The organism is Paeniglutamicibacter cryotolerans (genome assembly GCF_014190875.1).
GTDB lineage: Bacteria > Actinomycetota > Actinomycetes > Actinomycetales > Micrococcaceae > Paeniglutamicibacter > Paeniglutamicibacter cryotolerans.
Genome location: NZ_JACHVS010000001.1, coordinates 2,349,026 through 2,406,696 on the forward strand (window position 1 = coordinate 2,349,026; position 57,671 = coordinate 2,406,696).

General features: G+C 67.4%; 41 protein-coding genes (2 of these 41 running past the window's edge). 26 read left to right on the forward strand and 15 right to left on the reverse strand.

Translation table 11 applies throughout. The features are described 5' to 3' along the window. The 12 genes from E9229_RS10825 to E9229_RS10880 all read left to right on the forward strand — a co-directional run. Window positions 1-5,618, forward strand: partial view of an Ig-like domain-containing protein gene (locus E9229_RS10825; protein ID WP_183511221.1) — the 3' portion only. Its footprint begins 478 nt before the window's first position; 5,618 of the gene's 6,096 nt are visible here — the last part of the coding sequence; its start codon lies beyond the left edge, outside the window; it ends in the stop codon at window positions 5,616-5,618. A 55-nt stretch (window positions 5,619-5,673) separates the two neighbouring features. Continuing rightward, window positions 5,674-6,648 carry an AAA family ATPase gene (locus tag E9229_RS10830; protein WP_183511222.1) on the forward strand — a complete coding sequence of 325 codons (975 nt, stop codon included), beginning with the start codon at window positions 5,674-5,676 and terminating at the stop codon, window positions 6,646-6,648. Window positions 6,649-6,667: 19 nt separating this feature from the next. Further along, window positions 6,668-7,954, forward strand: a complete 1,287-nt coding sequence (locus tag E9229_RS10835; protein WP_246380471.1) for a DUF58 domain-containing protein — start codon at window positions 6,668-6,670, stop codon at window positions 7,952-7,954. Continuing rightward, window positions 7,951-10,365 carry a transglutaminase family protein gene (locus tag E9229_RS10840; RefSeq protein WP_183511225.1) on the forward strand — a complete coding sequence of 805 codons (2,415 nt, stop codon included), beginning with the start codon at window positions 7,951-7,953 and terminating at the stop codon, window positions 10,363-10,365. The genes E9229_RS10835 and E9229_RS10840 overlap by 4 nt, the downstream gene beginning before the upstream one ends. 4 nt (window positions 10,366-10,369) lie before the next feature. Further along, window positions 10,370-11,569 carry an RDD family protein gene (locus tag E9229_RS10845; RefSeq protein WP_183511226.1) on the forward strand — a complete coding sequence of 400 codons (1,200 nt, stop codon included), beginning with the start codon at window positions 10,370-10,372 and terminating at the stop codon, window positions 11,567-11,569. Then, complete coding sequence (locus E9229_RS10850) at window positions 11,566-12,405, forward strand: PP2C family protein-serine/threonine phosphatase (protein WP_183511227.1); 840 nt, start codon at window positions 11,566-11,568, stop codon at window positions 12,403-12,405. The genes E9229_RS10845 and E9229_RS10850 overlap by 4 nt, the downstream gene beginning before the upstream one ends. Further along, window positions 12,402-13,952, forward strand: a complete 1,551-nt coding sequence (locus E9229_RS19865; RefSeq protein WP_183511228.1) for an FHA domain-containing protein — start codon at window positions 12,402-12,404, stop codon at window positions 13,950-13,952. The genes E9229_RS10850 and E9229_RS19865 overlap by 4 nt, the downstream gene beginning before the upstream one ends. After that, window positions 13,949-15,532: a serine/threonine-protein kinase gene (locus tag E9229_RS10860; protein ID WP_183511229.1), complete on the forward strand. Its 1,584-nt coding sequence runs from the start codon at window positions 13,949-13,951 to the stop codon at window positions 15,530-15,532. Before E9229_RS19865 ends, E9229_RS10860 begins: the two co-directional genes overlap by 4 nt. A gap of 25 nt (window positions 15,533-15,557) precedes the next feature. Further along, entirely contained in the window at window positions 15,558-16,265 is a 708-nt protein-coding gene (locus E9229_RS10865; protein WP_183511231.1) for a hypothetical protein, read from the forward strand. A gap of 116 nt (window positions 16,266-16,381) precedes the next feature. Continuing rightward, a complete protein-coding gene (gene ligA / locus E9229_RS10870) occupies window positions 16,382-18,757 on the forward strand; it encodes an NAD-dependent DNA ligase LigA (RefSeq protein ID WP_183511232.1) in 2,376 nt (791 codons plus the stop codon). Between the two features lie 3 nt (window positions 18,758-18,760). Next, window positions 18,761-19,585 carry an inositol monophosphatase family protein gene (locus tag E9229_RS10875; protein WP_183511233.1) on the forward strand — a complete coding sequence of 275 codons (825 nt, stop codon included), beginning with the start codon at window positions 18,761-18,763 and terminating at the stop codon, window positions 19,583-19,585. 158 nt (window positions 19,586-19,743) lie between these two features. After that, window positions 19,744-21,165 (forward strand): glutamate decarboxylase, encoded by a 1,422-nt coding sequence (locus tag E9229_RS10880; RefSeq protein WP_183511234.1) that lies wholly within the window; start codon window positions 19,744-19,746, stop codon window positions 21,163-21,165. A gap of 107 nt (window positions 21,166-21,272) precedes the next feature. On the opposite strand, the gene E9229_RS10885 is transcribed toward E9229_RS10880, so the two are convergent. The 7 genes from E9229_RS10885 to E9229_RS10915 form a co-directional block, all read right to left on the reverse strand. Continuing rightward, a complete protein-coding gene (locus E9229_RS10885; RefSeq protein WP_183511235.1) occupies window positions 21,273-22,064 on the reverse strand; it encodes a glucosamine-6-phosphate deaminase in 792 nt (263 codons plus the stop codon). Window positions 22,065-22,086: 22 nt separating this feature from the next. Then, entirely contained in the window at window positions 22,087-23,016 is a 930-nt protein-coding gene (locus E9229_RS10890; RefSeq protein ID WP_183511236.1) for an ROK family protein, read from the reverse strand. Further along, window positions 23,013-24,434 (reverse strand): glycoside hydrolase family 3 protein, encoded by a 1,422-nt coding sequence (locus E9229_RS10895; RefSeq protein ID WP_183511238.1) that lies wholly within the window; start codon window positions 24,432-24,434, stop codon window positions 23,013-23,015. The genes E9229_RS10890 and E9229_RS10895 overlap by 4 nt, the downstream gene beginning before the upstream one ends. A 2-nt stretch (window positions 24,435-24,436) precedes the next feature. Then, on the reverse strand, window positions 24,437-25,279 hold the full coding sequence (locus E9229_RS10900) for a carbohydrate ABC transporter permease (RefSeq protein ID WP_183511239.1): 843 nt from the start codon (window positions 25,277-25,279) through the stop codon (window positions 24,437-24,439). Window position 25,280: 1 nt separating this feature from the next. Beyond that, entirely contained in the window at window positions 25,281-26,243 is a 963-nt protein-coding gene (locus E9229_RS10905; protein WP_183511240.1) for a carbohydrate ABC transporter permease, read from the reverse strand. Window positions 26,244-26,332: 89 nt separating this feature from the next. Then, a complete protein-coding gene (locus E9229_RS10910) occupies window positions 26,333-27,709 on the reverse strand; it encodes an extracellular solute-binding protein (protein WP_183511241.1) in 1,377 nt (458 codons plus the stop codon). A gap of 71 nt (window positions 27,710-27,780) precedes the next feature. Next, entirely contained in the window at window positions 27,781-28,815 is a 1,035-nt protein-coding gene (locus E9229_RS10915) for an ROK family transcriptional regulator (protein WP_246380472.1), read from the reverse strand. Window positions 28,816-29,170: 355 nt separating this feature from the next. Between E9229_RS10915 and E9229_RS10920 the strand changes: the two genes are divergently transcribed. The 7 genes from E9229_RS10920 (at window position 29,171) to gatB (ending at window position 38,304) form a co-directional block, all read left to right on the forward strand. After that, the gene (locus E9229_RS10920) at window positions 29,171-29,695 is read left to right on the forward strand and encodes a GNAT family N-acetyltransferase (RefSeq protein WP_183511243.1); all 525 of its coding nucleotides are present in this window, start codon (window positions 29,171-29,173) and stop codon (window positions 29,693-29,695) included. A 669-nt stretch (window positions 29,696-30,364) separates the two neighbouring features. Continuing rightward, a complete protein-coding gene (locus tag E9229_RS10925) occupies window positions 30,365-31,963 on the forward strand; it encodes an FMN-binding glutamate synthase family protein (RefSeq protein ID WP_246380473.1) in 1,599 nt (532 codons plus the stop codon). Then, complete coding sequence (locus tag E9229_RS10930) at window positions 31,960-33,687, forward strand: thiamine pyrophosphate-dependent enzyme (RefSeq protein WP_183511246.1); 1,728 nt, start codon at window positions 31,960-31,962, stop codon at window positions 33,685-33,687. Before E9229_RS10925 ends, E9229_RS10930 begins: the two co-directional genes overlap by 4 nt. A 547-nt stretch (window positions 33,688-34,234) precedes the next feature. Next, the gene (locus E9229_RS10935) at window positions 34,235-34,795 is read left to right on the forward strand and encodes a maltokinase N-terminal cap-like domain-containing protein (RefSeq protein WP_183511247.1); all 561 of its coding nucleotides are present in this window, start codon (window positions 34,235-34,237) and stop codon (window positions 34,793-34,795) included. Window positions 34,796-34,939: 144 nt separating this feature from the next. Then, window positions 34,940-35,236, forward strand: coding sequence for an Asp-tRNA(Asn)/Glu-tRNA(Gln) amidotransferase subunit GatC (gene gatC, locus E9229_RS10940; RefSeq protein ID WP_183511248.1), 297 nt, complete (start codon window positions 34,940-34,942; stop codon window positions 35,234-35,236). 4 nt (window positions 35,237-35,240) lie between these two features. Next, entirely contained in the window at window positions 35,241-36,788 is a 1,548-nt protein-coding gene (gene gatA, locus E9229_RS10945) for an Asp-tRNA(Asn)/Glu-tRNA(Gln) amidotransferase subunit GatA (RefSeq protein ID WP_183511250.1), read from the forward strand. 1 nt (window position 36,789) lies between these two features. Then, on the forward strand, window positions 36,790-38,304 hold the full coding sequence (gene gatB, locus E9229_RS10950) for an Asp-tRNA(Asn)/Glu-tRNA(Gln) amidotransferase subunit GatB (protein ID WP_183511251.1): 1,515 nt from the start codon (window positions 36,790-36,792) through the stop codon (window positions 38,302-38,304). Window positions 38,305-38,485: 181 nt separating this feature from the next. Here gatB and E9229_RS10955 read toward each other — a convergent pair whose 3' ends face one another. After that, a complete protein-coding gene (locus E9229_RS10955) occupies window positions 38,486-40,198 on the reverse strand; it encodes an HNH endonuclease signature motif containing protein (protein WP_183511252.1) in 1,713 nt (570 codons plus the stop codon). A 151-nt stretch (window positions 40,199-40,349) separates the two neighbouring features. On the opposite strand from E9229_RS10955, the gene E9229_RS10960 reads away from it, so the two are divergent. Then, complete coding sequence (locus tag E9229_RS10960) at window positions 40,350-41,234, forward strand: aminoglycoside phosphotransferase family protein (protein WP_183511253.1); 885 nt, start codon at window positions 40,350-40,352, stop codon at window positions 41,232-41,234. Between the two features lie 92 nt (window positions 41,235-41,326). Here E9229_RS10960 and E9229_RS10965 read toward each other — a convergent pair whose 3' ends face one another. Together E9229_RS10965 and E9229_RS10970 are read right to left on the reverse strand one after the other, a co-directional pair. Next, window positions 41,327-41,983, reverse strand: a complete 657-nt coding sequence (locus tag E9229_RS10965; RefSeq protein WP_183511254.1) for a hypothetical protein — start codon at window positions 41,981-41,983, stop codon at window positions 41,327-41,329. 109 nt (window positions 41,984-42,092) lie between these two features. Further along, window positions 42,093-43,010, reverse strand: a complete 918-nt coding sequence (locus E9229_RS10970; protein ID WP_183511255.1) for a LysR family transcriptional regulator — start codon at window positions 43,008-43,010, stop codon at window positions 42,093-42,095. Between the two features lie 122 nt (window positions 43,011-43,132). On the opposite strand from E9229_RS10970, the gene tdh reads away from it, so the two are divergent. Both tdh and E9229_RS10980 read left to right on the forward strand, forming a co-directional pair. Continuing rightward, window positions 43,133-44,179, forward strand: a complete 1,047-nt coding sequence (gene tdh / locus E9229_RS10975; protein WP_183512012.1) for an L-threonine 3-dehydrogenase — start codon at window positions 43,133-43,135, stop codon at window positions 44,177-44,179. 80 nt (window positions 44,180-44,259) lie between these two features. Continuing rightward, entirely contained in the window at window positions 44,260-45,459 is a 1,200-nt protein-coding gene (locus tag E9229_RS10980) for a glycine C-acetyltransferase (protein WP_183511256.1), read from the forward strand. A gap of 48 nt (window positions 45,460-45,507) precedes the next feature. Here E9229_RS10980 and E9229_RS10985 read toward each other — a convergent pair whose 3' ends face one another. Continuing rightward, window positions 45,508-48,576, reverse strand: coding sequence for an alpha-mannosidase (locus tag E9229_RS10985; RefSeq protein ID WP_183511257.1), 3,069 nt, complete (start codon window positions 48,574-48,576; stop codon window positions 45,508-45,510). A gap of 202 nt (window positions 48,577-48,778) precedes the next feature. Between E9229_RS10985 and E9229_RS10990 the strand changes: the two genes are divergently transcribed. Then, window positions 48,779-49,699 (forward strand): N-acetylglucosamine kinase, encoded by a 921-nt coding sequence (locus tag E9229_RS10990; RefSeq protein WP_183512013.1) that lies wholly within the window; start codon window positions 48,779-48,781, stop codon window positions 49,697-49,699. Between the two features lie 415 nt (window positions 49,700-50,114). After that, window positions 50,115-51,539, forward strand: coding sequence for an NF041680 family putative transposase (locus E9229_RS10995; RefSeq protein ID WP_221184324.1), 1,425 nt, complete (start codon window positions 50,115-50,117; stop codon window positions 51,537-51,539). Between the two features lie 30 nt (window positions 51,540-51,569). Here the strand turns inward: E9229_RS10995 and E9229_RS11000 are convergent, their stop codons facing one another. The 4 genes from E9229_RS11000 to hutH form a co-directional block, all read right to left on the reverse strand. Further along, window positions 51,570-52,409 carry an IS5 family transposase gene (locus E9229_RS11000; RefSeq protein ID WP_183511259.1) on the reverse strand — a complete coding sequence of 280 codons (840 nt, stop codon included), beginning with the start codon at window positions 52,407-52,409 and terminating at the stop codon, window positions 51,570-51,572. Window positions 52,410-52,497: 88 nt separating this feature from the next. Beyond that, on the reverse strand, window positions 52,498-53,040 hold the full coding sequence (locus E9229_RS11005) for a hypothetical protein (RefSeq protein ID WP_221184436.1): 543 nt from the start codon (window positions 53,038-53,040) through the stop codon (window positions 52,498-52,500). Window positions 53,041-54,110: 1,070 nt separating this feature from the next. Beyond that, entirely contained in the window at window positions 54,111-54,728 is a 618-nt protein-coding gene (locus tag E9229_RS11010) for a HutD/Ves family protein (protein WP_183511261.1), read from the reverse strand. Window positions 54,729-54,756: 28 nt separating this feature from the next. Beyond that, entirely contained in the window at window positions 54,757-56,319 is a 1,563-nt protein-coding gene (gene hutH / locus E9229_RS11015) for a histidine ammonia-lyase (RefSeq protein WP_183511262.1), read from the reverse strand. Window positions 56,320-56,470: 151 nt separating this feature from the next. On the opposite strand from hutH, the gene E9229_RS11020 reads away from it, so the two are divergent. Both E9229_RS11020 and hutU read left to right on the forward strand, forming a co-directional pair. Further along, window positions 56,471-57,172, forward strand: a complete 702-nt coding sequence (locus E9229_RS11020; protein WP_183511263.1) for an IclR family transcriptional regulator — start codon at window positions 56,471-56,473, stop codon at window positions 57,170-57,172. After that, window positions 57,169-57,671: the start of a urocanate hydratase gene (hutU, locus tag E9229_RS11025; protein ID WP_183511264.1), read on the forward strand. 1,177 nt of this gene lie beyond the right edge of the window; only the first 503 of its 1,680 coding nucleotides appear in the window; the start codon lies at window positions 57,169-57,171; its stop codon lies beyond the right edge, outside the window. The genes E9229_RS11020 and hutU overlap by 4 nt, the downstream gene beginning before the upstream one ends.

Consider the following 57,671-nt stretch of genomic DNA (forward strand, 5'->3'; position numbering starts at 1 on the left):
CCGGGCGCGCGCTGAGCGTGGTCGGGGCAGACGACACCATCTGGGCTGTCGACCTGCAGGAAAGCCGTTTCCTGAGCTTCACTGCGCAGCCCGATGGCAGCTTCGCGCAGGGCCCGGAGCAGCGGATCGATGGCATCGACTCGATGGCCGAGCCCCAGCTGAGCGCCGTGGGGGACACCGCTGTGCTCTTCGACGCAGCCGACGGCCGCCTGATCACCTCCACCGGCATCACCACGACTCTGCCCGATCCGGGCCGGGCTCGCCTTCAGGTCCCCGGACCGGAGACCGGCGCCGTGGCCATCGCGCTGGGCGACCGCCTCGCCGAGGTTCCCCTGGACGGATCAGCCCCGATATACACGCAGCCCGGCGCCGGCGGCCGGCCGATCGCCCCGGTGCGGGTCGGCGGCTGCACCCACGCCGTCTGGACCAGTGGCGGCAGCTACCTGCGTTCCTGTGACGATGCCGCCCAGGACGAATCGGTGCCGGTCCCCGGGCTCGGCGCAGGAGCCGAGCTGGCCTTCCGCGTGAACCGCGACGTCGTGGTGCTCAACGACGTGACCAGCGGGCGCGTCTGGCTGGTCAACGACGGGCTGCAGGTGGTGGATAACTGGTCTGACCTGGATCCGCCCAAGGGCAAGGGCAAGGCAAAGGACGAGGACTCCAAGGAGATCACCGACGCCATCGAACTGCCCAAGCGCGGGGTCAAGAACAAGGCGCCGATCGCCAAGGCCGACAGGTTCGGTGTCCGCGCCGGACGGACCACGCTGCTGCCGGTGCTCTTCAACGACGTGGACCCCGACGGGGACCTGCTGGTGGCCAAGCTCAGCGGCAAGCAGCCGACCATCGGTACGCTGCAGGCCATCTACGACGGCACCGGCTTCCAGCTGGTCGTCCCCGAGAAGGCATCTGGCACCACGTCCTTCAGCTACCAGGCTGCCGACGGGCGCGGCGGCTTTGATACGGCGCGGGCGAGCATCCGGGTGGTTCCCGACTCCGAGAACAACGCACCGAACCAAGAGCGGATCACCACGCTGCGCGTGCGCCAGGGCGAGTCGGTGACCCAGAACGTGCTCACCGACTGGTCCGATCCGGACGGGGATGACCTGCAGCTGATCGGCGGGGAATCAAAGGACGGCGATGTGGTGCGGGTGCGCCCGGACGGCTCGCTGACCTTCCAGGACGGCGGCAAGAAGGCCGGACGCAAGGAAATTACCATTCAGGTCTCCGACGGGCGCGAGGGCACCCAGGGCCGGATCATCGTCGAAACCCTCACCGCACCCACCATCCCACCGCTGACCACCACCGACCACGTGGTCGCAAACGCCGGGGACCAGGTCTCCTTCGCGCCGCTGTCCAACGATGCGGACCCCTCGGGAGCCGGGCTGCGCCTGGCCGGGATCGACGACGTGGAGGGGCTGGAACTGAACGCCAACCCCGACGCCGGCACGGTGACGCTGCGCGGCAAGCGCGAGGGCACCTACTACGCCAAGTACGTGGCGACCAACGGCCCGGCCAGCGCGCCGGGACTGGTCCGCATCGACATCAGGAAGCCCGAGGGCAACGCCGGGAACCCGATAGCCGTGCGCGACACCGGGCTGCTGCCGGCCGGCGGCAACGTGCTGGTGAATGTGCTCGGCAACGACTCGGACCCCGCCGGTGGCGTGCTGGTGCTCACCGGCACCGATGCCCCGGCCAAGGCCCCGTTTTCCGTTTCGGTGGAACGCAACTCGTTCGTGCGCATCACCGACGTGCGCGGGCTGACCGAACCCATGAAGGTCAGCTACACGGTCTCCAACGGGACCGGTAGTGCCACCGGCGAGATCACTGTCATCCCGGTCCCGGCACCCCCGCGCCTGGAACCGCCGCGACCCGCGCCTGACAACGTGGTGGTGCGTGCCGGCGACGTCTCCACCGTCCGCGTGCTGGAAAACGACGTGCACCCCAACGGCGCCGAACTCACCCTGCTGCCCGGACTGAAGGAAGCGGACGGCATCGGCGCCGGGTCGCTGATCTCCGTCGCCGACGCCACTGTACGCTTCCGCGCCGGGGACTTCGGCGGCAAGCCGGCCCGCGTCTCGGTGGTCTATACGGTGGCCGGTCCCGACGGGCAGAAGGCAGATGCCCGCATCAACTTCCACATCCAGCCGATGAACGCTGCTGCCAACGCGGCACCGGCACCCGAAGCCGTCACCGGACGGGTTTTTGCCGGCGGGCGGACACTGCTGCAGGTGCCGCTGGACGGGATCGACCCCGACGGCGACTCCGTCTCGCTGATCTCCCTCGGCGCAGCACCGACGAAGGGCAGCGCGCGGATCCGCGGCGGCGCCATCGAATACACCGCCTCCCGGGGCGCCTCGGGCACCGACGTGTTCACCTACGTGGTCGAGGACCGGCCCGGCGCCCGCGCCACCGGCACCGTGATGGTGGGCATCGCCCCGCTCTCCACCAAGAACAACCCGCCGGTCGCCGTCAACGACTCGATCACCGTCCGGCCCTCCCGCCCCGTCTCCGTCGACGTGTTGGCCAACGACACCGACCCCGACGGGGACCCGGTGGCGCTGCTCGATGACTTGAACTCCGGCAACGGGGTGCAGGCAGCGGTGAAGAACGGGCGCATCGTGATCACTGCGCCCCCGGAGAAGGGCTCGGTCTCCACCCGCTACTCGGTCAGCGACGGGCGCGGCGGCAAGGCAAGCGCCACGCTGAGCGTCGAGGCCGATCCCCAGGCCCGGCTGCTTCCCCCGATCGCCCGCGACGACAGGGTCTCCAACCAGGACATCGTCGGAAAGGACAAGGTCTCGGTGCCGCTGCTGCTCAACGACGAGGACCCCGACGGGCGCATCGATGACCTGGTTATCACGCTGCCGGAAAAGCCAGCCGGCGTGGTGCTCGACGCAGATGCACTGGTGGTGCCGGTGCGCGCCGATCCACAGGTCATCGCGTACACCATCACCGACCCGGACAAGCTCACCTCCACGGCATTCGTGCTGGTGCCCGGCGTCGGTGTCGATGGCCCCGCACCGGCGCTGCGCAGCGACGTTCCCCGGGAGGTCATGGCCGGCGATACCCTGGCCCTGAAGCTCGGTGACATCGTTGCGGTGCGCGATGGACGCAGCCCCCGGCTGACCGGCGAGGCAAAGGCCTCATCGGTACCGCAGAGCACCGGGGCCCTGGTCCGCTCGGCCACCGGGCTTGCCTTCACCTCCGACAAGGCCTACTCGGGCCCGGCATCTGTCACCTTCGAGGTCACCGACGGCAAGGGCCCGGACGATGCCGAGGGAAAGACAGCAGTACTCTCGCTGCCCATCACTGTGCTCCCGCGCCCCGAGGAAAACCAGCCCCCGACGCTGCAGTCCAACGCCCTGCAGGTCGCTGCTGGCGAGGGTGCCGCGACACTTGACCTGCGCGCAACGGCCACCGACCCGAACCCGGACGACGTGCCCAAGCTGGCCTTCGCGCTGGGTGCCAACCCGATCGCCGGGCTCGATGTCGCGCTCGTGGACGGGCACACGCTGAGTGTCAGCGCACCGGCCAACACTCCCAAGGGCACGGCCGGCACGCTGACCGCGACCGTGACCGACGGCCGCTCCGACCCGGTCCCGGCCACGATCGAGGTGGCTGTGCTGGCATCCACCCGCGAGCTTCCAGTGGCGAACCCCGATACCGTGTCCGACGCACACCAGGGCCGGCCCGTAGCCATCGACGTGTTGGCCAACGACCACAACCCCTACGCCGGGGAGGGGGAGCTGAAGCTGATCTCCGCCACGGCCACGCAGGGCGAGGGCGGCATCGAGGTCCGCGGGAGCAAGCTGGCAGTCACTCCGGCGGACGACTTCGTGGGCACGCTGCTGGTGCAATACACCATCGGTGACATGACCGGGGATCCGGACCGGCAGGTCAGCGGCACGGCATCGGTGAACGTGCTCGGGCGCCCCGCTGCGCCGGGACTGCCACTGGTTGAATCCAGCGGTGACCGCACAGTAGCGCTGCGTTGGGACGCCCCGGCGAACAACGGCTCGGACATCACCCACTACACCGTCACCGGCGACGGTGTCTCCCAGCGCTGCGCCACGACCACCTGCACGCTCACCGGGCTGACAAACGACAAGGCCTACACCTTCAGCGTCACTGCGACGAACGCCGTGGGCGAATCGGACCCCTCGGCAGCCTCGGCCGAGGCCAGGCCCGATGTCGAGCCGGAGCAGCCCGCCCCGCCGACCACCACCTACGGCGACCAGGAGGTGGCTGTTGCCTGGATGACACCGGTCTCCAAGGGCTCACCGGTCACCAGCTACGCGTTGGAGATCTCCCCGGCCCCGGCCAACGGGATCTCCCAGGTCACCGGCATCACCTCCACCGGGTATACGGCCACGGGGCTGGCCAACGGCACCGCCTACCAGTTCCGCGTCCAGGCGCTGAACTCGGCGGACAAGCCATCGGAATTCAGCTCCTACTCCACCGCCGAGATCCCCGCGGGAAAGCCGTTCACACCGGATGCCCCGGTCGCCGAACGCGTGGAATCGGTCGTCGACGGCGGGTCGGTCGCCGTGCGCTGGAGCGCCCCGGGTGACAACGGCGCCTCGCTGCAGCAGTACACGCTGCGCGTCTTCGAGGGCGGCTCGGTGGTCCGCACCATCGACGCCATCGCCGCCGGAACCACCGGGCAGACGCTGACCGGGCTCAAGGCCACCGGTTCCTACTCGTTCGGCGTCACTGCCCGGAACAAGGCCGGTGCCTCCGAGCCCAGTGCCCGTTCCAACGCCGTGACACCGTACGGGCGCCCGGGCTCGATGGCCAAGCCGAAGGCCACGGCGACCGGGACCTCGAACCAGGTGCGGCTTCAGTTCACCGCCCCGGCGGCAAACGGCTCGCCGATTACCGGATACCAGGTCTCAGGTGGCGGTGGCAGCTGGACTGCCATCTCCGGCCCGGGCGCCATCGTCGGCACAGCGGCAAACGGGACACCGCAGTCCTGGGCCGTGCGTGCCCTCAACGCCGCCGGTCCGGGCCCGGAAAGCAGCATGTCAGCTCCTGAATCCTCCTACGGCCCGCTGTCCGATGGCGGCGGGCGCTCGGCCAACCACAACGACAACTCGGTCACGTTCACCTGGAACGCCAACGACAACTCCTACGCCAACGGCCGCCCGGTCACGCTGAAGGTCACAGCCAACGGCTCAGCGGTCAACGCCGCGTCCGGCCGGCACACCGTGGGCGGCCTGGGCTATTCGACCAAGGCGACCCTGGTGGTCACCGCCACCGATACGCAGGGCCAAAGCGCCAGCTGGACCATCGATGACACCACCAATCCGGCACCGCCGCCGCCGAAGGTACCGTCTGTGGCGCTCAAGCGAGGTTCCTTCATCAACGACGGAACCACCTGCACCATCAACTGCTACAAGTACAACGTACAGCTGCAGGACCTGGCGGGCAGCACGAACTACGAGGTCAAATGCATGAGCAGCCAAGGGGAAATCGACGACATCCCGCAGAACGTCACCACCGACGCTGCCGGCAACTGGGGTCCCGGAGACATTCCCTGCTGGGTCGGAAAGGGCTACGGTAATCCGTTCTGGGCCGAGGTCGGCGGGATCAGCTCGAACCGGGTTCCCGACTGGTGACCGGCACTGCAGCACCGATGCCCATGACGAAGCACCGATTTCCAGGAGACGACAGATGACGATGACCACCGAGCAGGCCGAATGGTTTGCGGGGACCTTTGAACGCCTCTCGGCGAACATCGGCACGGCTGTGCTGGGCAAGGAGCACCCGGTGCGCCTGGTGCTGACCGGGCTGCTGGCCGAGGGCCATATCCTGCTCGAGGACGCCCCGGGCACCGGCAAGACGATGTTGGCCCGGGCCCTGTCGGCGACGGTGCAGGGGCGCCATGCGCGCATCCAGTTCACCCCCGACCTGCTGCCATCGGACGTCACCGGCATCACCGTCTACGACCAGAAGAGCGGGGAATTCACCTTCCACCGCGGCCCGATCTTCGCCAACATCGTGCTGGCGGACGAGATCAACCGGGCATCGCCCAAGACCCAGTCGGCGCTGCTGGAGGTCATGGAGGAGCACCGGGTCACGGTCGACGGGACGACCTACGCGCAGGAGCGCCCGTTCCTGGTCATTGCCACGCAGAACCCGATCGAGCAGGCCGGGACGTATCGGCTGCCCGAGGCACAGCTGGACCGCTTCCTGATCAAGACATCGATCGGCTACCCGGACCGCGAGGCAACGGTGGCACTGCTGGCCGGTGCCGGGACCCGCGACCGTTCGGCTGCGCTGAGCCCGGTCATCACCACCGCGGCCGTGGCGGAGATGATCGACCTGGCAGCCACGGTGCACGTGGACGTGAGCGTGCTTGACTACGTGGCCCGGCTGACCGAGGCCACCCGCGAGAGCCCGGACACCCGGCTCGGTGTATCGGTGCGTGGCGCGCTGGGGATGGTCCGTGCAGCGAAGGCCTGGGCGGCGTCCGCCGCGCGCAACTACGTGCTGCCCGATGACATCAAGGAGCTGGCTCCCTACGTGTTCACGCACCGCCTGGTGCTTGACCCGGAGGCCGAATTCGCCGGTGCCACGGCACAGGGCGTCATTGAACGCATGCTCATCGAGGTCCCGGCACCGCAGCATGCCGAGGCGCGGTCCTAGGGCCCGAAGGCACCGGAAGATGAACAGCACACCAGTACCGGGCCCGGCCCGGGCATTTCCCGCCGTGTGGTGGCGCCGCGCCACTGCCCGTGCGGCGACCCTGCGCACCCCGGCCGTCGACCGGGCACTGGCGGCATCCGGCGCCCGGATCGCACCGGTGCTCGATGTCATCACGCCGCTGGGCCGGCTGCTGGCGGGGATCTCGGTGCTTGGCTGGGTCCTGGGCCTGGCCTTCGGCTGGCAGGAGGCGAAGGTCGCCGCGCTCATGGGCACGCTGCTGCTGGTACTGGCCATCGGTTTCATCCTGGGCCGCTCCATCTACTCCGTGACACTGGACCTGAACCGGACCCGGGTCGCGGTGGGGGACCGGGCTGTGGGCGGCATCGACGTGTCAAACGCCTCGGCGCGCCAGCTGGCGCCCTCCGTGATGGAACTGCCGGTGGGCCGGGCAGTTGCCCGTTTCAGGGTGCCGCGGCTGACCGCCGGACAAACGCACCAGGACCTGTTCACCATCCCCACGGCCCGGCGCGCCGTGCTCTTGGTGGGCCCGGTGCGCACTGTGCGCCAGGACCCGTTCGGGCTGCTGCGCCGGGCGGTGCGCTGGACCGGTGCCGTCGAGCTCTTCGTGCACCCGGTGACCACCGCGCTGGACGGTGCCTCTGCCGGTTTCATCCGCGACCTCGAGGGAGTGCCGACCCGCGACCTGAGCGACTCCGATGTCTCCTTCCACGCGCTGCGTGACTACGTGCCGGGGGACGACCTGCGCCACGTGCACTGGAAATCCACCGCACGCACCGGCACCATGATGGTGCGCCAGTTCGAGGAGACCCGCCGCTCGCACATCGCCTTGTCGCTGAGCACTGCTGCCACCGACTACCTGGAGCCCGGGGACTTCGAGCTGGCAGTGAGCGTGGCAGCATCGATCGGCCGCCAGGCCATAGCCGAGCAGCGCAAGCTCGACGTGCTGACCCAGACCGGGCCGCTGCGCACCGACTCGGGGCGCCGGCTGCTCGATGACCTGACCCGGGTGCAGGCGGCCGACGGGTGCGCAGCGCTGGCAACGCTCAGCCGCACCACGGCCGATGCCGTCCCGAACGCGTCGGTCGCTTTCCTCATCACCGGCCCCGGCACCACGGCGGCACAGCTGCGGGCAGCAGCCATGCACGTTCCACTGGGGGTGCGGGCCCTTGCCATCCGCTGCGGCGGTTCGCTGGAAACCGGCAGGTCGGGCATCGGTGAACTGACTGTGCTCTCGCTCGGAGCACTGGATGACCTGGGCCTGCTGCTGCGCAAGGCAGCCGCATGAGGGCCGCCAGGACCACCCGGACAGCCAGGACCACGACGGGTACCGGTTCCCCGGCACGGCGGCTAGTGGACGCCGGAGCTCTGTTTTTGGCACTGGGCGCCGGGATGCTGGGGCTGAACTCCACCTTCGCCGGGGATCCGCGCTACCTGCTTGCCGGTTTCGGTTCGATCGTGCTGGGCCTGGGTATCGCCTCCGCGAAGGTGCGGTTCGGGCTGGGCTTCGCAGCAACGGCCGGCATCGTACTGGGCACCTACGTGCTTTTCGGCACGGTGCTGGCCACGCCGACCGAGGCAACAGCCGGCGTGCTGCCCAACGCCGAGTCGCTGCGCACGCTGCTGGCCGGTGTGGTGCTGTCCTGGAAGGGCCTGCTGACGGTGGCGGCGCCCGTGGGCATCGGCGGGGGCATGCTGGTGGTGCCGTTCTTCTCCGGGTTGCTCACGGCGCTGGCCGCCGGGCTGGCCGCCTGGCAATGGCGGCGCCCCGCGCTGGCCTTGGTACCCGTGGCGCTGCTGTTCGTGCTGGGCATCGCCCTGGGCACCCGGGATGCGCCGCTGCCGGAGCTGCGCGGGCTGGTGCTGGTGATGGTTTCCGTCGGCTGGCTGGCGCATGTGAAGGTGCGGGACACGGAACGGGCCGCCACAGCCGCCAGCGCCAGCGATCCCGGGGCCGAACGCTCGCTGCTGTTGAGGCGTGCAGGTGCCGGCGCCCTGGTGCTGGCCTTGGCCGGCGGGATCAGCGCGGCAGCGACGCCGCTGCTGGACACCGGTGCACGCTCGGTGCTGCGGGACGTCGTCGAGCCGCCGATCGACCTCTACGACTACCCGAGCCCGATGATGAAATTCCGGGCCTATGCCAAGGACCTGGACAAGGAGGAACTGTTTACCGTCGCCGGGCTGCCCGAGGGCGAACGCGTACGGCTGGCGGCGCTCGACGCCTACGACGGCATGGTCTTCAACGTGGACCCGCGTTCAGGCGGGAACTTCTCCCCGGTCGGGGACAGCGGCAACGTCGGAGGCGGAGCGGGCACCGGCCAGCGCCGCGGATCCGGCGTGCTGGACATCGAAATCACCGGATACGACGGGGTCTGGCTGCCCGGTGGCGGCACGCTGCGCGGTGTCGACTGGCACGGCCCGCGCGCCACGGAGCTGGCCCGCTCGCTCTACTACAACGCCGATGCCGAAACGGCCATCGGCACGTCCGGGATCCGTCCCGGCGACGGGTACCGGGCAACTGTGGAGTTCCCGGCCAAGGTCCCGGACAACGAGCTGAAGGGCCACGGGTTCTCCACGCTGAGTTTGCCCCAGCTGGCCAACGTCCCGCAGGCTGCGGCGGGCAAGGGAGCCGAGTTCGCCGGCAATGCCTCGACGGCGCTGGGACGGGCCCGCGGCATCGAACAGATGCTCAAGACCAGCGGATACTTCTCCCACGGCAAACAAAACGAGGTGCCCTCGCTGCCCGGCCACGGGGCGGCCCGCATCGCCGCGTTGCTGGGAGCCGAGTCGATGATCGGCGACGACGAGCAGTATGCTGCTGCGATGGCGCTGATGGCACGGGAACAGGGCATGCCGGCCCGCGTCGTCATGGGTTTCTACCCGGAAACGTACGACGAGTCGGCAGCCGTGTCGATCACCGGTGCCGACGTCCACGCCTGGGTGGAGATGGCGTTCGAGAACGTCGGCTGGGTGGCGTTCGACCCGACACCCGAGCGCGACAAGGAGCCGACGCCGCCGCAGCAGCAGCCGCAGTCGGTGCCGCAGCCCCAGGTGCTCCAGCCCCCGCCGCCGCCGCAGGACGAGGCACGGCTTCCCCCGGAGACGGCACCGGATCCTCAAGAAGCACAGAACGAGGACAAGCCGCTGGAACTGGTGTGGCGCAACATCGGCGCCGTGGCGCTGTGGACGGGTGTGCCGGCGCTGCTGCTCTTCGCGCCGCTGGCGCTGATTGCCCTGCTGAAGCGCCGGCGCCGGAGCCGGCGCCACGCCGACGGCGGGCCCGGGGACCGCGTCAACGGCGGCTGGCATGAGGTGCTCTCGCTGGCCACCGACCTGCGCGCCGAGCCCGACGACCGCGGTACCCGACGCGAAAACGCCCTGGAGCTGGCAGCAGGCTTCCCCGGGTCGGCCGGCACAGTGGTGGTGTTGGCCCGCCGGGCCGATGCCGCGGCGTTCGGCCACCAGGAGCCCGACGAAGCACAAGTCACCGGCTATTGGGAGTTGGTGGACGAGCAGCTGGAACGGATGCGTTCCGCGGCCGGCTTCATCGGGCGCCTGCGGGCCCGCTTCTCCGCGCGCTCGCTGCGGCGCGAGTCCCGGCGCCGGAAAGCGGCCGCCGACGCCCGGCACGGCGGCGGGGTGTGGCGGCGGCGCGGCCCGCACCTCCGTAGAGTAGATCCAACAAAGACAAAGGAGTAACCCAGTGGCACAAGCCCAGAACCTGGTCAACGCCCCCGCGGGCAGGCGGCTGGGTGCAGCGCTGCTCGATGCAGTGCCGTACCTGATCGCCTACGGGGTGCTGCTGGCCATGATCCCGGGGACGCTGGGCAAGGCCGCCCCGGGGCAGGCGGTTTCCGCCGTGGCCCTCGTGGGACCCTCGCTGTTCATGCTGGCCTACTCGGTCTTCCTCTGGGGCTGGGAAGCGAGGGCCGGTAAGACGCCGGGCAATGTGCTGCTGGGCATCCGCACCACCAACGAGGACGGTTTCGCCCCGGGGTGGGGCCGGGTCCTGCTGCGCCGGCTGGTCATCGCCGTGGCGAACATCGTGCCGGTGGCCGGTCCCGTCGTTGTCCTGCTCTCGAACCTGTGGGACGCCAACTCGCAGCGTCAGGGCTGGCACGACAAGGTCGCCAAGACGCTGGTCCTCGACGTGCGCGCCGGACGCAACCCGATCACCACCGGCGGGCTCTTCGGGCCTTCGGCCTTCGCTCCGCAGCAACCGGCGGACCTGTCCGCCCCCGCCGGGTACCGGCAGCCGGCCGCCGCGCAGTTTACCGGGCAGTTCGACGATCAGCAGTTTGACGCGCACGGCTACCCGGGTTCCGCCGGTGCGGACGCCACCGGGGTAGCGCAGCAGCAGCCGGGCCCCATTACCGCAGTCCCCGGCGCGGCCGCGGCAGGCGCCGGATCACCGGCGCAGCTTCCCCCGCCTCCGCCGACCGACCGGGATCCCGCGCCGGCGGATGCCGACCGGTCCTTCCCGGTGGCATCGAATGATTCCTCCGCGTCCGCGTCCGCGGTCCCGGACCATGAGGCCGAGGACACGAGGCTGCATGCGGCAGTGCCTGAGCCGGAAGCGGCGCTGCTGGCCTTCGACGACGGGCAGTCCACCGTGCTTCTCCAGACTGTACTGATCGGCAGGAATCCGGCCCCGGCATCGGGGGAGGGACCCGTCGCGCTGTTCAACGTCGCCGATTTGGGCCGCTCCGTGTCCAAGACCCATCTGGCGCTCACCCTGCACGATGACCGGGTCTGGGTGACCGACAGGAACTCCACTAACGGCTCGGGCATCACCGGTGCCGACGGCGCCTTCCGCCCGCTGGAGCCCGGGGAGCCCGTACCGGCGCGCTTCGGCGACACGGTGCACTTCGGCGACCGCAGCTTCGAGGTGCGCCGCCCATGAGCGCATCCCAGGCCGGGGGCCGCGGGTTCACCCTGCGCCACGGATCGCTGACCGACCGCGGGCTGCGCCGGGCCTTGAACGAGGACGCGCTGCTGGCGCTTGACCCGGTCTTTGCCGTGGCCGACGGCATGGGCGGACACGAGGCCGGCGAGGTGGCCAGCGCCGTTTGCATCAAGACGCTGACGGCTGCCGTGCTCGAGGCCCGAGGGACGGGAGTCCCGCTGGACCCCGAGGCGCTGCAGAAGCTGATGCACCTTGCAGATGCGGCGATCCGCGACGCCGCGCAATCCCGGGCCGGGACCACCTTGTCGGGTGCGGCGCTGGTCAACGAGCAGGGTGTTCCGTACTGGCTCGTGTTCAACGTGGGCGACTCGCGCACCTACCTGCTGCACCAGGGCGAACTGTCCCAGGTCTCCATCGACCACTCCGAAGTCCAGGAGATGGTCGAGGCCGGACAGATTACCGCCGAGCAGGCGATAGTGCACCCGCGGCGCAACATCATCACCCGCGCCCTGGGCACCGGGGAGGACAACGAGGCCGATTTCTGGCTGGTGCCCGTCAACTCCGGCGACCGCATGCTTATCTGCTCCGACGGGTTGACCGGCGAGGTGCGCGACGAGCACATCGCCGAGGTGCTGCGCAGGATCAAGGACCCTCAGGCGGCGGCCCAGGAACTGGTCGAGGCGGCGCTGCGCAGCGGTGGCCGGGACAACATCACCGTGGTCCTGGTCGACGTGCTTGCCGCCGAGCCCGAGGCCGGGGCCGAAGACACGTTCCCGCGCCACCTGAACACCACGGGGCGCCCGCGGATGACGCCCGAAGGAGCATCGGCGTGAGCAGGACCCTTGAATATACGCCCGGGCACTGGTTGGCACTGGTCCGCGCGGACCGCGTGCTGATCGTGCCCGGCGACACCCCTCCGGACACGGTGCGCGCGCTGTGGCAGGCGCTGGCGTCCGCACCCGGGCTGGAGTGGGTGCTGCAGGATCTGCTCGGCGCCCACGGCATGGACCTGGGCAGGCTCTGCCCGTTCGGGATGGCCACGCTGGACCCGGACCCGCAGGTGCTGCTGCGTGGTCCGATGGCCCTGCGCGCCACCTCTCCGGCCGGCGACACCGAGATCGATGGCTCCGGCGTCGGCACCTGGACCGAGCGCCGGATTACCTCCGCACACAGCCTGGTCCTGGGGCCGGTTCCCGTTCCTGCCACCGGCTCCGGCATCTGGTGGCCGCTGCGCGAGGGGATCGTGCTGACCGGCGGGGTCCGGGCCGGCCAGGCCACCTCGGATGCCGCACCGGTTCCCACCATCAAAACGGCCACCGAACCGGTGCTGGCCGGCGAACCGGTGCCGTTCCCGCAGGCCGCCCGCGCAGCAGGCGATACAGTGGTCCCCGCATCGTATGAAACCGAGGACGCTTCCAGCCACGGGCTCGTCGAACCGGTGAACCCGATGGAACCGCGCACGGCCCCCGATAGCGCACCCGGGAACGTTGCCGCGGGGGACGACACGCTGCTGTCGGCGCCGAAACGCCCCCTTGGGACGCTGGCAGCCGCCGCACCAACACCACCGACACCCGCGGCCATGGCCGATCCCGATGACCTGGACACGATCCTGGGCAGTGCCGTCCTGAAGGTCGCCGCACCGGCACCGGCACCCGTGCCGATGCCCGTTCCGTCCACCCCGACGCCAGGGCTGATCGAATCGACGCCGTGGACCGGGCCGAAGCCGGCCGCCGTCGCGCCAGCTGCCGCTTCAGCCGCCGCACTGCAACCACCGGCCGCACTGCAACCACCGGTCGCACTGCAGCCTCCGGCTGCGCCGGAGGGCGACCACGACGGGGACACCTTGCTGCGCGGGTCCCTTCCCGGGCGGTCCGGTGCCCCGGCGTCGGCATCGTCGACTTCATCGGCGGGCCTCGACACGGGGCCGTTGGTCATTTCCCGCACCTGTGCCGCCGGCCATGCGAACCCTCCCACTGCGCTGCGGTGTTCGCGCTGCCCGTTGGTCCTTGAGGCCGAGGTCGGGGAGTCGGCACGCCCACCACTGGGACGGATGGTGCTTTCCGACGGGCAGCAGATCGAGCTGGACCGTTCGGTCATCGTCGGCCGCCAACCCCACAGCCCGCGTGCATCGAGTGCCTCCATGCCACGGATGCTCCAGGTCAGAAGCCCTTCGGGCGATATTTCGCGCTCGCATGTCGAGGTGCGCCTCGATGGCTGGCATGTGCTGCTGGTTGACCTGAATTCCACCAACGGCACCCGGCTGCTGCGCCCCGGCCAGGCACCGCGCCGGCTGGGCACCGGCGAATCGGTGATGCTCTTCGCCGGTGACACGGCCGATCTGGGCGACGGGGTCAGCCTCGGCTTCGAGGACCTTCCGTGAGCGCGCGCAGGCCCCCGGCCGATCCGCCGCGCATCGCCGGGTACGACTACGTGCGGTTGCTGGGCTCCGGCGGTTTCTCCGATGTGTACCTCTACCGCCAGGACCGGCCGCGCCGGCAGGTTGCCGTGAAGGTGCTGCTGGCCGGGCCACGGACCGACAGCGCCCGGACGAGCTTCGAGTCGGAGGCCAACCTGATGGCCCAACTCTCCTCGCATCCATACATCGTGACCATCTTCGAAGCCGATGTCACCGCTGCCGGGCACTCCTACCTGGCCATGGAGTACTGCTCGCGGCCCTCGCTGGAGGCCCGCTACAAGAGCGCGCCGCTGGGCGTGGACGAGGTGCTGGCCATCGGCATCCAGGTCGCTTCGGCAGTGGAAACCGCGCACCGGGCCGGCATCGTGCACCGGGACATCAAGCCGGCGAACATCCTGGTCACCGACTACAACCGCCCGGCCCTGACCGACTTCGGCATCTCCGGAACCACCGACGAGCCGGATGAGGACACCGGGCTGTCCATCCCGTGGTCCCCTCCCGAGGCGTTCGGTGCCGAATCGCCCTCCGGGGTGCGGATGGATGTCTGGTCGCTCGGCGCCACGCTCTACACGCTGCTGGCCGGGCATTCGCCGTTCGTGCGCCGCGGCGGGGAAAATACGCAGCGCGAGCTCATCGGCCGGATCTCCAGCTCGGAGCTGCCGTCGCTGAATCGGCCCGATGTGCCGGCATCGCTGGAACGCACGCTGGCCACGGCACTGGCCAAGGATCCGGCACTGCGCTTTGCCTCGGCCCATCAGCTGGCCCTGTCGCTGCAGCGGATCCAGGGCGAGCTCGGGCTCTCGGTCACCGACTTCGAGGTGCTGGAAGACCCGGCCGGCCCCGCAGCGCCGGAACCCGAGGAGGGGCAGGCCACCCGGGTTCGCCGGGTCACCTCGATCGACCCCGAGGCCCGGGTCTCTGCCGCGACGTCGCGGGCGGCCCCGGGAACCCCGCCGGCCGTTTCCCCGGTGCGCCCTTCGCCCTTCGCCCCGCCGCCCGCGTCCGATGGCAGCGAGGCCGGGGACGCGACCCTCATGCGCCCGCGCCGTGCCGAACGGCCGGACCCCGGCCTGGTCCAGCCGTTGTCCCCGGCCCCGGTGACCGCGGCGGTGCACCGTTCCCCGGTCCGCCTGCTGCTGGTCGCCGGAGCAACCATCGCCGCGATCGTGGCGGGTGCCATCGTGGTGGGAAACATCGTCGGATCTGCGGCGATGGAGCCCCAGCCGGACGGGCAGCCGCTGCTCACCCAGCCCCCGGCCGACCCGCTGCTGGGAGCCGGGATCCCGGTGCCGAAGGTCACCGGCTTTTCCGCCAGCAGGGCCGAGGGCTCGGTCGATTTCAGCTGGAAGAACCCTGACCCGCAGCCGGGGGACAGCTATTTCTGGGCCCCGGTCTCGGCCACCGAAACCGGGGCGGACAAGGCCGTGAAGAAAACGGAAGCGGGCACCGCGCCGCGTCGGGGCGAGCCGACCTGCATTCAGGTCACCCTGGTCCGCAGCTCGGGCAGGGCCTCCGAACCGGCGCGCTATTGCGCCAAAGACTGAATACCAGCACCTAGGAAAGGACGACATGGACACGGCATCGGCAGTGGCTGTTGATTTTGCCGGCGAGTGGTTCACCGTCGCCGATGAGCAGGTCTTCGCGATCGGACGCGAGGGCGACCTGGAGATCGACGACAACCCGTACCTGCACCGCCGCTTCCTGACGGTGGCGTGCTACGACGGGATCTGGTGGCTCTCCAACGTCGGCTCCCGGCTCTCGGCGACCGTCACCGACGGCACCGGGGGCATGCAGGCGTGGCTCGCCCCCGGCGCCCGGATTCCGCTGGTGTTCACCCGCACCAACGTGGTGTTTACCGCCGGCCCCACCACCTATGAGCTTGCGGTGCACGTCACGGCCCCGCCGTTTCGACAGGAGTCGAACCCGAACGATGCCGACGGGGAGACCACTATCGGCCCGGTGCTGATGACGCCGTCGCAGCGCGCCGTGATCCTGGCCCTGGCCGAACCGATGCTGCGCCGCGAGGGTACCTCGATGAGCGCCATCCCGTCCTCGGCGGCGGCGGCGGCCCGGCTGGGCTGGCCGATCACCAAATTCAACCGCAAGCTCGATAACGTGTGCGAGAAGCTGGACAAGTCAGGTGTCGCCGGGTTGCGCGGCGGGACCGGGCGCCTGGCCACCAATCGCCGCGCCCGGTTGGTGGAACACGCCGTCACCTCGCACCTGGTCACCCCGGCCGACCTGCCGTTGCTGGACGTGGCGCCCGCCGCCGACTGAACGCCGCAGCGGGAGCCGCACGCGGCGCTCCGGCAGGTGCCGCAGGCATTGTCCCCCCCTGCAAATGGTCCGGTTTGCGGCCCGCCGGTGCCCGGATCCACCCGCGCGTCGGCGCAATGGGGCAAGATGGTTCAGTGAGTGAGAACGAGCTGAACACAGCAGATCAGATCCCCGCCGACCAGGGCGGCACGCAGCCCGCGGACATCGGGCTGCTCCCGGAGTCCCTACGCACCGAATACGAGAAACTCGTCGAGGACGTGCGCAGGTACCGCTTCGCGTACTACAACGAAGACAACCCGTTGGTCTCCGATGCCGAATTCGATGTGCTGTACTCCCGGCTGGAAGAAATCGAGGCACTGCACCCCGGCATTGTCTCCCATGATTCGCCCACCCAGGAGGTTGGCGGGGAGGTCTCCGCCGCGTTCTCCCCGGTCACGCACCTGAGCCGGATGTACTCGCTGGAGGATGTATTCTCGCTCGAAGAGGTCACCGCGTGGGCCGACAAGGCTGCAGCCAACGCCGCCATCCAGGCACCCGGGGAGCGGCTGCGCTGGCTCTGCGAGGTGAAGATCGACGGCCTGGCCATCAACCTGCTCTACCGCAACGGCAAGCTGGTGCGCGCCGCCACCCGCGGCGATGGGACCACCGGCGAGGACGTCACCCACAACGTGCTCACCATTAAGGACATCCCGGTCCAGCTGTCCGGTTCCGGCTGGCCCGCCGAGGTCGAGATCCGCGGGGAGATCTTCATCCCCTCGCAGGCGTTTGCCGAATTCAACGCTGCACTGCTTGAGGCAGGCAAGGCCCAGCTCGCGAACCCGCGCAACGCCGCCGCCGGCTCGCTGCGGCAGAAGGACCCGGCCGAGACGGCCAAGCGACCGCTGCGGATGTTCGTGCACGGCATCGGTGCCCGCGAGGGCCTGGCTTCCACCACCCAGTCCGAAACGTACGAGCTGCTGCGCTCTTGGGGCCTGCCCGTCTCCCCGTACTCCAGGGTCGTCGACTCGATCGAGCAGGTGCTGGCGTACATCGAGGAGAACGGTGCCCACCGCCACGACCTGCTCCATGAGATCGACGGCATCGTGGTGAAGACCGACTCCTTCGAGATCCAGCGCGCACTGGGCTTCACCTCGCGTGTCCCGCGCTGGTCGGTGGCCTACAAGTACCCGCCGGAGGAGGTCCACACCGAGCTGCTGGACATCCAGGTCCAGGTCGGGCGCACCGGGCGGGTCACGCCGTTCGGGATCATGGCACCGGTGCTGGTCGCCGGTTCCACCGTCGAACGGGCAACCCTGCACAACCAGGACGTGGTCAAGGCCAAGGGCGTGAAAATCGGCGACATCGTGATCCTGCGCAAGGCCGGCGACGTGATCCCCGAGATCGTCGGCCCGGTGCTGGCACTGCGCGAGGGCCGCGAGCAGCTGCTTCGCGACTTCGTGATGCCCGAAAACTGCCCCTCCTGCGGCGAACCGCTTGCCCCGGCGAAGGAGGGCGACATCGACATCCGCTGCCTGAATGCCCGCTCCTGCCCGATCCAGCTCACCGAACGCGTGGCGCACCTGGGCTCGCGCGGCGCGTTCGACATCGAGGCGCTGGGTTACGAGGCAGCGCAGGCCCTGACTGTGGGACCCGGTCCGGACCCGTCCGCCAACGGCAGCGTGATTGCCCCCGCCGGACCGGGCCCGTTGACCAACGATTCCCAGGTCTTTGCGCTGGCGGCGGGCAACCCCGATCCGGCGCTGCGCGAGTCGCTGGCCGAGGTGGTGGTGTGGCGGGAAATCCGGGCCAAGGGCGAGGGCACCGGGCGCTTCCACCAGGTCCCGTACTTCTACACGAAGGCGACGTCGAAGAAGGAATCGGTACCGTCCAAGACCACGCTCAAGCTCTTCGAGGAGCTGGAAAAGGCCAAGTCGCAACCGCTGTGGCGGGTGCTGGTGGCGCTGTCGATCAGGCATGTGGGGCCCACCGCTTCACGCGCGCTGGCCACCCGGTACGGGAACATGGAGGCGCTTACCAAGGCGCTGGAGGACCCGGAGGCACGCACGCACCTGGCCGACATCGATGGCCTCGGGCCGATCATCGCCGACGCGCTCATCGAGTGGTTCGACGTCGACTGGCATCGTGGGATCGTCGGGCAATGGAAGTCCGATGGCGTCCTGATGGCCGACGCGCTTGATGCATCGACGCCGCGCACGCTGGAGGGGCTGAGCATCGTGGTCACCGGCACGCTGCCGAACTTCAGCCGCGACGAGGCCAAGGAGGCCATCATCACCCGCGGCGGCAAGGGCGCAGGATCGGTCTCCAAGAACACCAGCTTCCTGGTGGCAGGCGATGCGGCCGGATCGAAGCTGGACAAGGCGGTCAGCCTCGGCGTTCCGGTGCTCGACGAGGAAGGGTTCCTGGCCCTGCTGGAGCATGGACCGGCGGCCTTCGCCGACGGGGCCCCCGGCGTCGACGACACCGGTAACGACACGGAAACGGACAGGGAGTAGACCATGGGCGCACCGGACATCGAGGAACTGCTGGCCATCGCCCGGACGGCGGCCGCGGCTGGCGCCGCCGTGCTCGCCGAGCGGAGCGGGGTCCACATCGACACCGAAACCAAGAGCGCGGCAGGGGACTGGGTCACCGGCTACGACCGCGCTGCCGAACAGGCGGTGCGCGAAGTCATCACAGCCGCCCGGCCCCACGATGCGATCACCGGCGAGGAATACGGCAGCACCGTTCCGCAGACCCCCAGCGACTACCGCTGGTCCATCGACCCGCTGGATGGCACGGCGAACTTCGTGCGCGGGATCCGCTACTACGCGACATCAGTGGCGGTGGCCGGGCCTGCGCCCGACGGCAACGGGGAAACCGCCTGGCTCGCCGGCGTGGTGCAGGCCCCGGCCTTGGGCCAAACCTACTGGGCCTCCCGCGGACGGGGCGCCTGGCTGGCTGATGCCGGCGGGGTCGGCCACCTCGCCGTGCGTCGGCTGCACGGGCCCGACCCCGGGGAAACGGCAAGGATCCTGGCCAGCGGTTTCGGCTATGATGCCGAACGGCGCAAATTCCAGCTCGGCGTGCTGGCAGATCTGCTGCCGGGCTTCGCAAATATCCGCCGGATCGGCTCGGCCGCCCTCGATCTGTGCCTGGTCGCTGACGGAACCATCGACGCCTATGCCGAGTACGGCACCGGCGAGCACGACTGGTCCGCCGGCGCCCTGATCGCGGAGGAATCCGGTGTCCCGGTGCTGCGCCCGGAGTCCGACCCGGGCTGGCAGGCCGCCGGCTACGTTGACTTCTCGCTGCTGCACCCGCCCCGGGGCCGGGCCGGCTAGCGGAGGTCGCCACGGGGGACGGCCGCGAGGGAAGAACCACCCGGGAGAACCACCCGGGACAACGGAGAACGGGGGACGTACTCTGGGGAGCATGGCTGCCCTGGCCGGGGCACGCCAAGCCCGGGGCAGCCTTGCACCCCCTGAAGTGGGAGTAGCCGATGACCGATCGGAATGTGCCGTTCAATCCCTATGACGATGTCTATTCCAGCTCGGCGCTCCGTGCCCCGGCACCGCGCAAGGGCTTCCCCGAAGCGGAAGCCGACCCACGGGCCATCTACCAGCTGGTCCACGACGAATTGCTGCTGGACGGGGTCTCTCGGATGAACCTGGCCACGTTCTGCTCCACCTGGATCGAGCCGGAGGCGCAGGCGCTGATGGCCGAATCCATAGACAAGAACATCGTGGACAAGGACGAGTACCCGCAGGCAGCCGAGCTGGAAAACCGCTGCGTGCACATGCTGGCTGACCTCTTCCATGCTCCGGACCCGGCTGGCAGCATGGGCACCAGCACCATCGGTTCCAGCGAAGCGGCGATGATGAGCGGGCTGGCCGCCAAATGGCGGTGGAAGGCCAGGCGCCAGGCCGCCGGGCTGGAACATGCGACACCGAACATCGTCAGCGGTTCGGTCCAGGTCTGCTGGGAAAAGTTCGCCCGCTACTTTGATGTGGAGCTGCGTCAGGTTCCCATGAACGACCGGTACCTGCTCACGCCCGAGGAGGTGCTCGCAGCGGTGGACGAGAACACTATTGCCGTGGTTTCCACGTTTGGCCAGACCTTCACCGGGATGTTCGAGGACGTGGCGGGCATCAGCGCCGCCCTGGACGGTTTCCAGGAACGCACCGGGCTGGATATCCCGCTGCACGTCGATGCGGCATCGGGCGGGTTCGTCGCACCCTTCTGCGCACCGGAGGTGATCTGGGATTTCCGGCTCCCGCGGGTCAAATCGATCAACGTGTCCGGGCACAAGACCGGGCTGGCGCCGCTGGGCAGCGGCTGGGCAATCTGGCGCGAGAGGGCTGACCTTCCCGAAGAGCTGATTTTCAAGGTCAACTACCTGGGCGGGGAAATGCCGACCTTCAACCTGAACTTCTCCCGGCCCGGGGGACAAGTTATCTGCTCGTACTACAACTTCCTGCGCCTGGGCCGCGAGGGCTATGCCAAGGTACAGGGCACCGCCTACGAAGTGGCCGCCTATCTGGCCCGGGAGATAGCAGCGCTGGGCCGCTTTGAGATGGTCTTCGAGGGCCAGCCGGATCATGGCATCCCGGCCGTCACCTGGAAGCATGATTCGGGGGAGCACGCGCACAGCCTGTTCGACCTGGCCGACGAGCTGCGCATGCGCGGTTGGCTGGTCCCGGCCTACACGCTGCCGCCGGCCCAGGAGGAGGTTGCCGTGCAGCGGGTCATCGTGCGGCGCGGCTTCAGCCTGGACATGGCCCAGATGCTGCTCGAGGATCTGAGCCGCGCACTGGACAAGCTCGATGCCCGCCCGCCGGCACATCCGATGCTCCCCTCGGAGGGGTCGAATTTCAACCACAATGCCACGCCCGTGGTTTCGGACGCGATGCTCGGCCGGTAGGCCCCGTGCGGCACCGGGGCCCTCCTCGACGACCCGGTGCCGCACGCACAGAGGCCCGCTTCCCGGTACCGGGAGGCGGGCCTCTGTGCGTGCGCGCTCGATAAGTCCTAGACGGTGACCTGGAAGCCGAGCGCCGAGGCGTCGTAGTACTCGCGGTTCCGCAGACCGGAGGCGGCGGCCTCATCGAGGCAGATCACCACGTCGGGGTGCAGCTGCAGTACCGAGGCCGGGCAGGACGCGGTCAGCGGTCCCTCGATGGCAGCCGCCACTGCCTCGGCCTTGGCGGCACCGGTGGCGATGAGCACCAGCCGGCGCGCTTCGCGCAGCGTACCCAGGCCCTGGGTGACGCAGTGGGTGGGGACGTGGCCGATACCTGCGAAGAAGCGGGCGTTGTCCTCGCGGGTCTGGTTGGCCAGACGCATGATCCGGGTACGTGATGCCAGCGAGGATCCGGGCTCGTTGAAGCCCACATGGCCGTTGGTGCCGATGCCCAGGATCTGTACGTCAATGCCGCCCACCGCGGCGATCTTCGCGTCGTAGGCGGCGGCGGCGGCGGCGATCTCCGCGCGCGCGGCGCCCATGCCATCGGGCACGTTCAGGTTGGCTTCGGGCAAGCCGATGACCTTGCAGACATCGTTGAGCAGGGTCTGGCGGTAGGACTGTTCCCGGTCGGGTGCGATCCCGATGTATTCGTCGAGGGCGAAGCCCAGCGTTTCGGAGAAATCGACGTCACCGCGGGCCACGGCGGCGGCGAGCTCGGCGTAGAGCCCCAGCGGGGAGGACCCGGTGGCCAGTCCGAGCACCAGCCGATGGCCATCGACGCGCCGCAGCCCGTCCAACACGGCGTCCGCGGCACGTTTTGCCGCCTCAGCGGGGTCCTGGGCAATCAGTACTTCCATAACCTCTGTCAATCCTTTGTTGTTAGGTGTGGTGCGGCAGCAATGCGGCACCCAGGGCAGCCACCGGAACGTCTGAGGGCAGCAACTCGAACCGTTCGGCGAGACCCAGCGAGGAAACGAATTCGGAGGAGTCGGCACGGCGGTCCAATTCCGAGCGTATACCGTCCCTCAGCGCCGGTCCCAATGCGACCAGTCCGCCGCCGAGCACTATCCGGTCGGCACCGGTGGTCAGCACGAGCAGCTGCAGCGACAGCGCGATTCCGGTGCACAGGACCCGTGCGGCGGCCGCCGCCTGCTCGTCGCCGGCGGCGCCGGCAGCGAACGGATCGCGGCCCCGGGGCTGGGCCCAGAGCCGGTCCAGGGCCGAACCCGAGGCGAGGGTTTCCAGGCAGCCGGTCTGGCCGCATTTGCACCGGGCATCCCCGCCCATGGGCAGGTGTCCGATTTCCCCGACGACGCCGTCGAGGCCGCGCAGGACTTCTCCGTCGCGGACCACGGCGGCGGCCAGACCGGTGCCGATGTTCAGGTAGGCCAGGGTCCGGTGGGTCGTGGCGCGGTACAGCCCGGTTCCCGGGCCGCGCAGGCCCGTGCGGGCCGCCATCAGCTGGTCGGCGCCCAGCGCTGCCGCCTTCACGTCGTTTTCGACCGCCACCGCGTAGCCCAGTTCGGCCTCGAGCTCGACGGCGAGGTTCAGCCCCGTGACCCCCAGGTTCACCGCATGGCGGACCATGCCGGTGGATGGTTCGACGAGGCCCGGCATACAGGCCCCGGCGGATGCCGGCCGGATCGAACCGGTCTCGGCGATGGCTTGGCGGGCCAGTGCGGCCGCCACCTGGACCACCTGGCGTGGACCGTATCCGGAGCGGGCCGTGCACAGCGCCGCCACCGTCCCGTCGTCGCGCACGATGGCCGCGGCCGTCTTGGTTCCGCCGATGTCCAGACCCAGCCTCATGTCGCCACGTCCACGTCCACGGATCCGAGCAGCTGGGCCAGGGCGCGGGAAACGGAGAGCGAGGCGCCAAAGGTCACCACGTCGGCATTGCCCCGCGGCCAGCCGCATTCGACGACCAGCACCCGGTGTCCAGCGCGGGACAAGCGGTCCCGCACTGCCCACAGCGGGTGGTCGGCGTCGAGGTTCCGGCCAATCAGCGCGACCTTCTCCCCACCGCCAAGCTGCTCCTCGGTGCGCCCGCCACCGGTGGCGGCCGGCCCCCAGGGCACGGAGCCGACGGCCATGTTCGCGGCCGAATCGACCTGTATCAGGGCCGCCGGGGCGGGATCCGCGATCCAGCCGGACACCGTATCGCAGAGTTCGAACGCCGTGGCGATGACCTCCGCGGTTGGCACCGTCCCACCGCTCTGCGGGGACCCCGCGGGGAAGGCCCCGGCCAGCACGGCGGTGCGTCGGGCAGCGTCTTGCAGGCGTTCGATCGGCAACCGGTCCGAGGCCACCGCGGCGACGATGGCGTCCAGACAGTGCGTGTAGGTTTCTTCGGTGGTTTCCGAACCGAGGCAGAGCAGGTCCGCCCCGGCGGCCAGGGCGCGGACGGCGGCCTCGGGGATCCCGGTGTCCGCGCTGGCTCCGGCCATGTCCAGGGCATCGGTGATGACGGCGCCCGTGAAGCCCATCGAGGTGCGCAGCAGGTCGCCCAGGATCGCGCTCGAGAAGGTGGCTGGATTCACCGGGTCCAGCGCATCGACCAGGATGTGGCTGGTCATGATGCTGGCGCCGTTGCAGGTCACCACGGCCCGGAACGGGGCCAGTTCGCGCTCGTGAAGCAGTGCGGCATCGACATCCAGGCGCGGCAGGGCCAGGTGCGAGTCGGTGGCAGTGTCCCCGTGGCCGGGGAAGTGCTTGGAGCACGATGCCACGCCTGCCCCCTCGATCCCGCGGATCCAGGCGCTGGTGTGGGCGGCGACCAGCCCGGGGTCCGCCCCGAAGCTGCGTACGCCGATGACGGGGTTTTCCGGGGTGGAGTTAACATCGGCATCGGGGGCCAGGTTCAGATTGATTCCGTAGCCGGCCAGCTCGGCGCCGATGGCCGCCGCGCTGGCCTCGGTCAGCGCCGGGTCGTTGATCCGCCCCAGCAAGGCGTTTCCGGGCTGGTTGGAGCCGGTGAGGTAGTGCAGGCGGGTGACGTCCCCACCCTCCTCGTCTACGGCAAGCAGCAGGTCCGGGGCCAGTGAGCGCAGTTCGGCGCAGAGTTCGCGCAACTGCGTGGAGGATTCGAGATTCGTTCCGTAGAGGGCGATGGAGGCCAGCCCGCCGGCCAGCGCGCGGGCCACCCACGCGGGGGTGGTGGTACCGCTGAAGCCGGGCATCAGCGTGCCGGCGGCGAGGACCCGTGGGTCGGTGGTGGGAGTCGACATGGTTAGCCTTTCACCGCGCCGCCGACGAGCCCGGAGCTCATCTTGGACTGGACCAGGAGGAAGAAGATGATGACGGGGACTGCGACCAGCGTCGAGGCCGCCATGACCATTCCCCAGTCGGTTTCGCGGGTGGCGCTTGATTGCACGAAGCCGCGCAGCCACAACGGCAATGTCTGGTTCTCGCCGTCCATGAGCACCAGCGCGACGGTGAACTCGTTCCAGGCCTGCAGGAATGCGTAGACGCCGGAGGCGACCAGCCCCGGAGCCAGCAGCGGGAAGGTGATGCGCAGGAAGGCCTGCGTACGCGAGAGCCCGTCGACCATGGCAGCCTCCTCCAGCTCGGCGGGGACGCCGGCGACGAATCCACGCAGCATCCAGATGGTGAATGGCACCACTGCCGCTGTATAGAGCACGGTCAGCCCAATCACGTTGTTGAGCATGCCCACTGAGGACATCATCTTGTACTGGGCGATGAACATGCCCTCGGCGGGGAGCATCTGGATCAGCAGCAGGGCCAGGATGAAGGACTTGCGGCCCTTGAAACGGAACCGGGAAATGGCCAGCGCGCCGAGGAAGGCAATGAACAGCACGATCGCCACCGTGCTCAGCGTGACGGTCAGCGAGATGCCCAGGGCGGTGAAGAAGCTGCCATCGTTGTGCTTGAAGACCGAGGTGAAGTTGTCCAGCGAGCCGCCGAAGGGCAGGAATGTCGGGGTGAGGGACTGCAGCGTGGAATTCGGCAGCAGGGAGGAATTCAGCATCCAGTACACCGGGAAGGCCCAAGCCAGGGCAATGACCACGGCGAGCAGGGTGTAGAAGCTGGTGGCGACGGATTTCAGGCTCATGTTAGTTTTCCTCCTTCATCAGCGAGCGTACGTAGTACCAGCTGATGGCAACGGTGATGATGAGCATGAGGATCGATACGGCGCTGGCCGTTCCGAAGTCCCCTGACCCAACACCCAGTTGGTAGATATAGGTGCCGAGCATGTTGGTTTCGCTGGCCGTGCCGCCGGCCTCCTGCAGCAGTTTGATCTGGGTAAAGACGCGCAGGTCCCAGATCAGCTGCAGCAGCAGCACGATCGAAAGCACCGGTGCAATCAACGGCATCACAATCAGCCGGGTCCGCTGCCAGCCGGTGGCGCCGTCCATTTCGGCGGCTTCGAGGACCTCGGCCGAGACCTGGGTAAGCCCGGCGTAGATGCTCAGCGCAACAAAAGGGACGGACATCCAGACTACGATGACCACGGCGATGGCAAAGAAGGTCACCGGACTGGCCAGCCAGTTGTGTCCAATGGAGTCGGCACCGAACTTGTCCAGCACCCAGTTCAGCACGCCGCGGCGCCAGTCGACCAGCCAGATCCAGACGGTCATGGTCGCGACCACGGGCATCGACCAGGCCAGCAGCATGGCGATCTGGAGGATGAGCCGGGCAGCGGTGCCGACGCGCTTCATCAGCATCGCCAGGCCGCCGCCGATGGCAACCGTGGAGAAGGCGCAGATCAGGCAGAAGAGCAGCGAGCGTCCCAGCACGACCCACAGGTACGGGTCCTGGAGAAGGGCGATGTAGTTGGCGAAGCCGACCCATTCCGGTGCGGCGCCGAACTGCTGCAGCAGGCCGAATTTCTTGAAGCTGGTGATGAACTGCCAGCCGATCGGGTACCCCAGTGCGGCCATCAGGACCACGATCGAGGGAAGGATCAGCAGCACCGGTGCAACCCACGTGCGCTTCTTCCGGGGTGTCTTCAGCTGCGCGGCGGGTGTCTCGACCCTTTGCCTGGCTTGGGGTGGTGCCGGGGCATTCGTGGACATGGTGGGCCTTTCGGTGCGGCGCTGGCCGGTAAAGCGGAGAGGGCATTAAAACGGTGACCGGGAACGAATCCCCGGCCACCGTTTGAGGGTTATTTCAGGTTGAGCATCGGGGTGATCTTGGCATCGTACTCGGCGGCCAGGGCCGGCAGGTCGCTGCTGTCACGGAGCTTGCCGAAGAACTCTTCCATGATCATCTTGCTTTCGACCGTGGCCCACCCCGGCGCGGCGGGGGTCAGCTTCGAGTTGGAAGCGGAGGCAACCAGTGCCTTGGCGAACTGGTCGGTGCCCAGTGCCTCAACGTAGTCGGAGTTTGCCGGGCCCAGGCCGGCCTTGCCGAGCATGCTCTGGTAGTCGGAGGAGAAGATGATGCGCATCAGTTCCTTGGACAGTTCGGGGTTCTGCGATTGTGCGGAGATGCCGATGTTGGAACCGCCAGCAAAGACCGGTGCCGGCTTGCCGTCGTTGCCCGGCAGGACCAGCGTGCCGAACTTCTTATCGTTCCATTCGCGGATGTCCTTGCCGGTCTTCGGGTCCTTGACCGAATCGCCGATGGACCAGTGCGCCCAACCCGGTGCCATGATGGTGGCTGCGGCGAGCGAGGTCTTGCCGGTGGGCTTGCCGTTCTCGTCCAGGATCTGGTCGGCGTCGTTGATGTAGAGCCAAGGGGAGACATCCTTGGCGTCTGCCGGTGCCTTGGAAGCGTTCTTGTAGATGTCCTGCAGCTGTTCCAGGCCCTTGATCGTGTTCGGATCCGAGAGCGTGGAGACCCACTGGCCGTTGTCCTTCTTGGCCAGATCGCCGCCGTTGGCGAAGATCCAGGAAATGCCGTTGCGCCAGTCCTGGCCGCCGAGGAAGAACCCGGAGAAGTCCTTGATGTCGCGAGGGTTCTTCTCGGTGATGGTCTTCACCGCAGCGTTGAATTCATCGAGGGTCGTGGGAGTTTCGACGCCCGCTTCCTTCCACAGGTCCGTGCGCGTAAACATGAATCGCGAGCCGAAGTAGTAGGGAAGGGTGAACTTCTTCTCATCGACGGCGCCGGCAGCAACGAAGGAGGGCAGCAGTTTGCCGCCGCCCAATTCCGTGTACATGTCCGAGATGTCCAGGAACGCGTTGGCATAGGTGAAGGTCGGCGAGGTGGTGTTTCCGACCTCCACGACGTCCGGGGTGTTCTTCGGATCGGGCATGGCGGTGAGCATCTTGGCGACGACATCGCCCCAGCCCTGCTCCTCGATCTTCAGCGTGGCACCGGTGTTCTTCTTGAACGTATCGGTGAGGTAGGTGCGCAGCTCGGGGCCGGTATCGCCGCCATTGAGCCACAGGGTAATGCTCTTGCCCGAGTTGTCGACGGGCGCTTCCTGGCTGGCGGGACTCGTGTTGGAGGCAGTCGGTGCTGTCGATCCGCCACAGGCGGACAACATCAGCGCCGCGGCTGCGGTCATTGCCGCAATGCCGAGGAACTTCTTCATGGTGATCCTTTCGAAGGGGGTATGGGACCGAAGCTGACGGTCCCGTGCGAAGGGTCTAGCGAGGAGGCGGATCAGGCCACTCCCAACTGGTTCCAAAGAACCATGACCGCCGCGCCGAGCAGGACGATGTCCTGTGGTTCGGCAGCGAGGCGAACGGAAATCAGGGGTGGGTTCTGGGGCAGCATGCGAGAGCGCAGAGTCTGCTCTACGCTGTCGCGCAGGATGCCGTCGAGCAGCTGGATCGGGCCGCTGAGCACGACCTCCGAGAGATCCAACGCGGCGGCGACGGGGGCAAGGGCAATGGCCAGGCGCTCGCCGGCAGTCTGCAGGACTGCATCGGCATCGGCCGCGGGGCTGGAACCGGTGGCTGCGAGTCCGAGGGCCCGTTCCAGCGAGGGGACGGAAAGCCAGGTTTCGAGGCAGCCGGTCTTGCCGCATTTGCAGGGGACCCCGCCATCGGTGCCGACGGTGACGTGTCCGATTTCCCCCGCCGCGGAGTGGGCGCCGAGGGCGCGGCGGCCGCCGACGATCAGCCCGGAGCCGACGCCGCGGCCGACCTTGACCAGGATCATGTCGCTGGAGCCGGTGCCGAAGGTGTAGTCGGCGTGGACTGCCGCGTCGGCATCGTTGGAGACGAGGGTGGGTAGACCGGTGTGCTGCTGGAGCAGGGCGCGGAGCGGGACGTTGCTCCAGCCGAGGTTCGGCGCCGTGAGCACCATCCCGTCTGGGTTCACGATGCCGGGGGTTCCGACACCGATGCCGAGCAGGGGAGCGGTGGCCAGGGCAACGGCGGCCGTGGCCAGCTCCAGGACGAGCCGGGTGATTTCCTCGCCGGTCTCGTTGTCCAAGCTTCGTTCGGCACGGTGCAGGATGGTGCCATCCAGGTCCAGGACTGCGGCGCGCAGGACCTGGTTCTCTGCCAGGTCAAGGCCGACGATCTGCAGGCCGTGGCGGTTGACGTCGACCAGAATGGCAGGCTTGCCGGGGCGGACCTCGTCAGACTGGCCGAGCTCGAGGGCATGCCCGCGTTCAAGCAGCTCGGAAACCAGGTCCGAGACGGTGACCCGGGTCAAACCCAGGGAGCGGGAGAGGTCGGCGCGGCTCATGGCCCCATCCGCATGGAGGGTCTTCAATACGAGCGCGAGGTTGTGGGCACGGCCGTGGGCCGGGAGTGCTGCGCCGCTTGCCTCGAGTGTGCGGAGAGGTCCTCTGGTGATTGCCATGAAAGTTAGTAAACTGTACTAACAAACATTTCGCAAGGGTTTTCCGCTGAAAAATATGACGTGACGCAAGTGTTACTTACTCGCTGGTAGCAATTTGTTCGTGACACCCGATCGTGCACGCCGGTTCTTGGGAGGGGTGCGGCACCCGCTGGCATCGTCCCGGAGCCGGTGTGAGGTTGGCTACACCGCGCGGCGTGGGCTGGTGGCCGGGCGCGTGAAACTGCCACACTTGATGCTAATGACTACCTCCACACTTACCCCGAATCCGACGCTCACCATCCGCACCGCCACCGAATCGGACTACGCGGAGATCGGGCGCATCACGGTCGATGCCTACATCGATGCCGGCCACTTCGATGACCGCGAACACCCGTACCTGCAGTTCGTGCAGGAAGTTGCCAAGCGCCACGAAACCACCGAGATCCTTGTGGCCGAGCGCGAAGGCATCGTCATCGGAGCCGTCACCATGGTGCGTGCAGGAACCGAATACGCGGACATCGCCCGCGAAAACGAACTCGAATTCCGGATGCTCGTCATTGATCCGGTGGTCCAGCGTTCGGGCGCCGGCCGCGCCCTGCTGCGTGCGGTCATCGACCGCGCACGCGAAATCGAGGACGTGGACACCGTCTCGTTGACCACCGGAGGGCATTGGATGGCCGCCCGCGCACTGTATGAGGTCGAGGGCTTCGACCACGTCACCGAGCGCGACTGGTTCGTTCCGGACACCGACATCGTGCTGGTCGTCTACACGCTCACCCTGTAGCCACTGCTTTTCCAGCGGGCCCCGCCGAATCACTTCGGCGGGGCCCGAGGTCGTTTCGGGCGCTCCGCCTCGGGGCCCAGACGGAGCGCCAGCGCGCAGGTGGCGTATCCCTGAACTCCATTGCCGAAGGCTCGGTCTGTCTCTCACGCCACGAATTTTCTGGCGGGATGTGGGGGATCGAAAGAGCTCGAGCCGGTGTCGCAGTGCAGTTGGTGCCACGGTGCAGGTGGCTTTCTGGCTAGGGCCGGTTTCATCGTTGGATCCGTTCCATGCGACAACTCGGCAAGGTTCCTGCCTGGCATCTTGGCGCCGGTGCCTTGGCACGTGCCGGGCGTCACTGATCAGTTCACTGCTAACCGCGGGCCGCCACCTCGGTGTGCTCAAGTCGCCGGTGTACCGGCCTCGGGCTTGCTGTCCCGATCCCGCTTCAGGTCTCCGATGGGTCCTGGAATCAGGCTGCCAGCCGTGTGCTCAGGTCGGCCTCGAGCGAAGCGCCGACCAGCGGATCGGGTGGATGGATCTACTCGGATCGCCTCCGGTTCATACCCACGTGAGGCCACCGCTGCACGATCCTGGCGATCAGACCGGCACTTGAGATCAATTCATTCTTCACCGGGGGTCCGCAATTCCAGGAATCGGGCTTAAGCTGGGGCCATGTTGAGGGTCTGGATGCTTTCGGTATTATCCGTTCTAACGGCACTTTCGGTCGTTTTAGCCGTGCTAGAGGGAGTCGGCTGGTGGTTTGCGGTTGGGGTATTCGCCGTGATTTTGGCAGTGGCAGTGGCAGATGCGACGCAGCAGAAGCACTCGATTCTGCGCAATTACCCAGTGATCGGCCACTTTCGCTACTTTCTGGAGTACATCCGCCCGGAACTCCAGCAGTACTTCATTGAACGAAATTACGATGGTCGACCGTACGACAGGGACACCCGTTCGCTGATCTATGAACGGGCCAAGGGCACCAACCAAGAGCAGGCCTTTGGCACAGAACGCGATGTCAATGAGATCGGCTACGAGTACCTCGTACACTCCACTGCTCCGCTGGAGCCGCCAGAGGTGGCGCCGCGGGTCACGATAGGAGGTCCAGACTGCACTCGTCCCTATGAGATGTCATTGCTGAACGTTTCAGCAATGAGTTTTGGGGCCCTGTCGGCCAATGCCGTGCTGGCCATGAACAAGGGGGCCGCCATGGGGGGATTTGCCCAAGATACCGGCGAGGGCGGACTCACCGATTACCACTTGAAAAACGGCGGGGACCTCGTTTGGGAGATCGGCAGCGGATATTTCGGCGCCAGGACCAAGGAGGGGCACTTCGATCCGAAGTTGTTTGCAGATAAGGCCGCACACCAGTCGGTGAAATGCGTTTCGCTCAAGCTCAGCCAGGGCGCCAAGCCCGGCATCGGGGGTGTGTTGCCTGCCGGAAAAGTCAGCGCCGAGATAGCCGAGGCACGCAATGTCCCGCAGGGGGTCAAATGCGTCAGCCCCCCGGCTCACCAGGTCTTCTCGACGCCTCGTGAACTCATCCAATTCATGGCCACCTTGCGGGAGCTCACCCAAGGCAAGCCCGTTGGCTTCAAGCTATGCGTCGGTTCGCGCAGCGACGTACTGCGTATCTGCAAGGCCATGCTCACGGAGGGAATCACGCCGGATTTCATTATCGTCGACGGCTCGGAGGGCGGTACAGGCGCCGCGCCCATGGAGTACGAAGACCACATGGGAACACCGTTGACCGAAGGCCTGATGCTAGTCCATAACGCCTTGGTGGGGATGGGGCTGCGGGACAGGATCCGGGTGGGGGCTTCCGGTAAGGTGGCGACCGGAACGGATATCGTGAAACGGATCATCCAGGGTGCGGACTACACCAATGCGGCCCGTGCCATGATGATGGCTACCGGCTGCATCCAGGCGCAACGCTGCCACACCAACAAGTGTCCGGTGGGCGTGACCACACAGGATCCTCGTCGGGCCCGGGCTCTGGATGTAGAAGATAAGAGCCACCGGGTTCAACGCTTTCAGGAGTCGACGGTCAGCGAGGCCATGCGCATGATGGCCTCCATGGGGGCCATCACTGCAGGAGAACTCAACCCGGAAATGCTTCGCCGCCGAATTGGCCCTCTGGACACGCGTTCCTACGCCGAACTCTACGACTGGCTTATGCCCGGTGAGCTGCTGGCTGAGGTCCCGGAATCGTGGGCCAAGGATTGGGAGTTGGCCACCGTCGACGCATTTGGGCCAAAATTTCCCCACAACGCAGGGCCCCGATCATGAGCACCGTGGCAACGATGGTCATCGCAGCCCTGGCCGATCTTGGTGTTAAGACTGTATGGGGTGTGGTGGGCGATGCCTTGAACCCGCTAACCGACGCCATTCGGACCGATGGCCGGCTGGAATGGGTGGGTGTGCGGCACGAGGAGGTCGCGGCCTTTGCCGCCGGAGCCCAGTCACAGCTGACCGGAACCCTGGGCGTCTGCATGGGAACCGTAGGCCCGGGGTCGATCCACCTGCTCAATGGACTCTATGATGCAAAGAAATCCCATACTCCGGTGCTCGCCATCTGCGGCCAGGTACCCAGCGAAGAGATCGGCAGTGACTTCTTCCAGGAGGTCGACAATGACCGGCTTTTCAGCGATGTTGCGGTCTTCGCACGCACCGTGACCAGTGCGGCCCAGATGCCCTATCTGCTGGAACAGGCAGTGAATACGGCCATGGCCCGCCGCGGTGTCGCCGTGTTATCCATCCCCGGCGATATCGGCGCCCAGCAACTTGAACGAGACACTGTGGCAAACTTCGTCGATCTGGAACGGCCCGTCGCGGCCCACCCCGAAGCGGTGCGGTCTGCGGCCAAGGCCCTGAACGCCGCGGAGCGGGTGACCATGCTGGTGGGCATGGGGTCGCGCGACGCGAAGAATCTGGTCCTGGAGGTCGCCGATCGACTTGCCGCACCCATAGTATTGACGCTCAAAGCCAAGGAGAAGTTGGAAGAGGCGAACCGGTTCCAGATCGGGCAGGCCGGTTTAATCGGGAACCCCGCAGCCCAACGCGCACTCGAAGACTGCCAGGTGCTGCTGATGGTGGGAACGGATTTCCCCTACCGTGATTCGTACCCCGAGGGTAAGACAGTTATCCAAATCGACAGTAGGGGTGAACACATCGGTCGCCGGACCCTGGTGACCCATGGTGTGGTTGGGGACGCCGGACTGACGCTGACTGCCTTATTGTCCGAACTTGAAACCAAGGACGACCGATCGCATTTGGACGAAGCCCGCGGCAAATACGTGCAGTGGAGCAAACGGGTTTCGAAATTAGCCGGCTCAGGCTACGACATCACCTTGGTGGGTCGGGCTCGGGCGTTGGCTGATAATCCGCAGGGGGCCATTCGCCCGGAGGCGGTAGCCGCGGCGATTGATCGGCATGCTTCGGGATCGGCGATCTTCACCTCGGATACCGGGATGGCGACAGTGTGGTTGGCCCGCTACGTGAGCATGGGTGAGCACCGTAGGCTGTTGGGCTCCTACAACCTCGGGTCCATGGCCAACGCCATGCCCCAGGCGTTAGGTGCATCCGCCCTGGACCGTACCCGACAAGTGGTGGCCTTCTGCGGAGACGGCGGTCTAACCATGCTGATGGGTGATCTTTTGACGGCGGTCGCATACAACTTGCCGGTGAAGCTGGTGGTGTTCAACAACGGCCGGTTGGGCATGGTCAAACTGGAGCAGGAACAGGGGGGATTGCCGGAGTTTGGAACAGTTTTGAAGAACCCCGACCTTGCTGCGGTAGGACGAGCCTGCGGACTGCACGGTATCCGTGTGGAGGCTGCGGGCGAGCTGGACGCCGCGGTCCAGCAGGCTCTGGCACATGACGGACCCGTGCTGTTGGACGTGGTGACGAACCCGGATGAAATCTCCATTCCACCTAATGCATCGGTCGGGCAGGCCTGGGGCTTTGCCATCGCCAAAATTAAGGAGAGTTTGTCGTCGAATGAAACTCCCTGAACCATTGAGGGACGCCGGCATAGGCCATTGAGTGGTTCTTGGCATGAAATTCAGCGGAAAGTATGTTTTACAACAGATCAGCCGATGTGGAAACAACACCGGAGGCGGGATCCCGGTGCGGTGGAAATCAGGTTTCACGCGCTGGGGAAGCTAGATCGGGCTAATTCTCCGCTCTCCCACAGTCGGGCCGATCCGTGGGCAAGGATGCGAACGGATAAGGAAGGGCTGCTCAAAGTGGAATATCCGGACCTGATGCCAGCTGCTGCCCTAAGCGATGTCATTCAGGACCGACAAAGCCTGAGGGAGCCTGCTCAGGTGCTCCCAAGCAAAGTTGGGCTCTGTTGATGAGGGATGATTCCGACGAGCGGGGGCGCCGACCGTCCTGAGTAAGCGTCCTGAGTAAGACAGGATTCCAAGCGTGCAAACGCCAGGGAAAAATATGTTTGACCGATCTGCAGAAAAGGATTCACGGCCACGTGTCTAGGTTTGGGTAGGCTCATTCGCAAGGCCGCGTAAAATCGCGCAGACACCTGAAGGAGTGACCGGAATGTCGGAGATTTTCGATACCACCATGAATCCCAGCAAGGGCGAACTGATCGCCGCTTGGCTGCCGCTCCAGTCCTGGTATGGGGGAGCGCGGGTTCCGGAGTTCGATGTTGTGGGTGGATTCAGGCTGGATGACCCGGCCGGAGAGGTCGGCATGGAGTTTATTTTCATCACCGAGACCTCCACCGGAACACCGACCACCTATCAGGTGCCGCTTGCCTATCGGAGTGCTCCCTGCCCGGAAGCGGTGCCCGGCCTGCTGGGCACAAGCGAGCACGGGGTGTTGGGCACGCGCTGGATCTACGATGGCGAGCACGACCCGGTACTCATGGCACAGGTAGTCGAACTGCTCGAAGGTCGGGCAGTGGCCCAGCACCAGAACGACTCGTACGTCCTGGCCGACAACATCACAGTGGCCCCGGGGAAGGCTGTCGGGGCCACTGCCCCGGTGCTGGTGCGGGTCCTTGAACCCGGGACCGAAGCCGCCGGTGCTGGCGTCATAGCGAGCTGGACCCGGGCAGATGGATCCACCGGACGGGCACTGGCCATCGCCGCCGGCTGAATACCGGAGGCCCTCGGGCGCGAACCCCGGAGCCGTTGTTCCCGGGCGCTGGAGGTGTGGCACGAAGCAACGGGAAGCAACGGGAAGCAACTTCAAGGAACTAGACTGATGGGGATAACCATCCGCCCAAACCCAGGGAGATATATGTCTGCCATCAGTCGTGAGGACGTCGTGCACTTGGCGCGCCTAGCCCACATTGAGATGAGCGATGCCGAGCTGGACAAGATGACCGGCGAACTCGGCCACATCGTCGAGGCCATCGCATCGGTGAGCGAGGCCGCAGGGGCCGACGTTCCCGCCACCAGCCACCCGATTCCGCTGACCAATGTGTTCCGTGAGGACGTGGTCGGCCCGACGCTGACAGCCGAGCAGGCACTGATGAACGCCCCCGACTCCGTGGACACCCGCTTCCGGGTCCCGGCCATCCTGGACGGTGAGTAAAGCCATGAACGAGATCATTAAGTACTCCGCCACCGTGCTCGCTGCCAAGCTGCGGTCCGGTGAGCTCACCTCGGTGCAGGCCGTCCAAGCATGCCTCGATCGCATTGCCGCGGTTGACGGCGGCGAAAACGGCGTCAACGCCTTCCTGCACGTCAACACCGAGCAGGCCTTGGCCGTTGCCGCCGAGGTCGACGCCATCCGCGCCGCTGGCGGAGCAGAAGCCGAGGCGCTGCACCCGCTGGCCGGCGTCCCGATCGCAGTCAAGGATCTGATCGTCACCATCGGACAGCCGACAACTGCCGGCTCGAAAATGCTCGAGGGCTGGATGAGCCCCTACGATGCGACGGTAGTCGAAAAGATCCGCGCCGCCAAGATGCCAATCCTGGGCAAGACGAACCTGGACGAATTCGCCATGGGTTCCTCCACCGAACACTCCGCCTACGGGCCGACTCGCAACCCGTGGGATCTGGGCCGGATCCCCGGCGGTTCAGGCGGCGGTTCGGCCGCAGCCGTTGCCGCCTTCGAGGCACCGCTGGCACTGGGCACCGATACCGGTGGCTCAATCCGCCAGCCCGGCGCCGTCACCGGCACCGTCGGCGTCAAACCGACCTACGGTGGCGTTTCGCGCTACGGGGCCATCGCCATGGCCTCCTCGCTGGACCAGATCGGCCCGGTCTCCCGGACCGTGCTCGACTCGGCCTACCTCCACGAGCTGATCGGCGGGCACGACCCGGCCGACTCCACCTCGCTGAACGAGCCGGTTCCGGCACTGGTCGAGGCGGCCGAACTCGGTGCCTCCGGTGACATGACCGGCGTGCGAGTCGGCGTCATCAAGGAACTGCAGGGCGAGGGCTACGAACCCGGCGTCCAGGCCCGTTTCAACGAGTCGCTTGAGGCACTGCGTGCAGCTGGCGCCGAAATCGTCGAGGTCTCCTGCCCGAACTTCAAGTACGCCCTCGGCGCCTACTACCTGATCATGCCCTCCGAAGTATCCTCGAATCTGGCTAAGTTCGACGGCGTCCGCTTCGGCAAGCGCGTGCTGCCGGCCGAAGGCCCGGTCACCATCGAACGCGTCATGGCAGCCACTCGCGCCGCCGGCTTCGGCGACGAGGTCAAGCGCCGCATCATCCTGGGCACCTACGCGCTCTCGGCCGGTTACTACGACGCCTACTATGGTTCGGCACAGAAAGTCCGCACGCTCATCCAGCGCGACTTCGCCGCAGCGTTCGAACTCGCCGATGTGCTGATCTCTCCGACCTCGCCCACAGTGGCGTTTGAGCTCGGCTCACGGACCAGCGACCCGTTGTCGATGTACCTCAACGACGTCGCGACCATTCCGGCGAACATGGCTGGCGTACCGGGCATCACCGTTCCCGGTGGCTTGTCTGAGGGCCTTCCGGTCGGCATCCAGTTCCTGGCCCCGGCCCGGGAAGACGCCCGGCTCTACCGTGCCGGCGCCGCACTGGAGAAGCTGCTTGAAGACTCCTGGGGCGGTCCATTGATCAACCAGGCACCCGAACTGACCGAAACCACCAAGGAAGGTGTCGCCTAGCATGGCAGCTTTCAACGACGTGCTCGTGGACTTCGACGAGGCACTGGATAAGTACGACCCGGTCCTGGGCTTCGAGGTCCACGTCGAACTGAGCACCAAGACCAAAATGTTCTCGGCTGCCCCGAACGAATTCGGCGACACCCCGAACACCAACGTCACCCCGGTCTGCCTGGGCCTGCCCGGGGTGCTGCCGGTGGTCAACAAGACGGCGGTGGAATACGCGATCCTGATCGGTCTGGCGCTGAACTGCAAGATCGCCGAGAGGTGCGGCTTCGCCCGGAAGAACTACTTCTACCCGGATACCCCGAAGAACTTCCAGACCTCCCAGTACGACGATCCGATTGCCTATGACGGCTGGTTGGACATCGAGCTGGAGGACGGCGAGGTCTTCCGCGTGGAGATCGAACGCGCCCACATGGAAGAGGACGCCGGGAAGCTCACCCACATGGGTGGGGCAACCGGCCGCATCCAGGGTGCCGACTACTCCCTGGTCGACTACAACCGCTCCGGCGTCCCGCTGGTGGAAATCGTCACCAAGACCATCCACGGTGCGGGCAAGCGCGCGCCGGAACTGGCCAAGGCGTACGTGGCAGCAATCCGCGAAATCGTGAAGAACCTCGGCGTTTCCGAGGCGAAGATGGAACGCGGCAACGTCCGTTGCGACGCCAACGTCTCGCTGATGCCCAAGGGCTCAGAGAAGCTGGGCACCCGCACCGAGACGAAGAACGTGAACTCGCTGCGCGCCGTCGAGCACGCCGTGCGTTTCGAGATCGAGCGCCACGCCGGTGTGCTGGACGCGGGTGACAAGATCGTCCAGGAAACCCGCCACTGGCACGAAGACACCCGTACGACTACCTCGGGCCGGCCGAAGTCCGACGCGGATGACTACCGCTACTTCCCGGAGCCGGACCTGGTCCCGATCATCACCACCCCGGAATGGATCGAGGAGCTGCGTGCGCGGCTGCCCGAGCCACCGGCAGCGCGCCGCAAGCGCCTGCAGGGGGACTGGGGCTACTCGGACGCCGAGTTCCGCGACGTGGTCAACGCGGGACTGATGGATGCCATCGAGGAAACTATCGCCTCCGGTGCCACTTCCGCGGTCGCCCGCAAGTGGTGGATGGGCGAAATCTCCCGCCTGGCCAAGAACGCCGACCTCGAGCCGACGGCTCTGGGCGTCACCCCGGCGACGATCATCGAGCTGAACTCGCTGATCACCGGTAAGAAGATCAATGACAAGATCGCCCGCCAGGTGCTCGAGTTGGTAGTGGCCGGCGAGGGCACTCCGACCGATATCGTCGCAGCCCGCTCGCTGGCGGTCGTTAACGACGACTCGGCGCTCGGGGCCGCGATCGACGCCGCCATGGAGGCCATGCCCGATGTGGTTGCCAAGGTCAAGGCCGGCAAGCTGCAGGCCATTGGAGCCCTCATGGGCCCGGTCATGAAGGCTACCCGCGGCCAGGCCGACGCCGGTCGCGTGCGTGAGCTGGTGCTGGAAAAGCTGGGCATCGAGGGCTGATTCCCCCGAGCCGGTGCCAGCGGGCCCCGTTCGTCTCCTTCGGGATGACGGACGGGGCCCGCTGTTTTCCGGGAGCAGCGCGCTTTCGCGGGGTGGCGCCGTGGTATGGGTCTGGCGCGGTGGCTGGTGCCGGTTCGGCGCCGGCTGGGTACTGGCCCGACGGCCAGTTGTCCATCCGGTGTCAGAAAAGCGCCGGTGTGGCGAGGTACGGCGGCGGACCCCCATGGTGGTTGCGCCGGGGTTGCTGGTCCGGGTCCATGAAGCGGGGCAGGATGACCGCGGGGAGCCCCTCGTCGTTGAGCTCGGCGCGGATCTGTCCGGTGTGGAAGGCATGGTGGTGGTTGGAACAGGCCGGGGTGCCGTCGCGGATGCCTGTGCGTCCGCCGGCTTCCCATGGAACCAGATGGTGGATTTCGCAGTGCTCGGGTGGCACGGTGCACCCGGGGACGATGCAGCCGCCATCCCTGGCCAGGATCGCCTGACGAAGGTACTCCGGGAAGTAGCGTTCACTCCGACCGAGGTCCAGGATCCGGGACGGACCGTTCATGATCATCGGGATGGCCCCGGCATGGCACAGTTCCTGCCGCAGTTCAGCCGGGGTGAGCCGCTGTCCGTGGGCGGTGCGTCCGGTCCCCGTGCTCCGGGCTTCGAGGTCCTCGAGCTGGGCGATGATCAGCAGCTGGGGCGAGGGCAGGCCGGTGGCCTTCTTCCCGGAGCCGGGCCGTCCGTTTGCGCGCAATAGGTTCAGCAGGCCCTGCAGGTGGCGTTGCGGGCGGGTGAGCCCGTCGACGCCGGCACCCGGGGCGTTTAGTGCCGTGTAGGAGTCGGTGTTTTCGACGGGGCTGTCGTGCAGGGTGAGCGCCTCGAGTTCCTCGAGGGTGTGCAACGGCTGGCCGGTGTCAATGCCGGGGGCCAGCAGGAAGTCCGGGAACACAGTGCCGGTGCCCGCTCCCTGACCGGATAGGGTGTCCAGTGCGGCCGGCTGCTCCGGCAGCCGGGTTCGGTCCCCGGCCTTGGTGCGCGGATTGTCGGTCTGGGCGCAGAGCGAGAGGAGCAGCTCGGCATCGGCGGCCCGGGTCCGCAACAGGAACTCGGCAGTTCCGGAGCGGTGGCCGCGGTAGAACAACCCGATGCGAGAGTCTACGATCTCCTGCGTCGGGACCGGCGTCCGGCGTTCGAGGGTGTTGCGCAGCTCATCCATCAGCTCCTTCGTGCCGCGAGGGTCACGGCTCACCGATTCGGCGACCCGGGCTTCCAAATCCCGGGATAGGGCCTCGGGGTCGGGTTGGGCATTGATGTGCGGGCGCAGCTTGGCGAGCCGTTTGGCCGCGGCTCCCACGTTCTTGAGGGAGGCGTTGCCGGTGGCGAGTTCGGCGGCCAGCCGGGCGAATTGCGGGGGCCGGGTGATGCCGTTGGCATCGGTCTGCGGGAAGAGGCGGGCGACAGTCTTCATGCGCGCACTGGCCTCGAAATATTCGATGCCCAGGGTGTTTTGCAGGAACTCGGCGGTGTCCTTGAACGTCGGGCGGCCGGTGGGCACACTGCGCGGGTCCGCGGGCAGGGGCCGGGTGCCGTCGATGTACCCGGCGGGGTGCAGCGACAGTGGCAGCAGTGCGTCGAGCGCCTCGACGGGGAGCTCGTGGGCCAGGGTGCGTTGGGCCAGGTCCGCTGCGATGAGTTGGGCATGGGCGGCACGGTCCTGGGCGTGCTCGGCGGCGTGGACGAAGAACGCGGCGTGGACCGGGGAGGTGGTGTTGACGCCGATGCGTGGGGTCAGCTCGTCGACGATGGCCTGGGCGGCGGCCAGGGCGCGCAGTTCATGGTCCGGTGACACCCGGTGGTCCGGGGCGTCACGGTGGCCCGTGACCGCGGCAATGAAATCTGTGGTGTGCATGGGACAAGCATGCTCCGAGGTCGTGACGGACCGGGAAAAGGGTGCAACAGTGTGGATAAGCCCGTCCGGAGTCGTGCCGGCCTCGATTGGGCCGCGGTATCTGCTGCCATAGGCCGGATGCGGATGCGGAAGCCAAGGGAAGGGACACTGGATGCCGGAGTACCGGGACGGGTCGGCGGCACTCCGGCCCAAGCCCGCCGCCGATGTGGACACAGGCCCCGGGGTGGTGCGCGAACTGCTCGCCGAACAACACCCTGACCTGTCAGGCCGGGAGTTGGAATTCGCCGGCGACGGTTGGGACAACGCCGTCTACCGGCTCGGGGAGGAGTTGGCGGTGCGGCTGCCGCGGCGGGCCAATGCGCATTCGCTATTGCTCAACGAGCTACGCTGGCTGCCGTTCCTTGCCCCGCGGTTGCCGCTGCCCGTCCCGGGTGCGTTGTGGCAGGGTCGGCCCAGTGCCGGCTACCCCTATCACTGGGCCATCGTGCCCTGGTTCGAGGGGGTCAGCGCCGCATCGGTTCCGGCGCTCGGGCGCGATGCCTACGCCGTTGACCTGGCCCGGTTCCTGCGCGCGCTGCACGTCCCGGCGCCGGCCGATGCGCCGTTCAACCCGGTGCGCGGTGTGCCGCTGGCCACCCGCGACGAGGCGGTGCGCGGACGACTGGGCTCCGGGCTGCTTCCCGATGCCGCAGCGTTGGAGGCGATCTGGGACGATTCCCTGGCCGCGACGAAGCACGCGGGGCCGGCGCTGTGGCTGCACGGAGACCTGCACCCGCACAACCTGCTGGTTGACTCATCCTTTACTGGCGCGCGGATCACTGCGGTGATCGACTTCGGCGACCTGACCGCGGGGGACCCCGCAAGCGATCTGGCTGCTGCGTGGCTGCATTTTCACCCGGCGCGGGAGGGCCCTGTTCCGCCGGGAGCTGGCCGCCGATTCCTGCTACACGCCGGCGGCCTGGGTTCGGGCCCGGGGTTGGGCACTGCACTTCGGGGCGCTGATGGCGATGCTGCCGCCGGGGGACCCGCTGCATGAGGTCGGAATCCACGCGCTGGAACAGGTGCTGGACCCGGGCCCTGGACCGGACAGTGACCGGCGTGGGCATCGGACAACTGCCGGATGAACACCTACAGCGGACCGAACGCCTGGTTCGCCACCGGGTCGCGCCAGGTCAGCGACAATTCTTCCAGCGCCGCGCGGGGTTCCGGGTTGGTGGCGATGAACCGGCGGAAATCGCGTCGTGCAGTACCGATGAAATGGCCGGGAACCAGGAAGAGGGCAACCGCGGCGGACAGCAGCAACAGGTAGTAACCGACGAAAAAAGCCGGTCCGAACTGTCCGTGGGACAGCAGCGGTGCCAGCGGGAAGTAGGCGATGAAGCCCAGTGGGATGCCGATGACTACCGTGAGGGTGAGCCCGGAGCGGGTGTCTGTTGGGGAGCGGAAGGTATCGGCCGGTGTCATCCGCGGCAGTTTCGTGCGGGAGCGGTTCCAGAGCGGGAACGAGGCGTAGGCGCAGGCGATGCCCAGCACCCCTGCGGTGATCCACGCCGCCCGGGACTCCGGGAAGGCGATGAAGCTCAGCACGGCGAAGCCGACCAGCACGTCGCCCAGCACGAAAAGCATCGCTGCCAGCCCACGGCGGATGCCGAAGTTCAACGCCATGTCACGCAGGGCAGTGCCCTGGTGCGGGTCGCACCACGTCGAGGCCTCGGGGGCGAGCCACTGTTCCAGCGGGCGCAGCGGCGGGTGCTGGTAGGGGGCGGGTGGCAGTGATTGGCTCATGCTGGCTCCAGGGTGGCGGCGGTTCCGAAGGGCCTTCGATTCCGGAACTCGTCGGCCCTCCATTCTTCCACCGTCCCGGGACCGGCGCTGGTTGCCGGGGTGGGTACTTCTATCCGCTTCCGCGGTCCGCCAGGTCGGACATGGTATTGGCCAGCTCGGCGGCCACCCGCCGGACCGAGGTTCGGCGCAGCGTCTCGGGCCGGGCCAACACGTCGATCCGGCGCCGGTGCCCCACCCCGGTCAGGGGCCGCAGCACAACCCCGGGGCCCAGCAGCGCCCCCGCCGTGTACCGGGGCAGTACGCCGAAGAGGTTCCCGGTGGCGACCAGCGCGGCCACCGTCGTGTAGTCGTTGATCCGGTGGGCGATGCGCGGCGGCTGCCCGTTCACGGCCGCGACCGAGGCGACGATGTCGGCCGGGGAGTACCCGTCGCGGCTGACCGCCCAGACGCAGTCGATGAGGTCGTGCGGGGTCAGGGTTTCGCGTGCGCACAGGCGGTGCCCGGCGGGCAGGGCGATGTCCAGCGGCTCGTGGGCCAGCGGAATCACGGCCACGCGGTCCGCGGGCCAGGGCGGGGAGTGGTCCATGCGGTGGGCGAGCACCAGGTCGTAGCGGGCGCTCAGCGCCGGGAAGTCCTGCTGGGCGACATCCTCGTCGAAGAACAGCGGGCGGGGATCCCCGTCCCCGGACAGCCTGGCCAGCAGCGGGGCGAAGAGGGCCTGGCCTACCGAGTGGAATCCGGAGATGCTGACCTCCCCGGCGCCGTCGTGCTGGAAGGCGCCAATGGCCGCACGGGCCTGGGCCATCGCACTGATGACGGAGGCACCGGCGGTGGCCAGGACCCGGCCGGCCTCGGTCAGGACCAGGTTCCGGCCCTCCTTGCGGGTGAGCGGAACGTCGATGCCGCGCTGGAGCTGGGCGAGCTGCTGCGAGACGGCGGACGGGGTGACGTAGAGCGATTCGGCAACTGCGGTGACGCTGCCCAGGTCCCCGAGCTCGCGCAGGATCTGTAGTTGATGGACTTCCATGTAGTGAATGCTAAAGGGTCGATGGAGTTATCGACGATTGTTCTAAACGGTGCGAGGTGGTCTGATGGTTGCAGCAGGGCGTTCCGCACGGGCCGCCGCAACCACCGCGCTAAGGATCGATGATGAAGGCACTGTACAAGTCCGGACCCCATGCCGGACTCGAACTGGTCGAGCGCCCGGAGCCCGCCACCGGCTCCCGCGAGGTCAAGATCCGGGTCATGACCACCGGCATTTGCGGTACCGATCTGCACATCCTGGCCTACGACGAGGCGGCGAAGGCGATGATCAAGGCGCCGATGATTCCCGGGCACGAGTTCTACGGCGAAATCGTCGAGGTCGGTGCCCAGGTGCACGACGTCAAGGTCGGTGACCGGGTCTCCGGCGAGGGCCACGTGGTCTGCGGGATGTGCCGCAACTGCCGGGCCGGACGCCGGCAGATGTGCATCAATACGGTTTCCGTCGGCGTGCAGCGCGATGGCGCCTTCGCCGAATACGTCGTGATTCCCGAGGTCAACGTCTGGGTGCACCGCGACGAATCGATCACCCCCGCCCTGGGTGCCATTTTCGACCCGTTCGGCAATGCAGTACACACGGCGCTGTCCTTCCCGCTGGTCGGCGAGGACGTGCTGATCACCGGTGCCGGTCCGATCGGGCTGATGGCCATCGCCGTGGCCCGGCATGCCGGGGCCCGGAAGATCGCCATCACCGACATTTCCGAACAGCGCCTGGAACTGGCCCGCGGCATCGGCGCCGACCTGGCCATCGACGTGTCCAGGACCCGGATCCGCGACGCCCAGAAGGACCTGGCCATGGTCGAGGGCTTCGACATCGGCATGGAAATGTCCGGCCACGCCACAGCGCTGCCGGAAATGATCGAGAACATGAACCACGGTGGGCGCATCGCCATGCTGGGGCTGCCCACCAGCTCCATCGACATCAACTGGGGCAAGGTCGTCACGCACATGCTTACGCTCAAGGGCATCTACGGCCGCGAGATGTTCGAGACCTGGTACGCGATGAGTGCGATGCTCACCTCCAACCCGGTGCTGCGCGAACACGTCGCCTCGGTGGTCACCGACTTGTTGCCGGCCAGCGAATGGGAAGCCGGGTTCGCCGCCGCAGCCTCCGGGCACGGTGGCAAGGTAGTGCTCGACTGGACCTCGATCTAGCAGCCGCGAACGGCTTCCCGCAGGCCGGGACGGCCACCGGCCCCACCACCAGAACCATCAGGACCCCGTAGGAGAAAAGCATGTACACCACGATGAAGGACGAGCTCGCCACCGAGCTCGATGAATTGCGCGACGCCGGGCTGTTCAAGGCCGAACGCCACATCGACTCGGCGCAGTCGCCCCGGATTAGCGCCGGGGCCATCGGCGATGCGCCGAAGCCGGTGCTGAACTTCTGCGCCAACAACTACTTGGGCCTGGCCGACGATGTGCGGATCATCGCCGCCGCGAAGGAGGCCATGGACACCCGCGGCTTCGGCATGGCCTCGGTCCGCTTCATCTGCGGCACCCAGGACCTGCACCTGGAACTGGAGGCTGCCGTATCGCGCTTCCTGGGCACCGAGGACACCATTTTGTTCTCCAGCTGCTTCGACGCCAACGGCGGTGTGTTCGAGTCGCTCTTCGGTGCCGGCGACGCGATCATTTCCGACGCGCTGAACCACGCCTCGATCATCGACGGGATCCGGCTGTCCAAGGCAGCCCGCTTCCGCTACGCCAACCAGGACATGGCGGACCTGGAGACCCAGCTCAAGGCCGCCGCGGCGCTGAACGAGGGGGCCGGTGCCCGGCGCACCATCATCGTCACCGACGGCGTGTTCTCGATGGACGGCTACCTGGCCCCGCTGGCGGCGATCTGCGACCTGGCTGACGCGTACGGCGCGCTGGTGATGGTCGATGACTCCCATGCCGTGGGCTTCATGGGCGCCACCGGCGCCGGCACACCGGAGCACGCCGGGGTCTCCGGGCGCGTGGACATCTACACCGGCACGTTCGGCAAGGCCCTGGGCGGGGCATCGGGCGGCTACGTCGCCGGGCGTGGGGAAATCGTCGCGATGCTGCGCCAGAAGGCCCGGCCGTACCTGTTCTCCAACTCCCTGGCCCCGGCCATCGTCGCCGCCACGCTCAAGGCCCTGGAACTCATCGAGGGGTCCGGCGAGCTGCGCACGAAGCTCTTCGACAACGCAGCCCTGTTCCGCCGCCGGATGGCCGAGGAGGGGTTTGAGCTGCTCGATGGCGAACACGCCATCGTCCCGGTGATGTTCGGCGACGCGCTCAAGGCGGCGGAGGTTGCCGCGCGGATGCTGGAGAACGGCGTGTTCGTCACGGCGTTCAGCTTCCCGGTGGTACCGCGCGGTGCCGCCCGCATCCGCGTGCAGCTCTCGGCGGCGCACTCGGCCCAGGACGTGGAGGCCTGCGTGCGGGCGTTCGTCGCCAGCCGCTAGCCGGCGCATACCCCTGGCGGGCCGCCCCTGGAAGGCGGCCTGCCGTGCTCAACCCGCCAAGGTGAAGCGCAGCGTGCGTACCTCGAACGCGCCCAGCGACAGCTCCATTGGACTTCCCGTCTGTTCAAGACTCCCGGACTGTCCGAGCTTCCCGGCCAGCTCGAGGGCTCCGGCATCGCCCGGAAGGCCATCCTCCAGCAGGGTGATGGCCCGGGCGCCGGTGACCGGATGGTGGACGGCGAGCGAGCCGGTGGCGCGGCGGCCGAGGGACTCGTAGAGGCGCACCACCAGGTCCCCGGAGCGGTCTGCGGCCAGCTTTACCGCAGAGAGCACCAGGCCCGTACCTTCCAATGAAACCAGTGGTGCGAAGCCATGGTCCCCGGGCAATGTGGTCGCCGCGCTGTTCAACAGCGCGCCGGCCCGCGTGGCGGAGTCGATGTCCGCGCCGATGACCAGCCCGTAGGAGTGGGCCTGCACGCCCTGGTCTGTTTCGGGATCCGGGAAGCGCGGGGCACGCAGCAGCGACAGGCGCACGTTGGTCATCACCCCGGCCGCCGTCGAATCGCGGGTGACATCGAAACCGTAGCTCGAATCGTTGATCAGCGCCGCACCGAAGCCCGGCTCGGCGGCCAGCACGAAGCGGTGCATCGAGGTCTCGAACTTCGCCGCCTCCCAGCTGGTGTTCACGTGGGTGACCCGCTGGTGGTAGCCGAACTGGGTTTCGGCGATCACGTGCTCGGCGCGGATGTCGAAGGGGAACGCGACCTTCAGGAACTTCTCCCTCTCGTGCCAGTCGGTGACCTGCTCGATCAGCAGCGTGCGCGAGCCCGGCGCCAGCACCAGCTCCTGGCGCACGCGCGAGGCGGAGAAGGAGCGCTCGATCATCACGCGGGCAGCCCCGTCGGCATCGGTGGACAGGGTCATCGAATCCAGCTCGACCAAATCGGTGACCTGGTTCCTGTAGTACTTGTCCACGTCCCAGGCGTCCCACATGTTCGGGAAGTCCTGGTGCAGCTGCAGCAGGTTCGCCGCGTGGCCCGGCGCAATGGTTTCGCGCCCGGTTCCGTGATCCAGCGCCGAGGTGATCAGTCCCCGCGCGTCGATCACCACGGTCACCAATGCGTTTGACAGTACGATGCCATCGGCTGTCTCGGTGGCACTCACGGCGTCGGCCACCGGCGCCAGCTCGGCCACCGGCATGCCGGAGCCGGTGGCGATGCCCGAACGGGTGAAGGCGGCGCCGTTGAGCCGGATCGCGGTGTCCCCGTTGCCGACCAATGCCTGCTGCGCCGCGGCGATGATCCCGTTCACCTCGGCGGTGACCCGTTCGTATGCGGCGACCACCTCGCGGTGTACCCAGGCGATGGAGGTGCCGGGCAGGATGTCGTGGAACTGGTGCAGCAACACCGTCTTCCACAGGGTGTCGAGCTCATCGTGCGGGTAGCCGCATCCGGTGCGCACGGCGGCGGTGGCGCACCACAGCTCCGCCTCCACCAGCAGCTGCTCGGTGCGGCGGTTGCCGGCCTTGGTGCGGTGCTGGGAAGTCAGCGTGGCGCGGTGCAGCTCCAGGTAGAGCTCGCCCACCCAGACCGGCGGGTTCGGCAGTTCGGCCCGAGTCCGCTCGAAGAAGGCGTCGGGGTGTTCCCAGGCCACGGTGGCGCTGCCCTCGAGGTCGGCCAGGCGCCGCGCCGTCCCGGTCATCTCGCGGGTGGTGCCGCCGCCGCCATCGCCCCAGCCGACCGGCGCGATGGAACCCGAAGCGTGCCGCGATTCGCGGAACTGGCGCGAGGCCTTCGCGACCTCCTCGCCGGAAAGCTGCCCGTTGTAGGTGTCCATCGAGGGGAAGTGGCTGAAGATGCGCGACCCGTCGATGCCCTCCCAGTCGAAGGTATGGTGCGGGAACTTGTTCAGCTGGTTCCAGGAGATCTTCTGCGTGAAGAACCATTCAAAGCCGGCCCGCCGCATCAGCTGCGGCAGCGCGGGGGAGTAGCCGAAGGAGTCCGGTAGCCAGACCCCGGCGCAGGTGATCCCGAATTCCTCGCGGAAGAACTGCTGGCCGTAGTGGAACTGGCGCACCAGTGCCTCGCCCGATGGCATCACCGTGTCCGATTCGACCCACATGCCGCCCAGCGGCAGGAAGCGGCCCGCCGCTACGGCCTCCTTGACCCGGGAATAGACCTCGGGGCGGTGCTCCTTGAGCCAGGCGTATTGCTGGGCGCTGGACATCCCGTAGAGGAAATCCTCGTCGTAGCCGATCAGTTCCACCATGGAGGAGCAGGTCCGCGCGACCTTGCGGATGGTCTCGCGCACCGGCCAGAGCCAGGCCGAATCGATGTGGGCGTGCCCGATGGCCGAGAGCCGGTGCGCGCTCGCATCGGCCCGCTTCGACAGCACCCCGGCCAGCTGGGCGCGGGCCTCGGGCGCAGTCTGCGCGATGTCCTGCAGGTCCAGGCGGTCCAGCGCGTCGTCCATGGCCTGCAGGATGCGCATCTTGCGTGGGCCATCGGGCAGCTGCCCCTGGAGTTCGAGCAGCACCCGCAGGTCCAGCGCCAGTTCGTGCACCTCGGGTTCGAAGACGGCCAGGTCCATCCGGCCGGTGGCGTAGATCTTGCGCGGGGAGGAGGTGAGGATGTCGCCCTCGGTGGTGGGCAGGAACGGGTGCTCCTGAAGCAGCACCGGGTTGGCAGCCGCTTCGATGAAGTACTCGACCGGCTCGCCGCCGGCCGCCACGTCCGCCACCGGGATCCACTGGTTGCGTGGGTTGATCGACTTCACCGTGGTTCCGTCGGGCCGGTAGACCAGGCCCTCGCATTGGAATCCAGGCAGGTTGGCGTTGAAACCCAGATCGATCAGGGCTTCGACGCGCTTGCCGGCCCACTGTGCGGGCACCGTGCCGCTTATCTTGAACCAGGTGGTTCCCCAGGCGGCGCCCCAGGGGGTGCCGACCGTGTAGGGCGCGTAGTCGCGGCCCAGTGCATCGGCGGGGGATACCGGTTCGCCCGGAAGTTCATGCCAGCCGACGTCCAGGGGTTGGGCCAGCGAATGGATGGCGGGGGTGATGCGTTCACTCAGGACCCGGGTGACGCGTCCTACTGTCAGGGGGATGTCGTCGTGCATGAGACGGCCTCTCTCAAAGCTATGCGGGGGCGTGGCGGCGGCCTTCGGGTGCCGGTCGCCGTGACGCATCGGGCCCTCTGGTTTCCGGGCTGGATCCACGCCCGATCCTAGCCCATCCGATGCAATAATGAGCCTAGCCGGGGCAGTTGCCGCCGACGTCCCGGTGGGCCGAGGGCCGGCCACCTCCGGCGGAAAGAGGATGATGAGCCGCACCAACCAAGCACTGAGACGCCGGCTGGTCGGCCTGGACATCGGCGGGAGCAAGACAGATGCCATGCTCTGGGCCGGGGATGCGCCGGTGGCCCGGGCCCGTGCAGGCAGTGCCAACGTGCAGGGCGTTAGCATCGAGCTGGCCGAAAGGAACCTGGCGGAGGTGTTCGCCGCACTGGATTCCGGTCCCATCGACCGGGTCGTTGCCGGCTCGGGCGGGATGGATACCGAGGCCGACGCCGCCGCGTTGCGCGCGCTGATCGCCGCACACGCGCCCGGCGCCGACATCGTCATTGTCCACGACACCCGGCTGATCCTGGCCGCCGCCGGGGTCGATACGGGTGTCGCGGTGATTCTGGGGACCGGGTCGGCCGTCTGGGGCATCAATCCGGAGGGCAGGGAGGCGCGGGCCGGCGGCTGGGGCTACGTGCTCGGCGACGAGGCCAGCGGCTACTGGATGGCCCGCGAGGCAGTGCGGCACACGCTGCGTGCCCACGACCGCGGCCAAGCGCCCGGAGACCTGGCCCGACGGGTGCTGGCGGCAAACAACGCCGCATCCCCGGTCGACCTGATAGCGCTTTTCCACGAGAACCCCGATAGGCATCATTGGGCAGGGCAGTCGCCGCTGGTCTTCGAGGCGCTCGCCGGCGGTGACCCGGCGGCCGCGGCCATCGTCTCCGACGCCGTGGCACATGTGCGCTCGATGGCCGCCGATGTCACCGGGATGCTGGGATTCGGCGGGCCAGTGGTCATCGGGGGAGGGCTGGGCATGCACCAGCGGGCCTACCGGACTCGATTGCGCGCTTCTTTGGCCGGCATCGGGCTGCACGATGTCCGCTTCCTTCAGCAGGACCCGGTCGAGGGCGCCAAATACCTCTCCGATGCCCGCGGGGGAGGGGCAGGTGCCGGCTGACCGTCCCCCACTGGTTGCCCGAGCCCGGACCGGATTTCAGCACTGCCTGAACGCTGCCCCGGGGTTCGGGATTCGGGTATCGTCTCGTTGAGCCGCGCATCGTTTGGCGCGGAGAAAGCAGTGGCTGACCGATTTCTGCCATCGGACGGTCGAAGGCGAACCGCCCGATATGCAACGATCGACTCCGTCACGCGGAGCCCCGGTGGGGCCCGGGTGACGGAGTGGATGCCAGGAAAGTTTCCGGTGCACCCACTGATGGCGAAAGGTGCAGGCAACTAAGCTTGCTATTTAACCTCTGGCGGAAAGTCTGTTGACTTTCCGCGCCTCAATCGGCGTGTCATGACACGATAAGCGGCCCTCGTTTCTCATGCTGTTTGGTACCAACAAGACAGCAAAAGGACCGAGGGCCGTGGCGATGAGTATGCATGAATGTTCCGGTGAATCGCAAGCCTCCTGCCCCGAGCAGCAATTCGATGCGTTCCGGCAAAGCTACTACCGCTGCCTCACCCGTAGGGCCGATGCGCTCTTCGAACTCACTGATGCATTGCTGTGTACCCAGGGGAAAGTCACCGACCTGGCCCACCTGTCCCTGGAACCCGAGCACCACCGCGGCCACGGGGCCCTGTATGACGCGGTGAACTCCGGGAACATCAACCACGCGGCACTGAAAACCCTCATCGGGGCGCTGCCCGTGCCCAAGATCCCGGGCCCGGACGGCCGGAAGAGGATCGTGCTCGCGGTGGACGTGTCGAACTGGCTGCGCCCGGACGCCGGATGCAGCCCCGGGCGCGCGTTCTGCCACACCTACGCCCGCAACGGGCAAGCGCAAATGGTTCCGGGGTGGCCTTATTCTTTCGTGGCCGCACTGGAATCCGGCGCCACCTCCTGGACCGCACTGCTGGACGTGGTGCGGCTGCGCCCGGCCGATGACGCGACCGCGATCACCGCAGATCAGCTCCGGAGCGTCGTTGACCGGTTGAGCGCCACCGGGCAGCAACAGAGCACAGATCCCGAGGTCTTGGTGGTCATGGATGCCGGCTACGACGTGACCCGTCTGGCTTGGCTGCTCCAAGACCTGCCGGTGGTGCTGGTGGCCCGGTTGCGTTCGGACCGGGTGTTCTACGCCCCGGCCGGGGCACGCCGCGGACCGACCAAGGGCCGGCCGCCGCGCCACGGAGCCAAGCTGGCTCTGCGCGATCCGGCCACACACCCGGACCCTGTGCACCGTTCGGTCCAGGAACTGGAGCGGTACGGAGCCGTGAGCACGGTCGCGTTCGAGCGGATGCACCAAAAGATCGACACCAGGGCTGGGTGCAAGGATTCCCACGGTTCCCCACCCCTCATCGAAGGCACGGTGATCGGACTGAACGTCGAACACCTGCCCGGTGGGCAGCCACCAAAGCCGATGTGGCTGTGGGCGTCCAAACCCGTCCCCGGCGATGTCCGGGAGGTGGATCATTGGTGGTCCATGTACCTGCGTCGTTTCGATATCGAGCACACGTTCCGCTTCCTGAAACAGAACCTGGGCTGGGCCCGGCCCCACCTGCGGGAGCCGAATGCGGCAGACCGCTGGACCTGGATCGTGATCGCGGCGCACACCTCGCTGCGGCTGGTGCGGCCAATGGCCATTGAGTGCCGCTTGCCGTGGCAACAGCCCATTCCAGAGTCCAAGTTGACCCCGGGAAGAGTCCGGGCGACCTATCGGCGTGCCTGCCGGGACGCGGTCCACCCGGCGAACCCGCCGATAGCTTCCACGGCCGGTCCGGGACGTCCCCGAGGCGGCGTGAATCGGGTCAAACCCGTGACCCAGCCCGTCGGGCTGGCCCACTACAAAGGTTAAATGCCAAGCTAAGAAATTGCGCCAATAGGCTCAGGGGCAGCGGAGGGGTCGGGCATCCCAGCGGTGGGTCAGCCAGGCTTCGCGGATGAGTCGGCGGATCACGATGACACTGTTCGCCAAAGCGATGAACGCGTTGATGACGGTGGTGCGTCGTTCGGTGCAGATCGCCAGTTTGCGGAATCCGCGGTTGTGCCAGGAGTTGGTGCGTTCCACCACCCACCGTTTGCCGACCTGGATCGGTGAGGGGATGCCTTTGGTGGCGACCTCGCCCGCGCAGCCGAGTTCCTCGAGCAGGTCCCGGGTCGTGGTCGAGTCGTAGCCGGCATCCAGGTGCACGGTGATCTTTGGTGGCAGGTGGAATCCGAAGCGGGAGAGCCGTTCCAGGGTGGGGCGTAGTAGCGGGGAGTCGTGCCGGTTCGCCGGTGCCACCACGGTGCCCAGCGGGATGCCTTTGCCATCGACCAGGAGGGAGCGTTTGGTTCCTTGTTTGCCGCGGTCTACCGGGGATCGGCCGGCGGCTTCGCCGCCGCAGGGGGCCTTGACGATGCACCCGTCCACGGCGAGGTCTTCGAAGTCGATGCCCACGATCCGGTCGTAGGATTCCAGGGCGATTTGTTCGAGGTGTTCAAAGATCCCGGCGTGGATCCATTCGTCGCGGCGTCGTCGGATGGTGGTGGCGGAGCAGGTGGTGTCGGAGATTTTCTCGTAGGAGGCCCCGAGGACGAGGACCTGGATGAGCTTGTCGAAGACGAGCCTGTCCGGGATGCGGGGGCGGTGGCAGCCCAGGGGGTGGTGGTCTTCAACGGGTGGGATCAGGGCCTGGAATTGGGTCCAGAGGGGTTCGATGAGGAATGATGGAAGGGCAGGCACGGTTCTCCTGGATCGCATATTTTCTTGGTCGAAAACATGTTTAACACGGAGCCGTGCCTGCTTTTCGTTAATGACGTCGCGGGGTTGGTTAATGACGTGGCGGGGGTCGGTTGTTGGTCTCGGACTGGGCGCCTATTGGCGCGATTTCTAACTCACGGATCTTCACAGCACCCGAGTACTTGGTGTTGCTCGTGATGCCGGGCTCCTTCGTGAAGAAGGAATCAGGGCTGCAGGTAGTCTTCAGCTGCAGCGTCTTTCCGACATCGGCACTGGTGGTCCTGTAGGTGAGCTTTGTTGCGTCCTTGATGTTCTTGGTGCCGCGCTGCCACTGGTAGCTGCACTTGGAAATGACTTGGTTCCAAGCGGTGGATTCGTTCTTGGCGGTTTTCTTGACCTTGATCAACTGCCCTTTGCGGGCGGACGTGGTTGAGGCAACCGGAGGGTGGAAGCTCATCTTGCCCGAGGTGGACAACGAGATCGACACGGTGTTGGTGATCTTGAGGCGACCGATTTTGGTGCTCCTGCTGCTCATGGGCGACGTGTAGCCCGTACCGTTGGACGTGACCGTGCCGGTGGCTCCGACTGTGGACGGCCAGCCGAGGCTGGCAACGACGTGCGGCATGCCGTACATCGTTGCCAATATGCCGGGGCCTTGTAGGGCTGTCCCTTGGCGAACTTCTTCTCGATGAGAAGGCTCATGCGGACACTTTTTAGCGACGTGGATTTGGCTAGGGCAGCGGGGGGGGCCAGCCCGGTCGTTCCGAATATGTTGAGGCTGCTCAGTTTTGGCAGCGTGGCGATGGAGGCGAAATCGGCTTTAGCGCCCCCGACATTCATTTGAAGGTCGGCAAGCTGTTTGCTGCCTGCTGGTTTCTTGAGCGAAAGGGCCTTATTTGTCGAGAATAATAATGAGGACAGCCGAGGGAGCGGGGCGATGTCCGCCACGGTACTGACCTTGGTCGGACCCGTGAACAACCAAGTCAACCTCGGGAAATCCTTAGTGAAGGCAAACGCCGGGTCAGTCACGGGAGAATCCACGCTGAGGTATCGGAGACCGAGGCCCTTGAGCTTGGAGGTGCCGGTGATCTTCAGCTTCTTGCCTGAGTGGTCGATGGTGCATGGGGTGTAAATGGTCTTCGCCGCGGCCTGAGCCGGAACCGGAACCGATGCGCCCAGGAGTACCCCGGCGGCCAGAACAGCCGAGGCGGTCCATGCGGTGATTTTCCAAAAACAGGTTCCACCGCTAAATGGCGGGCTGTGATGACGTGGAATTCTCGCTTTCAGGTGCGGAAATACCGGTGAGTAGAGTCATCACCACGGACATCCATACAGGTGAGCGGTAAATCGGTGGGGGTGTCGTTGGTGTAGCCGATATTCTCGATGTCCCCAGGCCCGCTCAGCCTTCTTGCTTTCCGGATTTGCCAGCGGTTCGCATTGTGCCGCAGGCAGGGGCCACTCCAGCGGAGTCGTGAAGGGGGGGCCGTGGCCGGTTGGCAGCTCGGGGTTGGCGGTATCAGCCGGGCTATCGAAGCCCTTCTGGCCGCTGTCCACTGCCGGGACGATCAGCAAAACCCAGGGCCTTCCGCCGGACGCCGCCGGGCATCACTGCACCGTTTTCGCGGGGACGACGAAAAGGCGGGTGCGGCAGCCGGGAAGTAATTTCCTGCCGCCGTACCCGCCGCTATCGCGTGCGATCCCGGATTACGCCGGGTCCAGTGACACCACGGCGAGGAAACCCCGACCGCTGATGGTGGGGGTTTCCTGCTCCCCGCCCACTACGGTATCGAGCCGGCCCAGCTCCGCTTGCGTGCCGTCGGCCGTGTTCAGCGTGGCCTTGCCCTGGAGCAGGACGCCGAACTGGCCCCCGAAGAGGTGCTGCGGGTGCTTCTTGGACAGCTCGACGATGGCCACGTGGCCCGTGACGGTGCCGGTGCGGGCGATCAGGTTCAGGTCCCGGATCGGCCCGGTCGGCAGCGTCGCGCTGGTGGCCGAACCGCCGTCGAAGCGCAGTGGCCGGAAGCGCTCCAGCTGCTTTTCCTGCCCGTCGATTTTCATCGCCAGCAGTTCGCCCTCGATGACCGTCAGGATCCGGGTCATGCCGGTGAAGGCGGAGAAATCGCCCGCCGTGTCGACATCGGCGATGCTCAGCCGCCAGTCCCAGTCGTCCCCGGTCACCGTTTCGGGCGCGCCGGCCATCGACAGCTTCCCGGAAAGGATCTGCCGGGTGGTGCCGCCCCCGTTGCGCCACTTTGCAGCGGGCAGGTCGGAATAGGCGATCACGGAGCCGGGTGTCAGTGGCTGGTTCGAAAGGGTGTTCATGAACCGATCCTAGGTGGTGGTGTGGGTGCTAGACGAGCGGGGCGTCGAGGGCCGAGTTGGCCGCAGCGAGGATGGAGCCGTCGCTGATCAGCTGGAACACTGCCTCGATTTCGGGGGCGATGTACCGGTCGGTGCCCGGGCCTTCGACCTTGGTGCGGATGGATTCGCGCACTGCAGTGATCACCGCAGAGGACTTGGTGCTGGCAAGTCCGCCGTCACGCATGTCCAGTGCGCGGGCGCTGGTGAGCAGTTCGATGGCCAGCACGCGGGCCAGGCCATCGACGGCCTTGCGCAGCTTGAGGCCTGCGTGCCAGCCCATGGAGACGTGGTCCTCCTGCATGGCCGAAGACGGGATGGAATCCACCGAGGCCGGAACGGCCAGGCGCTTGAGCTCGGAGACGATGCCGGCGGCGGTGTACTGGGCGATCATGTGCCCGGAGTCGACTCCCGGATCATCGGCCAGGAAGGCGTTCAGGCCGTGGCTGCGGGCGGTGTCCAGGAAGCGGTCGGTGCGACGCTCGGAGATCGAGGCCAGGTCGGCGACGGCGATGGCCAGGAAGTCCAAGACGTAGCCCATCGGGGCGCCGTGGAAGTTGCCGTTGGATTCGACACGGCCATCGGGGGTGACCACGGGGTTGTCGATGGCCGAGGCCAGTTCGATGGAGGCAACCGATTCGGCATGGGCCAAGGTGGCGCGCACGGCGCCATGGACCTGCGGGGCGCAACGCAGCGAGTAGGCGTCCTGCACGCGGGTGAACTGGTGGGCGCCGGCCTTCTGCTCGGCCAGTAGCGGGGAGCCGGCAAGCACGGTGCGCATGTTGGCGGCCGCGGCCATCTGGCCCGGGTGCGGGCGCAGCGTGTGCAGGTCCGGCGCGAAGACATCGTCGGTGCCCAGCAGGCCCTCGACGCTCATGGCGGCGGAAAGGTCGGCGATGCTGACCAGCTTGCGCAGGTCCGAGGAGGCCATCAGCAGCATGCCCAGCATGCCGTCGGTGCCGTTGATCAGCGCCAGGCCTTCCTTCTCGGCCAGCACTACCGGTTCGATGCCGGCGGCGGCCAGGGCCACGGCGGCATCGACCAGTTCGCCGTCCGCATTGCGGACCTTGCCCTCACCCATGACTGCCAAGGCGCAGTGCGAGAGCGGGGCGAGGTCACCGGAGCAGCCCAGTGAGCCGTATTCGCCGACGACGGGGGTGATGGCGGCGTTCAGCAACGCGGCGTAGGTCTGTGCGACCACGGGGCGAACGCCGGTGCGGCCGGTTGCCATGGTGGAGAGGCGGTTGAGCATCAGGCCGCGGATGACCTCGCGGTCGACCTCGGTGCCGGAGGAAGCGGCGTGCGAGCGGATCAACGAGCGCTGCAGCTGGGTGCGCAGCTCGATCGGGATCTGCTTGGTGGCCAGCGCGCCGAAGCCGGTGGAAACGCCATAGTGCGGGATGGTGTCGTTGACCAGCGCGTCAATGACGGCGCGGGATTCGGCCATGGCTGCCAGCGATGCGGCCGAGAGCTCGATCGGGGCCAGGTGGCGTGCGACGTTGACGACGTCGGCGGGGCTGAGGGCTCCGGTTGAAACGCTGACGATGGAGGTCATGTTTTGTCCTTTTGTGAGTGCTCCGAAAACCCGGAGCTTGCCATGTGGTGAAATACACGTTTCAATAAGTGAAACGCAGTGAAGCCCAAAGGGCAACCCCGCGTCATGAAAAACGACACGTAAGTGAAGCACATCCACCCAGGAGTGAAAAGTGGCAGAACCCTCGACCCGGACAGTAGAACGGGCCCTGCAGTTGCTGGGCTCGGTCTGCGACGCCGGCTCGTTGTCACTGGCCGACGCGGCACGGGGCACCGAGCTCTCGGCTTCGACGGCGCTGCGACTGCTGCGCACGCTGGAATCCACCGGGTTCGTCCGCAAGGACGAGGACGGGGCCTACCGGCCCGGGCTGCGCATCGTGCAGCTCGGAGCCCAGGCGCTGAGCCACGAGTCGATCATTTCGCTTGCCGAGCCGGGCCTGGCCCGACTCGTGGAAGCCACCGGTGAATCGGCCTACCTCAATGTCAAGGCCAACCACGGGGCGGGGGCCGACCAGGGCCTGTACATCGCCATGCGCGAGGGCACCCACTCGGTGCGCCATTCCTCGTGGGTTGGACGTACGGTCCCGCTGAAGGGAAGCGCCTCTGGCGCCGTCCTGACAGGCAACACACCCGTCTGCGGGTACGCGGTGGTGGACCGCGGCGTCGAAGCCGACGTCACGGCCATCGCAGCACCCATCACGGTGACCATGCATGCTCCCGACGGGAGCATCTCGGGCCGGCGCGTCATCGCCGCGCTCAGCGTGGTCGCCCCCAGTTACCGCATGACCCCCGAAAAGGTCAGTGCCATCGGCTGTCTCGTCACAGCCGAGGCCGACCGCATCTTGACCGCCTACCAACAGGAGAACCAGCCATGAGCTTTACCCAACATGATCCCTCCCGCGTCATCCGTTCGCCGCGCGGCACCACGCTGACGGCCAAGAGCTGGCAGACCGAGGCGCCGCTGCGCATGCTGATGAACAACCTGGACCCCGAGGTCGCCGAGCGCCCCGAGGACCTGGTCGTCTACGGCGGCACCGGCCGCGCGGCCCGCTCCTGGGAAGCCTACGACGCGATCATCAAGACCCTGACCGACCTGGAAGAGGACGAGACCCTGCTGGTCCAGTCCGGAAAGCCGGTCGGCGTGTTCCGCACCAACAAGTGGGCACCGCGCGTGCTCATCGCCAACTCGAACCTGGTCGGCGACTGGGCCACCTGGCCCGAGTTCCGCAAGCTCGAGGCCGAGGGCCTGATGATGTACGGCCAGATGACCGCCGGTTCCTGGATCTACATCGGTACCCAGGGCATCCTGCAGGGCACCTACGAGACCTTCGCCGCCATCGGCGAAAAGCGCTACGGCGGCACCCTTGCCGGTAC

Coding starts and splice junctions, on each gene's coding strand:
- E9229_RS10830 (WP_183511222.1), top strand. CDS start 5,674: ATGACGATGACCACCGAGCAGGCCGAATGGTTTGCGGGGACCTTTGAA.
- E9229_RS10835 (WP_246380471.1), top strand. CDS start 6,668: ATGAACAGCACACCAGTACCGGGCCCGGCCCGGGCATTTCCCGCCGTG.
- E9229_RS10840 (WP_183511225.1), top strand. CDS start 7,951: ATGAGGGCCGCCAGGACCACCCGGACAGCCAGGACCACGACGGGTACC.
- E9229_RS10850 (WP_183511227.1), top strand. CDS start 11,566: ATGAGCGCATCCCAGGCCGGGGGCCGCGGGTTCACCCTGCGCCACGGA.
- E9229_RS10865 (WP_183511231.1), top strand. CDS start 15,558: ATGGACACGGCATCGGCAGTGGCTGTTGATTTTGCCGGCGAGTGGTTC.
- ligA (WP_183511232.1), top strand. CDS start 16,382: ATGGGGCAAGATGGTTCAGTGAGTGAGAACGAGCTGAACACAGCAGAT.
- E9229_RS10875 (WP_183511233.1), top strand. CDS start 18,761: ATGGGCGCACCGGACATCGAGGAACTGCTGGCCATCGCCCGGACGGCG.
- E9229_RS10880 (WP_183511234.1), top strand. CDS start 19,744: ATGACCGATCGGAATGTGCCGTTCAATCCCTATGACGATGTCTATTCC.
- E9229_RS10885 (WP_183511235.1), bottom strand. CDS start 22,064: ATGGAAGTACTGATTGCCCAGGACCCCGCTGAGGCGGCAAAACGTGCC.
- E9229_RS10890 (WP_183511236.1), bottom strand. CDS start 23,016: ATGAGGCTGGGTCTGGACATCGGCGGAACCAAGACGGCCGCGGCCATC.
- E9229_RS10895 (WP_183511238.1), bottom strand. CDS start 24,434: ATGTCGACTCCCACCACCGACCCACGGGTCCTCGCCGCCGGCACGCTG.
- E9229_RS10900 (WP_183511239.1), bottom strand. CDS start 25,279: ATGAGCCTGAAATCCGTCGCCACCAGCTTCTACACCCTGCTCGCCGTG.
- E9229_RS10905 (WP_183511240.1), bottom strand. CDS start 26,243: ATGTCCACGAATGCCCCGGCACCACCCCAAGCCAGGCAAAGGGTCGAG.
- E9229_RS10910 (WP_183511241.1), bottom strand. CDS start 27,709: ATGAAGAAGTTCCTCGGCATTGCGGCAATGACCGCAGCCGCGGCGCTG.
- E9229_RS10915 (WP_246380472.1), bottom strand. CDS start 28,815: ATGAGCCGCGCCGACCTCTCCCGCTCCCTGGGTTTGACCCGGGTCACC.
- E9229_RS10920 (WP_183511243.1), top strand. CDS start 29,171: ATGACTACCTCCACACTTACCCCGAATCCGACGCTCACCATCCGCACC.
- E9229_RS10925 (WP_246380473.1), top strand. CDS start 30,365: ATGCTTTCGGTATTATCCGTTCTAACGGCACTTTCGGTCGTTTTAGCC.
- E9229_RS10930 (WP_183511246.1), top strand. CDS start 31,960: ATGAGCACCGTGGCAACGATGGTCATCGCAGCCCTGGCCGATCTTGGT.
- E9229_RS10935 (WP_183511247.1), top strand. CDS start 34,235: ATGTCGGAGATTTTCGATACCACCATGAATCCCAGCAAGGGCGAACTG.
- gatC (WP_183511248.1), top strand. CDS start 34,940: ATGTCTGCCATCAGTCGTGAGGACGTCGTGCACTTGGCGCGCCTAGCC.
- gatA (WP_183511250.1), top strand. CDS start 35,241: ATGAACGAGATCATTAAGTACTCCGCCACCGTGCTCGCTGCCAAGCTG.
- gatB (WP_183511251.1), top strand. CDS start 36,790: ATGGCAGCTTTCAACGACGTGCTCGTGGACTTCGACGAGGCACTGGAT.
- E9229_RS10955 (WP_183511252.1), bottom strand. CDS start 40,198: ATGCACACCACAGATTTCATTGCCGCGGTCACGGGCCACCGTGACGCC.
- E9229_RS10960 (WP_183511253.1), top strand. CDS start 40,350: ATGCCGGAGTACCGGGACGGGTCGGCGGCACTCCGGCCCAAGCCCGCC.
- E9229_RS10965 (WP_183511254.1), bottom strand. CDS start 41,983: ATGAGCCAATCACTGCCACCCGCCCCCTACCAGCACCCGCCGCTGCGC.
- E9229_RS10970 (WP_183511255.1), bottom strand. CDS start 43,010: ATGGAAGTCCATCAACTACAGATCCTGCGCGAGCTCGGGGACCTGGGC.
- tdh (WP_183512012.1), top strand. CDS start 43,133: ATGAAGGCACTGTACAAGTCCGGACCCCATGCCGGACTCGAACTGGTC.
- E9229_RS10980 (WP_183511256.1), top strand. CDS start 44,260: ATGTACACCACGATGAAGGACGAGCTCGCCACCGAGCTCGATGAATTG.
- E9229_RS10985 (WP_183511257.1), bottom strand. CDS start 48,576: ATGCACGACGACATCCCCCTGACAGTAGGACGCGTCACCCGGGTCCTG.
- E9229_RS10990 (WP_183512013.1), top strand. CDS start 48,779: ATGAGCCGCACCAACCAAGCACTGAGACGCCGGCTGGTCGGCCTGGAC.
- E9229_RS10995 (WP_221184324.1), top strand. CDS start 50,115: ATGAGTATGCATGAATGTTCCGGTGAATCGCAAGCCTCCTGCCCCGAG.
- E9229_RS11005 (WP_221184436.1), bottom strand. CDS start 53,040: ATGTACGGCATGCCGCACGTCGTTGCCAGCCTCGGCTGGCCGTCCACA.
- E9229_RS11010 (WP_183511261.1), bottom strand. CDS start 54,728: ATGAACACCCTTTCGAACCAGCCACTGACACCCGGCTCCGTGATCGCC.
- hutH (WP_183511262.1), bottom strand. CDS start 56,319: ATGACCTCCATCGTCAGCGTTTCAACCGGAGCCCTCAGCCCCGCCGAC.